Genomic DNA, 57,671 nt, shown 5'->3' on the forward strand with positions numbered 1-57,671 from the left:
TATATTACGGCTGGCGGCCTGGATGTAGGCAAGGGCTTCGTGAGTGGCCTGAATGAACGCGCTGAAGTAGCAACCGACTCAGGCTCTGACTTTATCAACTATTTGACGATGGGTGGAATGGACCTATTCAATGGAGCAGTTAATCCAGATGATTCCTACTCAAAGGAACATTGGTTGAACAGTTTCGGACTGGCTGCACTCCTTGTCGGCGGTGCTAAACCAGGGCTCAACGTGAGAGGCGGCACGAACATATCAACTCCTGCAGCTAAGACCGTTCCGAAAGTGTCGTTGAATCAAAGATGGGATCAGATCCGTTTGGGGATTGATGATCTTTGGAACCGGCCTATGATGGTTGCTGATAATGGAATGTTGGTTGGTGGAGAGCCTGGGTGGAGCAGGTTTTCTGTTGATAAGGCGGTTAAGGAGAGAGAGATAGGTACTGGTGATAGGGTTGGTACTAAGGGTACGGGTAAAGATGTAGAAATTCCTTCAATTAGAAATAATGAATTTAATATGTGGTTTGATAGCATATCAGTTGATGAATTTGACCAAATGTGGAGTGTACCTCATTTGAGAAGTAAGATAGAAGATAGGATTAGGCGGCCAGGAGGTTATCATGAGTGGCACCTTGTGGCAAGAACACCCAAATTTAAACGATGGGGTGTTAGTATGGACGATATAAAAGAAATGAGGTCCTTAACTAAAGATGTCGAATTTGTAAATCCTCCCGGACGTCATGGTAGGCGGGGGTCTACAAAAGCTCATAATGAAATTTTAAAAATTATTGATACTGCTCCCGATTATGAAAGCTTTGTTAAGAGGTTAAATGAATGGGCTAGTAATAGAATGAAAAATGGTGTTATGGATTTACCAGAAGGTCTAAGGAGGTAAAAAAATGAAAAACGATGTTTCTTTATGGTTGGGAAACTTTAGCGATTTTGATGAGCTAGAGAAATACACGGAAATAAAATATGATGAAGATGGTGATAGTATTCCTTCTGTATTTGAGAGAGATTTTAAATTGGGGTATTATGACAGAGACTTAATCGAAAAAGATTGGATACAAGATGCTGAAGATGATATAAAAGAGCTTCTAGTGGATTTTTCATATGATGATCAATTAATAAAGCAGTTTATGGATGTTACGTTAAATTCGAAATATAATACCATAATTTTAGTTTATAACTATAATTATGATACAGATGGAAGAGCTATAAATTCAATAAGCAAAAATGCATACAAACTAGATTTTATAGGTATAGCAGAGTATATAGATTAAACTTACTATTATACTGTTTAGAGTAAAGCACTTGAATGCCTAATAGGCAACAGGTGCTTTTGTCTTTTGCGAAAAATTTTTGTTCTGACAACATATTTAATGCTTGTATGAAAGTAATAACTCAAGTCTTCAGTAATGACTTTATCAACTACCCTACACTGGGTGGAATGGATCTTTTCAACGGAGCAGTTAATCCAGATGATTCCTACTCAAAGGAACATTGGTTGAACAGCTTTGGCCTGGCAGCACTTCTTGTCGGCGGGGCTAAACCTGGGTTGAAAGTCAAAGGTGGCACGAATATATCAACTCCTGCACCTAAGACCGTTCCGAAAGTTTCATTGACTCATAGATGGGATCAGATCCGGTTAGGGATTAATGATCTTTATAACCGGCCAATGATGGTTGCTGATAATGGGATGTTGATTGGTGGAGAGCCTGGGTGGAGTCGGTTTTCTGTTGATAAGGCGGTTAAGGAGAGAGAGATAGGTACTGGTGATAGGGTTGGTACTAAAGATACGGCTAAAGTTGATAAGGATGCTAGTGAGGTAGGCAAACATGTAGATGATGTGAAAATCCCTGAGAATATGAAGAAATGGGATTATCCACCTAGCAAAGAATTATTTAAGAAATATGAAGATGTATATAAGAATTCAGAATATTATGACCAAGATACAGGAGAAATTCATTGGCCTCCTAATGATGGATTTGTTATGGGAACTCAAAGAGCAGAAATATTACACTATGGAACGGTTTTGGATAGATACGGAAATCCATCCGGTTCCTTTTTAGCTCCTGAAAGCGATTCATTTCCAAGTAGAGCCTTAGCTCCGCATAGTGAAAAAGCACCTTATTATGTTTATGAGGTTATTGATGATTTTGAAGTAACAATAGGGAAGATTGCTCCTTGGTTCGATCAGCCAGGTGGAGGAACGTAAATCATTAAATATAAATCTAATGGTCGACCTTACTCTATAGAAGAACTAATAGAGCTTGGCTTTATTAAACAAACAAACCCATAAAGGAGTGTAAAATATGGACCTAGATGGTATATATCATTTAATTGAAACAGAATTTAAAGTTGTCAAAAAGGAAAAAGAACTTATTTGCGTCGCACCACTAAATGGAGAAGAATATCCTGAAACTATTGTTAAATTAACTCTAAATGAAGTGAATAATCATTATGAGCTTTTTGAAGTTGTTAGAGGAAAAGAATACAAAGTAGATGTATTTTCAGATAAATTTAAATCCGTAATAGCCTTATATTTTTTTTCAAAAAGCAAGTTAGAAGTAAGGAAACATAATGCTAATGGTCGAAATGAGATTGAAAGTGCAGCATCATTAAATGATATTCAAAAGATCTTAAGAACTTTTTCAGATGAACAATATTATTCGTTTTTTAACCTTAAGCCTAATAAGATAATTTTAGAAAAAAGCACAAAGGATAAGTATAATGTTTTATTCTTGGGTAAAAATGACTCTAAGATTTATATAGCTGAATCTAGAAACTTGAATAGTGCAGCGATTGTTCTATACAATTTTTCTTTTAAATTAAGACATTTTTATGATTCTATTACCAAGACTGAAGTGAAAAATGATCCTGACTTTATAGAAACTCTAAAAGTCTTATATCTTTTAGGATAAAGAATGCAAATGTATATTTAGGGGGACGACGGGACTGGAAATCACAGGGCGGTACCTTTAATTACTTAATATAGAACTAAGAAGCACAGGGACTGGTCTCGTGCTTCTTTTTAAATTGATAGGAAGCATCAGAACCATCCCATGCCTCTTAAGGCATGGACCTCTTTAACGATGCTCTGAACCCTGACGCTGTCTATTTTCAAAGGGAAATTGGTTAAACCGCTTTGGGCCTAGCAGCACTACTCGGCTATATCCGTGAAATTAGTCAGTGAGGTGAAAAGATGAATATTAGCATTGCAGCAAAAATCATGAACAAAGCAGGAGAACAGATAAAAATAGAACCTGAAAAGTTAGTTGAAATAAATCCTCCTTACGAAAACTATCACTACCTAAAAAAAGTAGGGGAAGAGTGGGAATTCGGCTTATTGTTGGTTGAAAGACAAGAAGTCCCTAGTGAAAAAGTGATAAAACTGTTCAAATCAGAAGAGGAGGCAGCAATGTATTTTTTAATGAATAGGTTATCTGCCTCCTACTTTGATAAAAGAATCCGTCCGTTTATGATGAACCATGAGGGATTTGACATTGGTGGTCCGGAATTTAATGAAAGAAAATTTCATGAAGCCATTTATCTAGTAGGGATTCCCCCAACTCTAATTTCTTTTAATGAAACAATCTCAAAAGCCAATAGAATAATAGTAGAGGCAGAAGATGAAAAATTTATAGTTAAGTATAGAGGGGAAGATGGAAAGACAATCAGCTCTACTTTACCTGTCAGTAAGAAAAGAGCCCTTTTCTTTGCTTTTAAGAAACTATTTCTATTTCATCTGTTTAATAAAGAAGTTAAAGATCTACTGATAGAACATGGAGAGGGAAATGATATTACCGATGAAGACATTAGTGTATTCTTAACTTGAAAATCTTTATAAATAAAACTTAAAGTAGTACTTAGATGAATAGAAAAAAGGTTACAATACTTGAATAAAAACACTTAAGGCATTAAAGGAAGAAAAAGCACGGGAACATTTCTCGTGCTTATTTTTATACTCTGGGGAAGCATCAGAACCTTCCACGGGCTATAGATAGTAGCTTTAAACAGAAATTCGATATATTGGAGGCGTAGAACAATGGTATATAACGAAACTAGACAGCTTAATAAAACCCTAAACTTTATTAAGGAAGCTGAAAGAGTGAAAACGAGGCTAGAGTTTGAAATTAAAGCCCACAAATTAGGTCAAGGTAAAGATGGGACGATAAGTCAACTTGAAAATTTCTATAAAGATATCGAATTAATGATTGAAAGCAAAAGTCATGTCCCATCATATCCAAGAGCTATTGCTGACTCCTGGGATTTTAATAGCGAACTTGGAAAACATTTATTAGAATTATATGAGGAGTATAAGAAGCTAAGATAACTACCTCTGAAAGAAACAATAAATAAACTTATGTGAATAGGCACGGGGACGGTTGGACGGTTCTCGTGCGTTTTTTACATTAATAAGAAGTACTAGAAGCTGTTGAAGGATGGGGAGAAGAAGGAGCCGTTCAATAAGGAGTTAGTCCGATGATTACACAATTAGAAGGATTAGGCTTGCTTGAGGAAATTAAATAGGAGGATAAACCATGAATAAAAAGAGGCAATAAGAATTATACATAAGGAGAAATTACAAGATTATAATATGAATGAATTAAGGGATAATAAAGAAAATGAAGTTGCGTTAAGGCATGAGAATGATAAATGGATTGTTTATGTAACAGATGAAAGAGCTAGCAAGATTACAAATTCACAAGATTCCTATGCAGATGAGGAAGAAGCATTAGATGATTTTATTGATAGATTAAGGGCTGATAAAATATTTAGGGAGTTATAAAGTTTTTACGCTTCAAAGCCTAGAAAATACATGAACTTGTATAATATTATCCGTGAGAATTTCGACTTGTGGTGGGGGTTAAATGGGGATGGTTCCGACTCCAATCTCTCTACATAAAGAATAGACACTCGCTTAGTAATATTAAGGGAGGAATAATACTTTGACTAGAATAGAGTATGAAAACTTTATAGCAATGCAAAACATAGATGCAAATAAATTAAATCTAGTAATTGGAGAAAAGAAGACAATTCCTTTTGTTACAGGTTGTTTTGAAGAAGATGGTGTATGGAAAATTTATATGGTAGGGGAACGTCAAGAATTTGATATTGTTCAAGAAGGGACAGAAGAGGAAATATTTAATGTTATGTACAGCATCACTAAAAGCAGAGTTAAACTCAGTAAGCATTAATTTCTTACCATAAAAATATAAGAAGGATTACAGTTCACAGTATATCAAGCTCTCTTTTATTTAGTGTGTAGATTCCAACTGCAAGATTAAGCAAACCCATAATAATAACAAGTGAATATGGAATACCTATAGATGTAGATTGGTTTATTAGATAGGTTATTCCTAAGGCTAGTACAAATGACAGAGGGAATGATATCCAAAACCTTTTCACATTAAAAGATATAAGACCAATGGAAATTACAAGTATAAGAAATAATGGAGAAAAATAAACCCACTCGGTAAAAGGAAGCGATGGTAACACCAATAAACAAATTGTAATTGCAAGAAGCATTAAATAAATTAATTTCAAGTAAATCCTCCTCGAAAGTTAATATCTACCATTACCTTTTTTCCATATTTGGAACCATATGAAACTATGAATGCACGGGGGTGGTTGTTGTGCTTCTTTTTACATTAAAAGGAAGCGTCAGAACCGTCTCCATGCTTCAGAATCAAAAAACGTCCAGAGTAAAAAAACTCTGGACGTTTTTGTGTGATAAATATCAGCTGCCTGTCTGCTGTTTGTCTTTTTCCACAGCTTTCAGTCGTTGACCTTCTTCTGCAGAAGTACTCTTCTCTTGATCGTTTCCATTCATAAGGTCACTGGTAGCACTTTTGAATTCTTTTAATGTACTTCCGAAAGCCCGACCGATTTCTGGGAGTTTGGAAGGTCCAAAGATGATCAACGCGATGACTAGTACAAGAATTAATCCTGGGATTCCGATATTTGTTAGCATAATTTCCGCCTCCTGTTGGGTTTATAGAATGGGCATGCCATGGCGTGCGAGCGCAGCTGCTTCTAAGTCTGACATTCCCTGAACTTCGGCAAAGGCCGATAGTGTGTCTGAAATTTTCGGTGCGTAGGCAGCGGGCGGTGCAGCATGGCCCATGAGCCTTCTGCGGGATGCATTTTTTCTGGCGAATGGTCCCCAGATTGCAAAGGTCATCCCGGGTGATTGAATATTGATGAAGAAGGTTCGGCCGTCTGTCGAGAACGTTGGCCCTGCAAGCTCGGAACTGTTCACTTTATTTTCTGCGAACACGTACGTTTCGCCTTCTGGTGTCATCCCGATGACACGATCGACTCCGCCGCCGTCTTCAGCAATCCATAGGTCTCCCCAGGGAGTGATGCAAATATTATCAGGCATTTCTAAATCATTTTGTGCAGTAGATTCATAGAATAGCTCCAGTGTGTTGGTGGCCGGGATATAGCGGTACACACGGCCCAAATCTTTATCCCCGGCGGATGTATCGTCAAACCAGAACACGCCGCCTTCAAAATAAGCCCCCTCGAGACGGCTGAAGGCAATGCATCCTTGTCTGCCTGCATCAAGGGTCGGTTTCTCTGGATTTACATCCTTCCATACAATCCCGAATTTCTGACCTGTATGGAACGAGCTGGTTTCGTCTTTGCTCATCTCTTCGAAGGCTGCCGCTTGAAGCTTTCCGCCTTTTTGCAGGGCACCGACCTTTTGACTGCGGTCGTTTGGAAGGTAGCGATACAAATAACTAGGACCGGCGTCTTCGGTTAAATAGACGATGCCTGTTGCCGGGTCAATGGCCGTGGCTTCATGGGAAAAGGCACCCATGTCGCGGATCGGGGTTTTCGAGATGTTGTTCTCAGGGTTGTTTGGATCTACTTCAAACACATAGCCATGGCCTTCTTCCAGCGTTTCTTCACACGTGAGCCATGTGCCCCACGGAGTCGCCCCGCCAGCGCAGTTACGGATGGTACCGGAAGAAGAGACATATTCTTTCCTTACTTGGCGGTCAGGGCCGACCACTAAGGAAGTGGTCCCACCCGATTCTTCACGGCGGTAAGGATTTTTCCCGATCACGGGGTATTGACTGTTTCCACTCAATTCATGATTTCTCACGAGAATGGTGGAGTTATGGGGGCCACTATAGGCGGCCATCCCATCGAACTTGGCAGGGACGGGTCTGCCATCGGATAATGCTTTGCCTTCCTCTGAAATGATCCGGTATTGGAAACCGCGGGGAAGGTCCATCACGCCGCCAGGGTCCTTAACAAGGGGACCATAGCCGCCAGTCGCTTTCCTGTTTTGGGATGTGCCGGCAAATGCTTTATTTCCACCGAAAGACATCAATCCAGTGCTACCCAGGGCAAGGGCAGCTGTACTGATCCCGCTTGCTTTCAGAAAGTCTCTTCTGTTCATATCGTGTTTATTCACGTTTTTTCACTCCTTAGAACTAAATTGTCTTGAACTGCATTGGAATCTGCTGATTGAGAAGCGCGTTTCTTATAAGCGATCGTTGAACATGTAATGCTGATTTCATATAAAAGGAGAAGCGGCAGGATGACGAGTACATCCGAAAGGAAATCCGGCGGCGTAATCAACACGGAAATGACAATCAGCAAAAAATAGGCGATCCTTCTAGATTTTTTCAATTTGGCTGGATCCAAAATGCCAAGTACCGTGAGAAAGACGATCACTAAAGGCATTTCAAATAACAATCCAAAAGGTAGAGTAAGGTGTAGCATAAATCGGAAGTATTTTTCCGCCGTGAACATTGTTTCAAATTGGCCGGCTGACAGGGAGGTTAAAAAATTCAGGACGATGGGAAATAGTAAAAAGTAACCGAACCCAATGCCGAATATGAACAAAAAGAACAAGGCTGGTATGAAGCGTAAGGTGACTTTTCTTTCTGTTGGACTCAGACCTGGAGCGACAAATCGCCAAATTTGATAGGCAGCGACAGGAATGGTTGCAGCCAGTGAGAAGACCGCGGCTATCATCAAGTACACCCATAAAATGTCACTCGGTCCGAGAATCGCAAGCTTCATGTCTAAATCCCTGATCAGCCACCCGTAGATCGGTTTCATAAAAGCGAGCCCCACTATAAGGAAACCAATAAAAGCGAGTACCGTTTTAATGGCCCGGCTCCTGAGCTCTTCCAAGTGTCCGATCAGCTGCAGGTTGCGATCTTTCATGGCCTCAGCCTCCTTGATGCTGAACTACGCTAGTTCATTTGCATGTGTTTGCCTTTTTGGGCTTGTTTTTTATGGGCCCGGGCGTGCGCTTCATGGCGATCATCTTCCACCTCAGAAGACGTCTGTTTCCCTTGGGGAACGGTGGACGTTGATATTTCCTTCAGTCCTTCTGAATCTTTTTCGTATACAAATGAAGCTCTGGTAGAAATATCTGCCCCGGGACTCGAGACGAATGGAACCACACGATAATCTGCTCTCCACTGGGTCGGCGTGACATGACAGCGGACATATCCGCGATAATCGTTGAAAAATTTAATATGTTCATTCTGCGCAAGAATACGGTCCGTGTCAGCGCGCTTGTCTGCCCCGTTTCCTCCTGATGTGATCGACGTGCCGACAAATTCAGCTCCAAGCATGTTGGAAGACGGATCATCAAAGTCTGCAAGGATATTGGAAGCCCAGTTCGCGTGTACATCACCTGTCAGGACAATCAAGTTATCCATGTTTTCGTTACGGGCAAATTCTGTGATGCGCTCCCTCGCAGGTGTGTAGCCATCCCAGCCATCCATGCTGTAACGAGGTTGATCAGGGCTTGGACCATAATTTCGTTTGGCAAAAAAGATTTGCTGGGCAAGTACATTCCAGTAGGCAGCCGATTTGCCAAGATGATCAAGAACCCATTGTTCCTGTTCGCCGCCTAACAATGTGCGTGAAGGATCCAGGGATTCTTCCGTCTGAGGAGAGCTTTTATCTCCATTCGCTTGATCAGAACGATACTGACGGGAATCGAGAACCATAAAATTAGCTAAGTTCCCGTATGAGAACTGACGGTAGAGCTGCATGTCTGTTCCATGAGGCATCGAAGATCTTCTTAATGGCATATGTTCATAGTAGGCTTGGTAAGCAGCAACACGCCGTTGCACGAACTCTTCCACAGACTGGCCTTTTTCAGGAATCATGTCAGCATAGTTGTTTTCCACTTCATGGTCATCCCATGTGACCACCCAAGGAAAAGCCGCATGAGCAGCCTGTAAATCCGCGTCTGACCGGTATTGGGCATGACGGTTCCGGTAGTCCTCCAAAGAACGGATTTCAGGACCTTTATGGTGTCGCACATTTCCTGTACCTGCTACATACTCATCAGGACCGTATTCATATATGTAGTCGCCAAGATGAAAAACGAGATCAAGGTCTTCTTTGGCCATGTGCTTATAGGCCGTATAATAGCCATGCTCATATTGCTGGCAGGAAGCAAAGGCGAAAGTCAGGCTTGCGACGTCTGCATTCCGGGCAGGAAGGGTTTTCGTTTTTCCGATCGGGCTATAATCCTTCCCGACTTTGAACCGGTAATAGTACACCGTACCTGCTTCCAGGTTCCCAACTTCTGAATGAACGGAGTGTGCGAGGGCAGGACTTGCCACTTCCGTACCGCGCTGAACAATACGACGGAAATGTTCATCTTTCGCAATTTCCCACTTTACTGGTATATTCCGATCAGGCATGCCGCCGCCGTTAAGGGGGTCGATGGCTAAACGTGTCCATAAAACAACACTGTCCGGTAGCGGGTCACCAGAAGCTACCCCAAGTAAAAACGGATAATCCTCCAACCCGGCTTCTTCTGCAGAAACAGAAAAACCCCCCATCGATTGAGCAATCACCACTCCTAAAGAAATGCCGGCGACTTTCCCCGCTCCTTGAAGGAAGCTGCGACGGTCGACCCCTTTATGTAAGGTCTCTTCATTCAGTTTTTGAATCCAATTTTCCATCGATTTCTCATTCGTCATGTGGATGTCTCCCTTCATGAATCTATTAAATCGAACAGTTCATATTATAGGAGACCATTTTTAAGGTGTTGTAAATGAATGTAAACAGAGGATAGAACAGGAGGGTAGTCATTCCTGGGAAAAAAGATCGGTTATTGTTTGAATATTTCATTAAACGGGAGATAGTTAGCAGATTTCACCAGTATTAAGTAGGCGGGAAGTCTCGGTTTTCTTAACATTGGTGAAAAGAAAACTATATATTAAAATGAATTTTATGATAATGGTTGAAGAGGGGGAAAGACAGGAGGGTGCTTAATTGAAGTGAAAAAATACTTGTAGATTACCAAATTAGATTATACTAAATCTATTAGTAGAGAATTGGAGGAGCATTATGAATAGGATAAGAAATTTAAAGACACTTATGGGACCTTTCCCTTATTTCAATGTAAATGATGCACCCCAATCCCCACATGAACTGTTTTTAGAATGGTTTCAATTAGCGGTTGATAAAGGCATTCGTGAACCTAACTCCATGACTCTTTCTACAATAGATAGCTGCGGCTTCCCGGATGCACGTGTACTTATTTTGAAAGATGTTGATGAAAAAGGCTGGTGTTTTGCATCGAGCTCACAAAGTAAAAAAGGGAAACAGATCGAGGCTAATCCCCATGTTGCGTTAACTTTTTACTGGTCACTCATCGGAAGACAAGTCAAGATATGTGGAAAAGCAATGAAAATGGAAAAAGACGAGAGCACCAAAGACTTTTTGAAGCGGGTTACAGTGGCACGTGCAGTTGCTCTCATGGGCAAACAAAGTACAATTTTAAAAGATCAGCATGAGTTGGAGGAGGCTTTAAGGAAGCAAACCCAAAGGATACGACTGAATCCAGATCTGGTAGATCCGTTTTGGACTTTCTATCGAGTGGAAGCAGATTCAGTGGAATTTTGGCAAGCTGATGAAGACCGTAAACATATTAGACTGCGTTATGAATTAGAGGGAGAAACATGGTTGAAGAATCGATTATATCCATAGTTATAGCCAGCCAATGGGGTTAAATGAGGACGGTTCCGACTCTACTTTTGCTGGTGCGGTGAAAAGTGTTTTTTAGAAAAAAATGCTAAGAATAATAATTTAACGTATTCTCTAAGGAATCTAGCAATTTATGCTATGTTCCTATTATTATGCACAAACTAACGAAAGCGCAGGGACGGACCTAGTGCTTTTTTTTTACATTAAGAGGAATCAGCATATGATCCCTTTCCATACGTTCAGGTTTTCAATCACTCCAAAAACGATTATAGAATAGAGAAAGAAAGATTGTGTAGCAGATCCTGTTCTATAAGATGATATGCTTTCGTTTTAACATGGGCAGTGAGATAATTTGAGAAACCAATAGCTGGAGGAGGAGTTATCAATGAAAAAAGTCATGAATGAACCTGAAGATCTGGTCGTGGAAATGTGCAATGGGATGGCCATGGCTCATCCGGAGCTCGAGTTTATGAAAAAGTATAAAGTCATGAAGAAAAAGGATTTGAATGAGAATAAGGTAACCTTGATCAGCGGCGGAGGAAGCGGACATGAGCCTGCACATGCGGGGCTTGTGGGGAAAGGGATGCTCGATGCTGCTGTGTGCGGTGATGTGTTTGCATCGCCTTCGCAGATTCAGGTCTATCAGGCGATTAAAGCGACAGCCGGTAAAAAGGGAGCCTTGCTTGTCATTAAGAATTACAGCGGGGATATCATGAATTTTAAAAGTGCGGCTCACTTGGCTTCAGAAGATGGCATCCCGGTGGAATATATCAAAGTCGATGATGATATTGCCGTGGAAGACAGCCTTTATACAGTGGGACGCCGCGGTGTTGCGGGAACTGTGTTGGTACATAAAATAGCCGGAGCGGCTGCTGAAGAGGGCAGGGACTTGATGGAAGTCAAAGCGGTGGCGGAGAAGGCGGCTGAAAATGTCCGCAGCATTGGCTTCGCACTGACATCCTGTACCGTCCCAGCCAGCGGATCTCCGACGTTCAAATTGGATGATGATGAAATCGAATATGGCGTCGGGATTCACGGAGAGCCGGGGACAAGACGAGAAAAAATCGCGTCCGCTGATGAATTGGCACAGCGTATGGTGAACGACCTTCTGAAGGATCTGAAAATGGAAGAGGGGGATTCTTCAGAAATCGCGCTCCTAGTAAACGGTTTTGGGGGTACGCCCTTGCAAGAACTCTACCTTTTCAACAATGCCGTTACCAGAATCTTGTCGGATAAAAAGATCTCGATCAACCGTGCCTTTGTCGGCAATTACATGACTAGCATCGATATGGCAGGCGTTTCCCTGACCGTAATGAAGCTCGACGAAGAGTTGAAAACATTGCTATCAAGCGTAAGTACTGCGCCTGCGTTCAGAGTGGACGGACCGGTTCCGGGTGTCGAGTACATCGACCTCGAGGAGGATGAGGAACCGAAGCCGGTATCATTTGAGGTGGAAACACAGGAAGAGAACGCTGTGATCAAGAATGATAGGGCAACACTTGAGAACATCATCTACCTCGTGGATAAAATGAGCGACATCATCATTAAGAATGAAGTACCTTTCTGTGAATTGGATTCACATGCCGGGGATGGAGATTTCGGAATGAGCGTTTCCAAAGGCTTCAAGCAATTAAAACGGGAGTGGAAAGACATTCTTAGTCAGGAGAATCTCACAATCGGCAGCTTCCTGGATGCAAGTTCCATGGTCATCATGGAGTATTGCGGCGGTGCTTCCGGTCCGATATGGGGTTCTGCATTCCGGGCTGCAGGTAAAGCGGCACAAGATCGAACGGAGCTAACCGTTGATGAATTCGCTGACATGCTGCAGGCGGCTGTGAAGGGAATCCAGGATACAGGCGAGAGATCCTTCGGCAGGGGAGCAGAGGTCGGCGACAAAACCCTCGTGGATGCACTCGTCCCTTGTGCGGATTCCTGGTCAGAAAGCGCCGCAAACGGTGATGACTTCAAGACAGCCTTTGAAAAAGGAGCAGCGGCCGCTGTAGAAGGAGCCGAGAAAACCAAGGACATCGTTGCCCGGATGGGACGTGCCGGTACAGTAGGGGAAAGAAGCCTCGGTCATCCGGATGCTGGTGCCTATGCGCTGGGGGTAATATTTACGGAGTTATCGGATAGTTTGAGGTAAAGAAAGAAGCAAGGGGAGTCCCTTGCTTCTTTTCTGCTTGGAAGCGAAGGGACGGTTCTCTTGCTTCTTTTTTGTGGGTTGGAAGCAGGAGTACCGTCCGTGTGCACACTTTTATTCAGAGCCCTTTTCCTTTGAAGTAATTAGATCTGCCACAAGGATATAACGCTCAGGCGATGCCCCGATAAAATGAAAGGGATAGCATGTGGAAACTGTTAATGTTGATTTAGGTTTTGGTACAATGACGGTTGAATCGTCCTTGTCCACAATACGTACTTTCTTTACCTTATACGTAAATTCACCCGCTGTGGTATGAACGATAAGCAGATCGCCTATACCAACATCTCCAAGTTTACGAAAGACTGTATCGCGATGCCCTGACAAAATAGAATTGTCCTTTTCACCAGGCAACACACTGCCTGCAAAATGTCCCACGCCTTTTTCCAGTTCATCTTCATCTGTTCCGTGATAGATTGGCAGCTTTGCCTCCAATTTTGGAATAATAAGCTCACCTATATTTTCTCCTTTTTCCGGACGTTTGGAGTAAAGGGACTTTTGTTGTCGTTCTTTAGGTTGTTCCTTCACACCCGTTTCTGCCTTATAGTCCCTTGCGTCGACTTGACCTGTTTGAGAGAGCCAATACCCCTTCAGAAACGTATAGGCATTCGTCCCTCCAAACCATAGACCAAATACAATAAACAAGACAGAAAGAAGAAGCAAGCGCATGCTTCTTCTCTTGTTGGGCTTTCTCATTGATTCATTCCTTTAACTCCGATGCGGCGGAATAAGAATACACCGGCTATGATGAAGGCAATCCCAACGAATGTTTTGCCGGCATAGTTGGAAGCTGTCGTTGGAAGCTCACCGCCTTTGACGGTTTTTGCCAGAGGTTTGGCTGTCTTGCTTTCTAATGCTTTTGGATTTTCTGTCACGATTTCCTCTGCCTGCATCATGTCTTTACCAGTTTCCTGGATAAGTCCGGAGTCAAACATGTCAGCGGTCAATAAGATATCGGCAAGAAACGCTCCTTGATGGTTGTATAGTTCAATCAACAAATCATACCCATCTGTGGTGTCCATCGTCATTAAAGATTCAATCGATACGGGTTGTTGATCACCGTCTTTTACAAGGTAATAATTCGTCTTCAATTCAAATAAATTAAGCATGTCATTCAAAATATCAAAGAGCTCTGCCGTTTGTTGAACTGACAGTTCTTCCGCCGTTTCAAAATTCTCAAATGCCATCATTCTTTCACTCAGCTCAATCATCTGATCGATTAAAGCAGGATCTTCAAAATCAAGTGTTTCAAGATGTGTAAACAGTTTCTCGAATTCTTCATCCGTCAGTCCAATCTCTGTGAACAAATCAAATAGTTCGTCTGAATTGTCATCCCCGTTCACATAGAAATCAACGGCAAGCTCAAGATCTTCAATATATTCATAGTTTTCGATAGAATCATCGTTGTCATTTAATAACTTCTCCAGTGCCTCTTTTGAATCAAGTCCATAATCATTCAGAAGGTTCTGAAGATTTTCCTCATTAATCAGAGTACCTTCCCAACCGTTTAAATAGAAGTCAACATATTCATGAAGATCTTCAGAGAAAATGATCCATGTTCCTTCTAGTACATCTTGTCCTTCTTCAAGGTCGCCATATTCAACAAGGAGTGCATTTAACTCCTCCCGGCTAAGGCTGAATTCATCTAACACGACCACAACAGCCTCCTCCGACAGAGGTGTACCAAGATCATCTATAGACTCAACATCTTCTAAATACCATTCTTTCCTTTCCATATAATCGATATAATCTTGCTTATTCCAGCCAATATCCTTTAAAAACGTTTCAAACTCTGGTTCATTCGGCTCAGTGGCATAAGTCATAACAGGTAAGACTCCAAAGCCAATGACAAGAGCCATAAACACTGAAACTAACTGCTTCATTCCTTGTCCCCCTAGGTTTTTTCTTTATAATTCTAGAATATTATAATTCTTGGGGTTCTATTTAGATATAGGTATTTTTTTCTAGGAATTAAGGAACGATTTCCTTGCTTCTTTTTTATTCTGAGGAAGTATCCCTCAAGGAACCGCTGCCGATTGCTGAGTAAAAAAATGATGGCATCCCTTTGGAACCAAATCCCATCTCAAACGTAAATAAAATAAAGACTCAAGAGCGGGAGGCAAAATCATGAGGCAGCTTTATATCAAGCGAAAGGTATTCAGTCTAAGTGGGAAATTCACGGTAAAGGATCAAGAGGAGAAGGACCGATATTATGTAGAGGGAAGGTCCCTTGGCTCGGTAGTTGGATTACTTCATATGACAGGGAAGCGAGGGGGAGAGCTCTCTTGCTTCCTTTTTCTTTGTTCACTGTTGGTGGATCCGACTATAATTTAATAGCATTTCCCCTTCATCCTTCTGTTTTGATAATCGGTATGTGGCATTAATGAAGAATAAGATGCAACATCAGAACCGTCACTGTGCATCCCATAAGTGCACTTCTGTATAGAAAAGACTAAGCAACCCTTAAATCGGGTTGCTTAGTCTTTTTATTATTGATATCTAACTTTGATGTAGTCATTATAAGTGTAGTAAGTACCTTGGTAAGTTACTTTCGTTTCACTGCTACATCCACCAGTTCTAGTGACTTTTTGTCTCTTATACCAAACATCTCCATACACTGCTGGGCGAGACCATCTGCTATAATCTGCATCAATATTGTAACCATACCCTGGTCCTGCAACGGAGACTCCTACAGATACACCGTATCCACTCCACCCTAAGGAATAACTCACAGATGCTGTACCGAAGAAGTATGAACTAACTCTTTCCCATGAACTAAACGCGGGATGGTAGTTAACGAACGTATTAGCTTTATAAAGATATTCAGCAACTGTTTCGTATCTATATTGGTATGCACAAGATAAAGTAGAGACATCACCTGATGATTTTGAATTCTTAAATTTACCTACTTCATTGCCTTCTGAAATAATATTCCCTTGGCTATCAGTAACGAAAGTATCCGGTAGCTTAGTAGTTTCTTGTACTAAGTTCCCATCTTCATCGACGTATGAATCAGTGACCTCTGGTGTGAATTTTACTTCTGGTACGTAAAAATTTTCGTTTCCTTTGTCTGTACCTTTTGCACTTGCTGAACTAAATGGTATCATGAAAGTGGAAACCAGTAGTAACAAAGTTACAATTGATAAATTAATCCTTTTCAATCTGTTCAACCACCTGGATGAAATTTATAATTCTACATAAATCTTACTATTCTTACAAATAACGTCAATAGAATATAACTAGAGTTATATTTTTATTTTTAGGAGGAGGAATAAATTTGAAAAAAAAATCAAGAATCTTTTATTTAGCAATAGGTCTATTTGTAGTATTGGCAGCGTCCATAGGTGGAATTGCATATAGTTTCAGCTTTGATAAAGGAAAGAGTAAGGAGGAAAATCCACTCTTAGAGGGGTATAACGGTTATATTAGTGAAAACGATATGAAAAGCCTAGAAAATCATGAAGAAGATTCATATATATATTCTTTATATTTAAATGATGGAAAAAACACGCTTGGTATTATGGAATTTTCAAAAGATAGTAAAAAGACTTCAGAAGTGAATATCCATGAAAATTTGTCCTTTGCGTTTCTTGATGGAAAGTATAATAACTATATTGGGATGCAGTTTAATAAATCCCCCGACTCAGTGGGATATTTTGAAGTGGTTCTTGATGATGATACACAAGAAAGATTCGACGTAAACACTCCAAAAGATAAAGAATACACGGATAGTTACATGGCCAAAGTTGATTATGACTTTAAAGAAATAAAAGCAGTTAAAGTTTATGATAATGATGGTAATGAGTTATATTCTAAGAAAATAAAAGATGTGAATTAATTTAGATGAACATAAGCAAGATTATGTATTGAATTCAAACGGACTCCACGAAATTGTGGGGTCCTATTTATATTTCCCGAAGGTCTATTCGAAGAACGAAAATATACCCATTCAAACATCAAAATATACAAATTGCCTTATAGGGGGCAATATAAAACAGGTCCTTCTTTTTATGAATTGTGTTTAATTATGGAACGGAGGGACATGTGAACTGTCTCAGTTGCAAAGTTAGACATTATTAGGAAGTGTCAGAACCGTCACCTTGCTTCCATGCTATTTGCTAAGTGTTAAAAACGAATGCATCATGTTGGAACCAAATCCCACCTCAAACGTAAATAAAATAAAGACTCAAGAGCGGGAGGCAAAATCATGAGGCAACTTTATATCAAACAAAAAGTATTCAGTCTTAGCGGGAAATTCACGGTAAAGGATCAAGAGGAGAAGGACCGATATTATGTGGAGGGAAGCTTTATGAAGGTTCCGAAGACTTTCTCCATAATGAACACAAGCAGGGATGAAGTGGCCCTTATTACGAAGAAGACGTTCAGCTTTTTACCGAAGTTTTTTGTTGAGGTGAATGGTCAAGAAGTATTGACAATCAAGAAGGAATTCTCCATTCTGAAAGCACGCTATACGATTGATGCGGCAGGCATTGAAGTGCAGGGGAATTGGTGGGATATGGATTTTCAAATATTGCAGCATGGCGAGGTTGTAGGCGAAGTGGGCAAGGAGTGGTTCACTTGGGGCGACAGTTACAGGGTGAAAGTAATGAATGAAGAAATGGAGACGATGATGATTGCTCTTGTTATTGCGATTGATTGTGTGAAGGCGGATGAAGCGGCTGCTTCTTCGGTTAACTGAGAGTGTAAGATGGAACAGCACGGGGACGTATTCGAGGCTTCATATGATGAAGCCTCGAATACGTCCCCATATAATTGATAGACTAACTTCACTAATCCCAGATAAATAGTAAGTGTTCTTTCAATAATTAAGTAAATAATAAGACTGCAATCCTTTTATAGGATATCAATTCATGTATAGGCGAAAAAACCCTAATAATACAACTAGGTATAGTAGAGCATATACCATTCTAAATTTAATTTTATTAGAATAAAATAAATATATATAGATAACTGTTAAAACTATAAAAACTAATAGATATATATTATCCGATATACCCTCACCGCCGATTTTTAAATTTTTATTTATCTAAACTTTCATTTATATGTCAAAGCCCAAATCATATCAAGAATAACACCTTTTCCTTTATTATTCGATTTCATGGCTATGTAATTAATATTTATGCCCAGTCTTTGAAATTAGATTTCATAGACAGTTATCCCTTTTCTTAAGCTTATTAATAGTTAATAGGTTTATATTCACCATACAATTTTTTCAGTTCCCCATATTAAATTTTTTCAACGAGAATGATTTTAACAAAATATACATTTTTTTCCTTTGTAATCAATCTTAAATAATCCTTAAATTTCATTCTTCCTTGTTTTAGGGTGGTTGTTGAAGGCTTGGGGGAAGAAAGGACCTGACAGCGCTCCCCTGAAGCACGGTGACGGTTCTGGCGCTTCCTAAAAATGTCTAACTTGCAACTGGGACAGTGAACCCGTCCCTCAGTCCAGTCTTGGCTAACGCCGATGTTGGTTGATGAGGGAAAATAGTAATTTTTTACTAAAATGTATAAAAATGTTGATAATTAAATGTTTTAGTAGGATAATAAGTTTGCTATTTGCGCAAATGGTGAATGTTATGTTTTAAGAGGATGGTTGGAAGATAAAAAGAACAAAGGTTTTCGGAGTGTTTTAGATTTCGAAGGGTTGGAATTTTAATATGTTTAATGGGTTATATCCTACTATAATAATCATTACTTTCTTTATTCTTTTTTTTGGTTACAAGTATTTAAAGGGGTATATATCCTTTCTCCATTCTTTTTATTGGTTCATTTTTTCTGTGTATGCTGCCAATCTAGTGGTTTTAACATTATTTCCTTTTCCATATCAGAAAGAATTAATTGAAATCATGATAGAGGATCATCTGGGGGTAGAGCATAACTTTATGCCTTTTAAAGCAATAGCAGATGCGATGCACTTTGGTGATCCTCTCATTGCTTTGAAACAAATTGGAGGCAATATCGTATTGTTTATCCCCTTGGGAGTGGCGTTACCCATTCTTTTCCCTGCTATTAAAAAAGGTAAGGTTATAGTCATAGGTTTTGTCATAAGTCTAAGTATTGAATTAATACAATTAATGGCTGGCTTTTTCCTAGGCTACAATTATAGAAGCTTTGATGTCGACGATTTAATGACCAATACGTTAGGTACTGTAATAGGATTGTTAGTATTTACTCTACTTTCTAACTTTCTTGGGAAATTTAACAAATATATTAAGTAAGCGGCGAAGGGGAATTATATTGTTTGAATATAATTCCCCTTCACCTATGAAAAGGAGAGTAGAAATGATCAAGATTGAGCGTATGAATAAGTCTTTTCAAAGAAAAACGTTATTCAAAGATTTTAACCTGGAAGTGGGATCAGGAGAATTTATCGGGATCATGGGGAAAAGCGGGCAAGGGAAAACAACGCTCTTAAATATGATGGGCACTCTCGAAAAACCGGATTCAGGGATGATTGAAATCATGGGGCATCGTTTGGATCATAAAAAGACGCAGAGATTCCTATTAAGAAATCATATAGGTTTTATCTTCCAGAACTATGCGTTAATCGATAATGCAACCGTAAATGAAAATTTAGAAATCGCCCTTAAACATAAGAAAATGACGAAACTACAGAAACGAGAGGCCATGACAAATGCTTTAATGGAAGTTGGTCTTAAAGACTATGAGAAAGAAAAGATCCATACCTTAAGTGGCGGTGAACAACAAAGGGTGGCAATGGCTCGGTTACTTCTGAAGGACCCGGACATAATATTAGCGGATGAACCAACTGGATCTTTGGATGTGGAGAATCGGGACAGGATTGTTTCTCTGTTCCAACAACTACATAACCGGGGAAAAACCATCATCATGGTCACGCATGATGAAGATTTGTCCCAAGTGTTTTCAAGAAAGATACAGCTGTAAAGGGGGAGCACCATGAAACGATTACTCTACTTCCTCCTGACAATCACTTTTCTACTAGTAAGCTTTCTATCTATGAAACAATTCGAATTCCTGCAATTCCAGTCGTTCAATCAACACAATACAAACGACGAAGCTTGGAATGTCATGATCAAAGAGGGTGATTCTCAGAAAGACAAAGATGAAAATTTCCAAATGCTTGAGGGAATCGCACTCAAATCAAAGGTGAACCTGCAAAGAGTTTCGTATGAAAAGAGTGAAAAAAACGAGGATAAAGTAGTATACTACGTCTATCTTTATGATGAAGAGAAATATTTTGAATCTATTCCTTTAACAGAGGGAGATTATTTAACCAAAGGCAGCGGTCCGGATGCATTTCTGTCCACCATACAGACCGGTGATAGAAACCAGATCGGTCAAATGGAAATCTTCCATAGTTTTGATCCGATTGAAATCAGGCCACTGGCAGCTGCTAAGAAAGCCCGGAATCTAACCGGAACTTACACCATCACTGGAGACCAAAAAGCTCAAGAGTTTAAACGAATAGCTGGTGAATACGGATTACCGGTCGAGATCTCCAAAGAACAAACGCAAGGTATTTTCACTGAATACCCTTATCAAAAGATGATGTATGTATGCGCTTTGGTTCTTTCCTTATTAATCATGCTTGCTCTGGTCTATGATGTGATGAATCATTTTAAAGCTGTGGCTGTGCGGCTTTTATTCGGAGATCACTTCTTCCATGTCGGAGTGTTCCTGGTAAGGAAATATAGCAAGGTTTTTTTAAGTTCATTGGTTTCCTCCATTTTAGGGTTTACATTCTTTTTATATTTTTACAATCAACTTCAACAATTTGTTTCCTTTTTATCTTTCTGGATGGAAAACGTATTAAACATGGTGTTGATTTTGACTTTATTGTTCATTGGGGCTTGGATAGGGACAAAATATATTAACATCTCGCACATGATAAAAAATAAAAAGCCAATAAAAATAGTGTTCTATATTAATATTCTTGTCAGGTTAGTATTATCTGTCTTTCTTATTTTAGGACTACAGCAGGGATTGAGCACTTTTCTCGAGTTGAAAAGCACCAACGCATCCCAACAAAAATGGTCTGTACTCAAAGATTACACCTACATGGGGGTTGTGGCGAATCCAGGTACGGAAGTCTTTAAATTTGAACAAGATATTGAAAAGGGCAGGAAATTTCGTGCACTGTATAAAGAATTAGAGTCTCAGGGAGCTTTTTATATTTCTCCATCCAATTACTATCTGGACGACCTATCGGATCCCCCGTTAAATCCGAATCCATGGGGTATGGAAGGGGAAAAAGTAGAAATAAACAGAAACTATCTAGATGTTAATCCAATAAAGGATACGAACGGCAATCCTATAACAATCCCTTCCCCGACTAAGAGTGAAATTCAAGTACTTGTGCCCGAAAAATTCAAAACATATCAAAAGGATATTGAACAGTCGATCGAACAAGACTATCAAGGCGTATATAATCTGATAGATCCCGCACCTGTAGAAGCGAAAATCATCTATGTAAAGAATGAGCAACCCTACTTTACTTATTCTACGCAAATGGCATCCAACCACCATTATGAGATTGATGACCCGATTGCTGTCATCGTAAACGCCGATTTCGATCCAATGTTTTTGGCTAATACTGTGGCCCGCGGGTATGGATACTATACGAAAGTACAGGAACATGATGACCCGTTCAAAGGGACTCAAAACACGTTAAAGAAGTATGAGTTTCATGACATCCTTCAACCAGTATCTGTAGCCTATTCCACTGTAGAGTTAAAAATGGCGAAAATGACGGAGGAGATTCAACTAACATCGCTCTATTCTTTACTCCTATTAATCTTGGCTTTTGTTCTGTTGTTTTTTTCTTCTATTTATTATTTAGAAATAAACAAACAGACACTGGCGATACAATGGATATTTGGATATTCCTTTTTTGAAAAGCATTATCTAGTCTATTTATCCATACTGGTGTTTTGGAATGTATCTCTTATGATTTCATTCTTTGCCGCTCATACACCTTCATTCATTACGGGAATCGCGTGTTCCCTTGCTTGTATAGATGTAGTGTTGATGACGATAGTAATCATGATAAAAGAAAGGAACGTAGCAAAGGATGTACTGATTGATCAATAACGAGAGAAAGGGAGAGACGAAATGGTTAATAGAAAATCCATAGTATTCATCTTAACGGCATCACTTTTATTCTTAGCTTCTGGAAGTGTGTACTACTACTTTACAATGGATAAGGAGGAACATACGAGTGTAAAGGAGAGCCCACCTTCTCCGGTACATCAATCGGCCAAGTCCAACGCCGTTACTCCTGAAGAACCCAGTGATCCTGTGCCTGTTCAAGAGAACAAGTATTATGTCATTTACATTCGTCAAGACAACGGTGCAGGATCATCCTTTGTGCCTGAAACACTTAATCCTGATTTCTCCAACACCTCTGATTTCAATGTCCGGATTTCGTTCGACGATGAAGGAAACATCATAAACGACGGAAAAATAATCGAAATTGATCATTTTGAAATCTCAGATGAAAACAAAGAAACGATAAAAAAGATATCCGGGGAAGACCACTATGATGAAGCATTGAAGGAAATTGAGGAAGGAGTGCTGGAAGCGAAGAAGGATCAAGAAGAGAGTAAATCTAGTGAATAAGTGAGAGTTGAGGGGACAGGCCCCGTGGCTCCTTTAAGAAGCTACGCAGTTTCAATCGGAAAATCAATATATTGGAAGCGTAGAACAATGGTATATAACGAACCTAGACAGATTAGTGAAGCACAGGGACGGATCTAGTGCTTCTTTTTACATTAAGAGGAAGCACTAGAAACGTCCCTGTGCTTCTGTGCTTCATACTGTATTATATACATAATAGTTAATTTGACTCGTTTTTCAGAAAAGTATCCTAGATATTACAAAAAAACTCAAAAAGTCCTAATCCTTTTTAAGGATAGTATTTCTAATGTGAAAATACTCCATGTGGAAAGAAATCAAATATATAAGGGGTGCTTATAAAACAGGTACTAAACTTGTATTTCATTATCAATTAGTTTGAATGAGAAAATATAACATAAATAGGAATATTACGCTGTATTGATATACAGGAAATTATCACCATGTAAAAAATGATAAAGTATATTCATGACGTTTTCCTTTTATGTAAAAAAATGTATTTATATCAAGGGTCCCGTCTACAATATTATTTTATTTTGGAGGAGATTTTTTATGAAGAAGGTAGTAGGTGAGGTATGTCTTACCGTTGCATTAGCTTCAACAGTTCCTTTCTATGCTAATGCCGCAAGTAGCGAGACAGTTGAAGAAGCGATTAGTGAAAATCAGATTAATATCCTCGTGGATCAACCTGAGCTAATGATTTACCAGTATAAAGAAGATGGTGTGATTTACGAGAATCACGAAAATATAAAAATTGAAGGTAATAAAGAAACTATTAATGTAGTAGTATATAAAATTGAAAATGATAATAGATATGAGATAGAGAATAATACAGTAATAGTTACGGAAGTTCAGGAAGATTTGTTAGAGGTCGAAGGTGAAGATGGCGAAAAAACTTTAATTGAAACTAAAGAAAATAAAAATGACATGATGACTCGTGCTGCTACGGGGGGATCATATATTGCGGACGTAAGATATAAAACATACTCAGATGGTTCAGCATATGCAATTATGAATGGTGAATCTCCTTATTACAAAAATACAAAAAAGAGTAATCCTAATTTCATTAGATTTCAAGGACATGCAAACGGATTGAAAAGTAAAGAAAAAGATTTAGTTACATTTGGAATTGCTTCTCTAGCAGATGATATTATTAAAGCTGTAAAAGCTGGAAAGGTTCTTAGCTTATCATTTGTTAAAAAACTTGTAAGCGGAGTTGTTAAAACTGGACCAATTGGTGCGGCATTAACATTATACTCTTATGGAAATGAGTGGTTAGGAGCTAGAGCAGACTACCGTAAGATTTAAGTTAGTTGTTTTAGAAAGGGGAATTACTGTGTGGAATATCATAATAACCTTACTAACTCTTTTGGGTATCATCCTAATTGTAGAGTTACCCATGCACCTTATGAAAATACGAAAAACTAAGGTTATAAGCTTTTTAACCTATTTAGCAATGGCTGTCATAGCGTTTGGAATAGGAACATTCTTTGATGGTGAATATTCAGATTTTGCTAGAATTCTTGCAATTTCATTCATCGGAGTTGCTTTTGTATCAATATTAAAAAAGTGAAGAAGTTTAAATATAATTGGTCATTTTCCCCCTTCTTTAATAGAGATGGAAACGATGATGATTGCTCTTGTTATGGTGATTGATTGTGTGAAGGCGGATGAAGCGGCAGCTTCTTCGGTTAACTGAGAGTGTAAAATGGAACAGCACGGGGACGTACTTGACGCTTCATAAGGTGAAGCATCAAGCACGTCCCCATATACTTTTTGAAATATTTATAAAATAAGGAAATCTAGGATTTACTTTCATCCCTTTTGATTAATAAAAATACTCCAGTCAAGAAAACGATGACAATCAATACATAGATGTACCACCCCATGGAATCAAATGTTCCATTGGAGATATATCTTGATGCTTCTTCAATGGCCTTTACAATGCAAAAGGTTAGGACGGAGAGACTGGATAGTAAAATACCGATACTTTTCATTTCCATAAAAATTTTCCTCTCTTTTCATTATATGAACGTAAACCTAATTATTTATCCTTTTAATCCTGAAGCAGGGGGCAATTTCTCGTGCTTCTTTTTTTCTCGTCATCCTGAGATATATTTCGATCCTTTAACTGATTAAAATAATAACCAATTCAGCAATCTCAGAATGATTTCATACAGTATGATCGATAAGATTGCTTGGATGACTAAACATCCGAGTAATAGACCTTTTTCCAGAATCCAATGGAATTTTGAGAGTTTGGAGTAAATGAATTAGCCTAACCCTATGGTGGTCTTCTGAAAAAAGTTACTCATTTTCTGAATGGGATTTTCCGGGTTTTCATAAATGGAGACTCTGTAGAAATCCACCATGGTGTTCCCTAATAATAAAATCAAAAAACCGAAACCAAGTTGTGTAAGTAAAATGGCAATCAATATATACTTCATGAATTCAATGATCATGGAGAGTGTTAAGAGCATGAGATTCTCCTTTTTATTTGGAAGCACGAGAACTTTTCCCCGTGCACATACACCAATCATACAAAAATATCCAAATTAAAGTCTAGTTATATACTAGCCTATTGTCTCACTGCTCTCGTACCGTCATTCCCTTTTTTTCGATACAACAGAGAGGTAAAAGGAGGTATTCTATGAAAATGATTCGTTTCTTATGCTTGCTGCTGGTGATTTTCTCAAGTCTCGGGATGGCAGGGATGTTCATGGAGGAGCGGATTGTTCCCATTACGGTTAATTATGGGGCGATTTTTCTGCTTTCTCTTGGGATTGTGGTGATGGCGAATAAGAGGAAGGTGTAAGGAGAGGAGGGGAAAAGGGATGGTTAACCATAGGGTGCCTGACACTCTTTGTGTTATAGACTTTCGCATCGAAGACCAGGCACCCATTTTTGAAGGAGCTGATTGAAGTGATATTATTTCCTTTGTCTCAAGGAAACATAAAGGACAGATGAAAGATATAAAATCGCTGCTACCATACCCATCTGATAAGATTGTTCAGGAGTTGAAGATGCTGTACTTACTACTATCACAATGAATAGTCCAAGGATAAACACGAATGCACCTGATAAAAAATCTTTAGTCAATTGATATCTTCCCCTTATTAAATGTTACTAATCAAAAGTATTGTAAGCGGGAGAAGCAATTTCTACGTTAGTTCCAAGCCAGCACTTATATATACTAAATCCAAGAGTATTATTTTTAGATTTCCATTCTAAGTGGCCGTATTCACCAGATGTATTTGGTGCAGTAACTAAGGCTTGTGAAACCACCTTCTCCATGTACCAAACCCATATCATACCTTACTTCAGATTCACCATCAATATTGATTCTACTAAGACCTGTATGTCTAACTTGGGTCTGTGGGGGAAATGTATGAAAAAGAGCAGACTTCTGTTCATCCCTTTTCCTTCCTCATTCGAACATAATGGTAGACTGACTGCCAAACCATTCTCCTAAAAGCTGAGTTCACCCTTTAACACCCAAGAAAGCACGGGGGAAGCATGGGGACGGTTCTCCCGCTTCTTTTTACAAGAAAAGGTCTCTCATGAGCTTTCTGTTACTTAAGGGCTGTGTGAAATTTCCCATTTATTGAAAAAACCTTGGTTCATAATAGAATGACCACAAAAACGATGGTACGATATTCTATGAATTGGAATTTTATAGGATGTTGAAAGATAAATAGAAAGGATCGATCATATGCACACTGAAATCCAGATTCAGTACACAGAGACGGAGAGGTCGCTCTCAAAGCTACGCCAGACGATTGACGCTTGGAATACGACTTATCCAAAGCAGGTTGGCGGGGCGAACGAACTGGAAGTTATCACCAAGCTGAATGAACTCAATGAGCAATGCCAGAAGATGCTTGAGAGCTATCAACAGCTTTTGATGGAAAACCAGTCGGCCACTCAACTTTCCGTAGAAGGCATGGAAGAAACCGATCGTACTCTTTCTTCTACCATGACCTTGAGCCGGTAAGGGAGGCACTCTATGAAAATACTGGATGTTGACGGCTTTCAAAATGGAATGAAGGAGATAGAGGAAACCCTGTCTTCCCAGAAAGATCAGGTACAACAGATTGAAAGAGCCGTTCAGGACGTGGTCAATTTGGACGATGCGTTTAAGGGGGAGGGCGGGAATGCGATCCGGGATTTCTACCGGAGTCACCACCTCTCCATGCTGGAACAGTATCAGGGGTTTTTATCCGACTATCAATCCGTCATTCGGGAGATGAAGGAGGCTCTTGATCACGTGGAGCCTTCACCTGACGGGTTCATGAGGCAGAGCTTCCTGGACAACGAAGTGGAAGAAGGTCTTCACCGTGCACGGCAGATAACGGTGGAACTGACGGGGGAAGCCAATGCCACAATCAGAAGTGTATCTGACATCGTATCGGTGCCAAGAATCCAGGACTGGTCGTTTTTACAGCAGGTGACCCATGCCCAGGAGGAAAAAGAACGCAGCCTCCAAAAGCTGCATGAGTTCGACCATACTCAAACCGCTTCACTATCTTCCCTTGAAGAACAGGTCCACTCCATGACGCAGAAAATCGCTCGGCTTGAAACTGTTTTTCAAAAAGGAAAGCTTGGTATAATAGAGAAGAAGGATCATCAGGAAGACTCATCGTTTCTATCCAAACTATCCGAGTTTACATCGGTTATGGCTAAAAATAAATTATCCGAGTTTCTTGGGACCGTGGAAGGAGCTCTTTTTGCGATTGTGGATATCGTCAGCGATCTCGTCGACACGCTCATCGCGCTGTTCACCGATCCCATTGGATTCTTCAAAGGCATCATTCATACCGTCCTTCACCCTATCGACACGGCAAAGTACATATGGAAGGACCTGAAACAATCCTTTGAAGAAGAAGTCGTCAACGGAGACGTGCGAAGCAGGGCAAGGTACTTTTCCTACGCGGGAACCTACATCGCCGCGACCATTTTCGGAACGAAAGGCGTAGACAAAGTCAGCAAGATGGGCAAAGTCGGCAAAATGAGCTCCAAGACCGACGTTCCCTACAACGTCATGACGACAGCCAAAATCAAATCCTTCATCCACAACGGAGTCAAAAGCACCTTTGGAAAAGTGGAGGACACCGCGCATCAGCTGCTTTCTTCCCGAACCGGAAAAAGGGCACTGGGATTGAATTCACTTTCCGGACATCTTCAAGAGCTATTCCGGAAGACCAAACATGTCTTGAATCCAGGGAAAGTGAAAACGGTGATGGAGAAGACGTATCAAAAGGTAGTGTCCGGTCCGGTTTCGAGGGTTGCTCAGTCCGGGGCTTTCTCCAGGATGGGGAAGGTGTTGTTGAATGAGGATGGGCATGTGGTATTTGGCAAAGGTAAGTTTCTAGGGAAAGAGTATAAAAATTATAATGCTGTGGAATATACAGGAGTAACAAAGGTTAATGGAGAGGTAAAAGATATTAGCAGAAGGGTTTTTCAAAGGGTTGATATTGATTACAAGCGAGTCGATCCTGATACTGGTATGACAAATTTCCAATTAATGAAAAAAGGAAGAGCGCCCATTTGGAAAGATGGAACGGTCATTGAACTTCACCATTTAATTCAAAGAGAGCCAGGATCTATGGTTGAAATCCCTGCAAGTATGCACGATGAATATAATAAAATTTTGCATGGTTTAGTAGAGAATGGTGGTAGTTTTAGAAACGACCCCATTTTAAGAAAGCAATACGACAATTTTAGAAGTAAATATTGGAGATGGAGAGCTAAGCAGATAGATTAAAGTGAATTGTAAAGGAGGAACCTGGAATGAATAAAGAGGAATTAACAAACTTTGTTAATGAGCATAAGGAACCAGATGACTTTACAGGCGGAGTAGATGAAATTCAAATTCATTCTATTGAAAATGAGCTAGGGGTGGAATTACCAAATAGTTTCAAGTGGTTTTTAACTACTTATGGTTCTGGTGGGCTATTTGGTGTTGATATTTTAGGAGTGGCTAAGTCAAATAGAACTCCTGTGGTTGTGAGTACTAAGAGATATAGAGAGTTAGGAATGGAAAAGGAACTAGTAGTTATTGAAGATGCTGGAGAATATGTTTATTGTCTTAATACGAGTGAAATGGAAAATAATGAGTGCCCGGTAATAGTGTGGAATAGGACAGGGGGGCTTGATGATTTCAATACGGCAAAGAATTTTTATGAGTTTTTATCACAAAGGTTACTGAACGCAAAAGAAGCATGGGAAGAAGATTTTTGAGATCAAGAATATAGAAAAAGAAATTTTAAAACGAAAGGGGAGCACGGGGACGGTTCTCCTGTTCTAGGAAGCATCAGAACCGTCCCCATGCTTCCTGCTTCCCCCATGCTTCCCAAAAAAGTGTCATATCTCTCTAAAACAGAGAGATATGACACTTTTTTTATTTCCACAACAATCCGACCTCCTTAAACAATCAAATATATAACACCATCACAAAAATGTAAGCGGTTTTATAGTAAAGCGCTTTCAAGGAAAATGAAGGTATAGAAAGGGAGGGGTTAAGGATATGAAGGCTTGGAAGAAGTTTATGACAGGTGCAGCGATATCCACGATGTTATTTGCTGGGGGCTGCAGTGGGGGATCTAGTGAGACTGGATCTGAGAGCAGTGGTGATAAGGTTGTTCTGGATTATTGGCATACGTATAGTGATCAGGAAGAAGTCATTCTTAATGAGAAGATTAAACCATTGTTTGAAAAAGAACATCCTGATATTGAGTTGAAGCTTACGAGGATGCCTTATGAAGGATTGAAACAGCAGGTGATTGCCGGGGTTTCCGGTGGGGAAGCACCTGATTTGATGCGTATGGATATTGTGTGGGTTTCTGAGTTTGCCAAGATGGGCGCCCTTCAGGAAGTAAGCGGTATGGAAGGGTTCGAGGAAGTGAAGAACAGTGTCTTTGAAGCTCCTATGGCTACGAATATCTATGACGGTAAGTACTATGGAGTACCGGTAAATACGAATACAAAAATAGCCATCTATAATAAAGACTTACTTGAAAAAGCTGGGTACTCAGAAGCGCCGAAAACGATGGATGAACTGAAGGATGCCGCGAAGAAAGCGGTGGATGCAGGAGCGAAAGGTGGAATTGGCATCGGAGGCAGCAACGCTTGGGGATTCCTTCCATACTTCTGGAGTCTTGGCGGTAAGATGACAAATGATGATTATACAAAATTCGATGGCTATTTAAATAGTAAAGAAAGCATTGCAGCGGTTGAAGAAATGGCAAATTGGCAGAAGGACGGGCTTCTTTCACCTACGATCCTTGGCGGAGAACCGGGCGCTTGGGACGGTATGAAAGAAGATCAGTATCTCATGCTGGATGACGGCCCTTGGTTCTACAGCATTCTTGGAAATGAAGAAGGAAGCAAGTTCAAACCGGAAGAAGAGACTGTGAGTGGTCTGATTCCTGAAGGTCCTGGTGGAAGCCGTTCTGTTATCGGCGGTGAGAACCTTGTTACATTTGCAGGTTCCGAGCATCCTAAGGAAGCATGGACGTTTGCGAAATGGATGTTGACGGAAGAGCCTCAGAAACTGATGGCGGAAGCGGGACTGATTCCTACGAATAAGAACGCTGCGAATGATCCAAGCGTGATTGAGAATCCGATTGTCGAGAAATATGTCAAACAGCTTGAAACAGCGCTACCTCGTACTCCGGTTGCTGAGTGGTCTGAAATTGAAACGGTCATCAACTTGAACTTCGAGAAAGTGATGCGCGGAGAGATGAAACCGAAAGAAGCAATGGATGATGCTGCGAAGAAAGCGGATGCCATTCTTCAACAGTAGTGTTGACAAGAGAAGGTACTCACCGATCTGGTGCAGTATCTTCTTTCATTAATAAAGACATAAGGAGGGAGCAAGGTGGAACCGAATCTAAATAATCATGACAGTGATCTTATTCTTTCTACAAAAAAACCATTTTCTGAGCGGTTCAAAAAAGGGGCAAAGCAGTGGCTGGAAGTCTCGCCGTTTCTTCTCATTGGGCTTGCAGGGGCAAGTATATTTGTCATATATCCTCTGATAAAGGGGATTGTCATGAGCTTTCAGGACTATAACATCATTCCCGGTGCGGAAAGTCCTTTTGTCGGTTTAGAGAATTATAAAAAGGCTTTTTCGGACCCGGCTTTTGCGTACGCCGTCAGGAATACATTTCTCAATACAGTCGTGACGGTCCCGATCAACTGGTTTTTAGGACTGTTTTTTGCTGTGTTGATCAATATTCAATTTGTTAAGTACAAGATTACGTTCAGGACGTTGTATTATCTTCCGATCATCACGTCATGGATCGTCGTTGCATTCCTTTTCCGTTATCTGTTTGCAGATGGCGAGGATGGGTTGATTAACTTTATGCTTGTGAACTTGGGAATCGTGGATGAGCCGATCAGTTGGCTGCAGAATCAGTGGACTGCGATGGTCGTCATCTGGCTGTTCCACATCTGGAAAACAGTGGGGTGGACAGTGGTCATCTATTTAGCAGCCCTCCAGGGGATTCCGAAGAATCTTTATGAAGCGGCAGCAATCGATGGGGCAAGCGGAATAAAGGCTTTCAGATTTGTCACCATACCGATGCTACGCCCGATTACGGCATTTGTCATCATTAATTTAATCATGGGCGCCTTTAACTTTTTCCCACAGGTGTATTTCATCACGAACGGTGGACCGATGGGGCAGACGGAAGTGCTCCAGAGCATGATATATAAACAGGCGTTCAGTAACTTTAACTTTGGATATTCTTCCGCACTGGGTGTGATGATGGGTCTGACGATCTTCCTGATTACATTCACGCAACAGAAGAAACTGAGCAATCAGAAATTCATGTAGATAGAAGAGGAGGGGAATTGTATGAATGGGAACTTTTTTAGTAAATTGGTTGTTTATCTGTTTCTCATTTTAGGGGTCGTCGTCTTTATCACGCCTTTCATCTATATGGTGATGACGACATTCATTAACGGGGCTTACTCACTTCCGAAGCCACAGGAAGTGTTCACGGCAGTCCCCAATTTTGAAAACTATGAAATTGTCTGGAACAAGAATAACTTCTTTCGTTATTTCTTAAATAGTTTGCTGGTAGCGGGTGTCGCCACGGTGGGAAGTGTTTTCCTTGGGGCGTTGACAGCTTATGCCTTTGTTCGGTTTACGTTTCCAGGAAAGGAACTGTTATTCAGGATCTTTTTATTCACGATGATGATTCCCCTTGTGCTTGCAATCGTTCCTCAATTTACCGTCATTAAAAACATTGGACTTGTTAACACATACTGGGGCTTATGGTTACTATACATTGGCGGTGGTGTGGTCGGTTCTACTTTCTTCCTGAGGGGGTTCTTTGAGACTGTACCGAAGGAATTGGAAGAATCCATTTTGATGGATGGGGGAGGGAATTGGACCATTTTCAGAAGGATTTATCTGCCTCTTTCAAAGCCTGCCCTTGGTACCATGGCGATTTTCTCTTTCTCGGGGACATGGGATGAGTACTTTGTTGCGTTGACGATCATCAAGGATGAAGCGATGAGAACGCTGCCGATTGCGCTTATGATGTTCCAGGGTAAATATGCGAGTAATTGGTCATGGATTTTCGCAGCTTCCTTGATTGCGATTCTGCCGGTGATCATCATTTATATTATCTTCCAGAAGAAGTTTGTACAAAGCGGACATTCAGAAGGAGCGGTCAAAGGATAACTCATAGAAGAGGAAGGGGGAGAAAAATGGGGAAAAAGAAAAGACTGGCCGTTCTGGCAAGCATGTCACTTACAGCAGCAATGCTTTTCGGCTGTGTGAATTCAAATTCTGAACCTGTCTTTCAAGCAAATACGATTCAGCAGGGGAAATGGGTGGATGAACTGATCACGGATAAAGCCGCCTATGAACCGGGGGAATCTGTGAAGCTTTCATTATCATTGAAGGAAAAAGTAAAAGAAGGAACATTACTGGTTCAGTATAAACATTTGGCAGAAACAGTGAAAGAGGAAAAAATCAATCTGAAAGAAGAAGAGATATCGTGGTCATGGAAACCGGAAGAAGATGACTATAAAGGATATATGGTGGAAGTGTATGTGACACAAGGGGATAAGGTCATTGATCACCAGAACATAGGTGTTGATGTATCCTCCGATTGGGCCAAGTTTCCGAGGTACGGGTATCTTGCCGATTTCTTCAACATGGAAGCTGATCAGCAGGAAAAAGTGATCGACCATTTAAATCGATTCCACATCAATGGGCTGCAATTTTACGACTGGCAGTACAAACATGAGAAGCCCCTGAAGATGCAAGATGGTGAACTTGCGGATACCTGGCCGGATATCGCCAACAGGGAAGTATCAAGGGATACAATCGAACGCTACATTTCCCTTGCCCATGAAAAAAATATGAAGGCGATGAATTATAATCTCTTGTTCGGCAGCTATGAAAATGCTGAGGATGAGGGAGTGAAAAAAGAGTGGGGCCTATTCAAGGATCCGGATGCGGAAGAGCAGGATCATCATCCCCTTCCTGATAATTGGGCGAGTGATATTTACCTGATGGATCCTTCCAATAAAGGATGGCAGGATTTCATCATAAACGAAGAAAAACAAGTGTTTAATCATCTGGATTTTGACGGATGGCACGTCGATCAGCTTGGTGACCGTGGTGTACTTTGGAATGGTGAAGGGAAGACGGTCGACCTTTCGACTACTTATGTACCATTCCTGAATGAAGCGAAAAAGGAACTGGATGTCGACCTGGTCATGAATGCCGTTTCGCAGTATGCACAAGGGTATATCGCTTCCCAGGCACCGGTGAGCTTCCTCTATTCGGAGCTTTGGGATGGTCATACTACGTATTCGAGTCTTAAAGGAGTCATTGATCAGAATAGTAAATACAGCAAAGGGAAGCTGAATACAGTCCTGGCTGCGTACATGAACTATGATTTATCTGACTCCATGGGAGAATTCAATACACCCGGTGTTTTGATGACGAATGCGGTCATCTTCGCTTCTGGAGGGTCTCACTTGGAGCTTGGTGAAAATATGCTTTCGAAAGAATATTTCCCTCATAAGAAATTAAGCATGAGTGATGAACTGAAAAGTGAATTGACAAGATATTATGACTTCCAGGTAGCCTATCAGAATCTTCTCCGTGATGGCGGGGAGGAAGCGGAAAAAGAAGTGAAGATAGAAGGCGATCTTACCATCTCCGATCAGCCGAAGCTCGGTTCCATCTGGTCATTTGCCAAAAAGAAAGAGGATAAAGAGCTTATTCATCTGATTAATTTCACTGATGCTTCCTCGCTGGAATGGCGGGATAATCAAGGATTACAGCCTGATCCTGAGGAAAAAAAGGATATCAAAGTGGAAGTGAAGGCTGGGGGGAAGGCAGATAAGATCTGGGTGGCAACACCTGATGACTATCAGGGTTCCCCTCTGGAGATTGATTTCAAGCAAAAAGGTGACTCGATTACGTTCACCGTCCCTTCCCTCAAGTATTGGGACATGGTCGTGATCGACTATAAATAGGACCTATTGCTCCAGTTAAGAAGGAGAGATATGATAGATAACAAGAATAGCGGAAAGAGGGATTAACAGATGATACAGCTTCTAAAGAAACGGCTGGCTTCCAAGGTCATTCTCACCATATTAGTCGTTTGTTTAATCCCTACGGTCTTTAATAGTGTGTTCTTCTACCAATCTGCCTCGGACGTCGTAAAAGAAAATGTAAGGGAATCGTCAAGGCAGATTGCGAGACAGGCAGCAGAATCCCTGTCCTTTATCTTCTCCAATGGGAGTGATATGTCAGATCTCATCTACAGTAATGAAAGAATACAGGAAATCGTGAAGGATGACTTGGACCAGCGCTCCTCAGCCACAGAAGAAGATCAAGAGTATATGACATCTTATTTGAATTCAAATATTTATACGAGTTCATTCGTGAGGATCATTTACGTATTGAAGGAAGACGGGATGAGCTGGGGGAGTGGGACATTTTCCCCTTATAAACTCTCAAAAGTGAATATTGATGGATTGGACTGGGCCAAGGAAGCGGTTCGAAGAGATGGAGAGCTGGTGTGGGGAGGACTTCAATATGACCGGTTCAGCGGAGCCGGGGAAAACACCGATCTTGTCCTTCCCATCACAAGGGTGTTGAAAGACTTTGATACGATGGAGAACATCGCCTATATCCAGGTCAGCCTGGACGGAAAGGCGGTATTGGATAAAATCAATCAAATCAAGCTTGGGAAGACCGGACACTTCTTTGTAGTGAATGAGCAGGCTGAAGTGGTGATCGATAACGATTTAGAGACTCTACATAAACCCGTTCAGAATAAGGAGATGCGGAAGTATATCCTTTCTGATAAACGGGAATTCGAATTCGAAGAGGATGATATCCCTTATTATGGCGTAACGGAACCAATCGGAAACGGCTGGTTGATTGTCGGAAGGGTACCAACTTCTGAAATCACGGGCGAACTCATTTCGATTCAGAAAATCATCATTGGTGCATCCATCCTATTTGGAATAGTGGCGATTCTCGTCGGGAGTTTCATCGCAAAGAAAGTGACCGATCCGGTTAAGATCTTGACGGAGCAAATGAAGCTTGTAGGCGAGGGGAACTTAAAGGTGCGTACGAGTGTGAATTCAAAGGATGAGATCGGAATGATGAGCTCAGAATTTAACCATATGATCAATCGGGTGGAAGATTTACTCGAGCAAGTGAAGGAAGAACAGCATCAGAAGCAGGAAGCCGTCCTTCGGGCCATCAAGCACAGAATCAATCCTCACTTCCTTTTTAACACATTGAGTACGATACGCTGGCTCGTCCAGTTCAAAGAGACGGAGAGAGCGAACACCGCCCTTACTGCATTATCGAAACTCCTGGAAGGGAATATGGGGAAGACCGGGAACTTTATATCCATAAAGGAAGAAGTGGAATTGGTTGAACAATTCATGGTCATCCTTCAAATCAGGTATGAGCAGAAGTTCCATTTGGTGACGGACTTTGAAGAGGGCGTTGAAGGTTGGGAGATTCCGAGGATGCTTCTGCAGCCGATCGTGGAGAATGCCATCTTTCACGGGATCGTACCAACAGGAACGGAAGGGACAGTGTGGATCACGGGTAAGAATATCCCCGGAGGAATTCAAATCGAAATCAGGGATGACGGAGTGGGTGTTGAACAGGATATGTTACAACGAGTGCAAAGGTCGTCCGTTGGAGACAACTCATACGTAGGAATCGGGTTAAGTCATGTAGCCGATTCCATCAGACTTTATTTCGGTCCGGATTCGAAGCTTGAAATCAGCAGCGGGGAAGGGACAGTGGTGAAGCTAGTATTGATGACGAAAACCGGGGGTGATCAAGGTGTATAACGTGATGATTGTGGATGATGAACCGATCATCCGCTTTGGCCTGAAATCCTCCATCGACTGGGAGGATAAGAATCTTCACTTGATCGGTGACTTTTCAAATGGAAAACAAGCGTTAGAGGCAATGGAGAGAACCGGCCATGTGGATATTCTCATAACCGATATAAAGATGCCTGTCATGGATGGCATTACGTTAATGAAGAAAGCGCTTCAAATGTATCCGAAGCTAAAGGTGGTCCTGGTCAGCAGCTACAATGAGTTCGAATATGTCAGGGAAGGCCTTACACACGGCGCGGTCGATTATATATTGAAACAGACACTTGAACCCGATCAATTCTCAAGGACCATCCATAAATGTATAGACAAGATACTCGAGGAGGAAAAAGTAACAGAAAAGCTCGATCATGCGGAACAGACCAATAAAATCAATGAAAGGCGGAGGACAGAACAATCGATCAAGAGGGTCCTCCTTCGAAAAATGCCGTACCAGGATTGTGAACAAAGGATTGAATCTCTTCCTATGCCCCAGCTTTTACTACTTGGGAGTATAAAGGAGCTTGATCGATTCGAAGATGAATTTGGTTTCCTTTATAAAAATTTGATCATCGAAGAAATTCAAGACCGCTTCTATAGAGAGACCGAAGACGGGTACTGCTTTCCGATAGGCGAAAATGAACTGATTTTCTTCTTGGGGAATACGGAAGAACCCCGGGATACCGTTAACAAGTTGAAGGAGAGGATTGAAAAGGAAACGTCCCTGAAACTGGTGTTCAGCTATGCAATGGTTTCAGATCCAGAAAAATTGGTCGAGGGATACCATCATGCCTCTCTGGCAGGCAAACAATATTTCTTCCAAAGTAACACTGAGATCTTTCCTTATGAAAGAGGAGTGAAAATGCTTCGGGAGCCCCTGAGTCTTGAAGAGGTAAAAGCTCAAATTCATGGGGAAGAATCACTTGAGAACTTCCTCGAGTCGAGGTTTGTACGCTGGAAGGAAGAGAACATGCACCCTGACAAAGTCAAGAAGGAAGCAGGGTATATCCTGAAGGCATTATATTGGAATAAGGTTGAAGTAAGCGTATTTATAGACCATATGTCAAACTTGGCTTCTTCAGAAACACTGGAGGAATTGACAGGGCTTTTCCATGAAGCGAAGAATGAATGTGACCACTTGCTGGAATCAAAAAGTAAGCACCCAAATACGGATAATGAGCTGCTGGATAAGGCCCTATCATATATCCATCACCATTTTACACAAGAAATGACTCTTCAGCACGTCGCAGATCATATCCATATCAGCCGCAATTACTTTAGCATTTTATTCAAGCGATTCATGGATATCAATTTCATCGATTACGTGATAGGACTCAGAATCAACAAGGCGAAAGAACTTCTCGGCCACACTTCACTGAAGGTATATGAAGTAGCAGGTGAATCAGGTTTCAATGATGTGAAATATTTCAGTAAATTATTCAAGAAAGTCACCGGCCTCTCCCCGGGGGATTACAGGACTGAGCATCATAAATAGATAGGGAAAGGGAATTCTCACATGATTCGATTCCGGACAACCATCATACTGATCTTATTGCTTATATTGAACGCTTGCGGAAATCAACATATCATCGACGAAACAAAGAAAGTGAAATTATCTGATGAAAACAGTGTGGAAGAATTAGAGATCTGGCATACCTACAGCGACGAAGAAACGAGAATCTTTGAAAGTGAGATCATTCCGTTATTCGAAGAGAAATATCCTGGGATCGATGTCAAATCCGTCAGGCAGCCACATAGCAAGCAGCTGATGTCAGCGCTTATTTCACGGGCCTCCGTCAATCGGACCCCTGATGTCGTCAGAATGGATATTACTTGGATTCCTAAATTTGTCCACCTGGATTTACTTTATCCAATAAGTGAATTTGATGACTTTGATTTGGTCAAGACAAGATTCCTTCAAAATCCCCTTGAGTCAAATCGATTCGGAAAGGATTATTACGGTTTACCCCTGAATACGAATGTGAAAGCAGCCATCTACAATAAAGAGGCGGTGGAGAGACTCGGACTGGATCATCTTCCTGAAACGATGGATGAATTGATTGAGATCGTAAAGGAAAACAATCTGAAAATCGGAATCAGTGACGTTTCTCCCTGGAACAGCCTCCCCTATTTTTACGGATTGGGTGGAAAGGTGATGAACGGGGATTATACGAAGGCAAGCGGCTACCTGGATAGCAAAGAGAGCATTTCAGCACTTAAAGAGTTGTTGGGGCTGTACCAAAACGGATACATTCCTCCCGAGGTGCTCAGTGGATATGCGGAGACGTGGCAGAATGTCAGTTCAGGGGATTATTTCATGATTGATGAGGGGCCGTGGTTCTACAGCGTAAGGTCAGAAAACGACTTGGCTCTTGTCAATCAAGAAACGGTTTCAGGCGTGTTTCCGAGTAATGGGGAAGAGCGTTCCATCCTCGGGGGAGAAAATGCGGTCATCACGAAAGGAACGAAACATCGGGAAGCATCATGGACGTTCGTTAAATGGATGACCACCGAAGAACCTCAAAGCCTTCTGTTAAAAGCAGGTTTACTCCCAACGAATAAACGGGTGGAAATATCGAATTTTGCAGAAGAGTACCCTTACTATAAAAGTTATATCGAAAGCATCGATGAAGCCTTCTTAAGGCCGCCGGTGCCGCAGTGGGAAGAAATCAACACCATCCTGACAAATACTTTCAGGAACATTTTCAGTGGGGAAGTAAGTGTAGAAGAAGGACTAAAGAAAGCGGCAGCTGATATAGACCGTCAGCTCTCATCATAGAAAGGAAGAGGGAAATGGAGAAAAAATGGTGGAAAGAAAGCGTCGTCTATCAAATTTATCCGAGAAGCTTCAATGACAGTAACGGAGACGGGATCGGTGATTTAAAAGGAATCATCAGCAAGCTGGATTACTTAAAAGAACTGGGAGTCGGTGTCATCTGGCTGTCCCCCGTCTATGAATCTCCCAATGATGATAATGGATATGATATCAGCGATTACAAAGCCATCATGGACGAATTCGGGACGATGGAAGATTGGGAAGAATTATTGGAAGGTCTCCACACCAGAGGGATGAAGCTGATGATGGATCTTGTAGTCAATCATTCGTCGGATGAACATTCATGGTTCATCGAATCCCGGAAATCGCAAGACAATCCTTACAGGGATTATTACATCTGGCGTCCCGGCAAGGACGGAAATGAACCAAACAACTGGACGTCTTTCTTTAGTGGATCGGCCTGGCAGTATGATGAGACCACGGATGAATATTTCCTGCACCTTTTCAGTAAAAAACAGCCGGACCTCAACTGGGAAAACCCTGTACTGAGAACTGAAATCTACGACATGATGAAATGGTGGCTGGATAAAGGGGTCGACGGATTCCGAATGGATGTCATCAACCTCATCTCCAAAGAGGACGGCCTCCCGAGTACACCAGGCGGAAAGAAATACGACTGGGGCGGGGATTATTTCATGAACGGCCCCCGTGTCCATGAGTATCTGCAGGAAATGAACAGGGAAGTACTCTCGAACTATGACATGATGACAGTCGGCGAATGTCCAGGGGCGTCCCCGGAGGATGCCGCCCGATATGCCAACGAAGAGGGTACGGAGCTAAACATGATCTTCACATTCGAACACATGGACCTGGATTCCGGACCGGGCGGTAAATGGGACGTGAAGGACTGGGCTCTGACCGATCTGAAGCAGGTGATGACCAAATGGCAGAAAGACCTCGAAGGCAGGGGCTGGAATAGTCTTTATCTCAATAATCATGATCAGCCAAGGATGGTCTCGAGGTTTGGGGACGATCAGGAATACCGCGTTGAATCTGCCAAGATGCTTGCTACGTTCCTTCATATGCTGCAGGGCACTCCTTACATCTATCAAGGGGAAGAGCTTGGGATGACGAACGTTGCATTCGACTCCCTTGAAGAGTACAACGATATTGAGATTCACAATATGTACCGTGAAAAAGTGACGGAGGGCGGAGAAGATCACAACACGATCATGGAAGCCATCTATCGTAAAGGGCGGGATAATGCAAGGACACCGATGCAGTGGGATGATAGTGAACATGCCGGCTTTACGACCGGGACTCCATGGCTGAAAGTCAATCCCAACTATAAGGAAATCAATGCAGAAAACGTGTTAAAGGATTCCGCATCCATTTATTATTACTACAGGGAATTGAACCGCCTTCGTAAAGAACATGAGATCATTGTTTATGGCACATACGACCTCATCCTTGATGACCATGAGCAACTCTACGCTTACACCCGGACGCTCGGGGAAGAAAAGCTTGTGATTCTGTGTAACTTCACGGGGGAAGATGCAGCCTTTACCTTGCCGGAAGGTCTTCACTTTGAATCTTCCTCTTTGCTGATTGGTAATTATGAAAGTAATGATAATCATCTTGAAAAAAATGGAAAATTAAAGCCTTATGAAGCGAGAGTTTATAAATTAAATTAACAACGCAGAAAAAAAGCAGCCGGCCAGGCTGCTTTTTTCAGTGAGAAAGTGTTTTATATACATGAATGAGTGTCATAAATTAAGCGCTTTCATTCTACCTATTCTTCTGGAGAGGTGTTGTCTTTACAATAGAAAGTAGAAGCAAAGGGGGAACAGATATGACAGTGAATAAAGTGATCAAGGTAGGTCTTATCGGACTCGGAGGAATGGCGGACGCCCACCGGAGGATGATTTCCGAGCTGGATCAACTCCAATTAAGCGCGTTGTGCGATGTGAACGATGAACTACTGCAAAAGGTGGGAGAGGAAGAGGGGATTGGAGGAGACAAGCGATTCAACGAGATGGAGTCGCTCATCCAGGACCCGACTGTGGATGCGGTGATTTCGATTGTGCCGAATGATTTGCATGCGAAAGTATTGGAGTTGTGCATCCGTCATCAAAAACCCATCATGGCAGAAAAGCCATTCACCTTGAATTTCAAGGAAGCGGAATATCTGGCGGACCTCTATGAGAAGACACCGATTCCGTGCATGGTCGGATTTTCTTACCGTTATATACCGGCCTTCAGATATGCCAAGAAACTCCTCAAAGAAAATAGGATCGGTACTCTCCGTCATATGGAGGTCCGCTATCTACAATCGTTCGGCTCACCGATCTTTGATGTCCCGTATTTATGGAGGTTCAATAAGGCGGTTACCGGGACGGGGGCGCTGGGTGATCTCGGTGCACATATGATCGACAGCGCAAGGTTCCTTGTCGGGGAATTCAAATCAGTATCTGCATTAATGAGAACCTTTGTCCCGGAACGCAGGAATCCGGCAACCGGTAATATGCATCAAGTGGAAGTGGACGATTATGCCAGCTTCCATGCCGTGCTGGAGCATGATGTGGTAGGGACGTTCCTGACGACAAGGAACGCAATCGGTTCGGGTAATCAGCATGAAGTGACATTGTACGGGGATATCGGGACGATACATGTCAATTGTGAAAAACCGGATGAAGTCCTGCTCAGTTTCGTTGATGCGAATGAGCTTCAAACAACGAAAGAGACCCTGGAGATTCCTCCAGGCTACAGGCGCCAGCAGCTCGAGGATTTCATCGCAATAGTGACCGGCCAGGGGCACGAAGAAATCCCTGACTTCCATGATGGCTATCAGAATCAAAAGGTGCTGGAGCGTATTATCGAATCAGCAGAAAAAGGTCAGTCCATAAACATAGACGAATAGAAAGGAGACGTTTATGAGTAATCAAAAAGTAAAGATTGCCGTCGCCGGTTCAGGTTCATTCGCAGATTTGTGGTATCTCCCAATTCTGAAACGGCATCCCTCCGTCATCCTGGAGGCGATCTGCAGTCAAAATGGAACAAATGCTGAAAGGCTTGCCGCTAAATACGGTATCCCATCCAGCCACCGGTCCTACGAGGAAATGCTGGAAGAAGACATCGACGGCGTCTGCATTGTGACCCCGAACTCCAGTCATCATGATCTTGCCTTGCTGGCTGCGGAAAAATGTATCCATGTTATGTGTGAAAAACCGTTAGCTATGGATACGAGAGAGGCAAAAGCGATGTGGGAAACGGCAGAACGAAACGGCATCATCCATAGAGTGAATTTCACGTATCGGGAGAACCCTGCCGTCCTCCGGTTAAAGGAACTGATAGAGGATGGATTGATAGGCAACGTATATGAAGGAAGGTTCGAGTATTCGGGTGATTACGGGTTATCAGGTCCACCGGGGTGGCGCGGCACGCATTCGTCGGGAGGAAGGGGCGGTGTGCTCGCTGACCTGGGTTCCCATCTCATCGATGCCGTCCACTATATCCTTGGAGAAGAAATCGAAGGAGTTTCGGCTTCCCTATCATGTTTGGAGGACGGCAGGATGGAAAGGTTGAGTGAGTCCGTAAATAAGGATCGCGCAGCGGATTCTGCCTTCTTTCATGCTTCGTTTCCATCAGGAGTCCAGGGATCCTTTTATACCAGCTGGGTTTCAATCCAGGGAAATCGGAACCAGACAATCGATTTGATTTTCAAAGGAGAGAAGGGGGCGTTGCAGCTTCTTTCCAGTGAACTGGGGATCAGACTCAGGTATGCACCATTAAAGGGGCATTGGCAGGATCTCAAATTGGAAAACACGGTGCCGTGGGATGATGAGGCCGTGCCTTCCGAAGAACGTTTCCGCCCATGGCGTCTAACCGATAAAAATGAAATATGGAAATGGGTGGACGCTATTCTCGACAAGAAAGAACGTGACCGACCGACATTCAGAGACGGCTATGTAGTCCAGCGGGTGATTGATTCCGTTCTCTTATCCAATACATTACGAAAAGAAGTAGACGTAAAAGAACTTGAAAAAATGGAGGAATGACAATGATCAACGTGACAATCTGGAATGAATATCGACATGAACAATCGAATCCGGCTGTACAGGAGATCTATCCTGACGGCATCCATCAAGCACTTGCAGGCTTCCTAGAGGAAGAGTTCGTAGTGAAGACGGCCACGCTTGATGAAGCGGAGCACGGATTGACAGACGACATCCTCAACGAAACCGATGTACTGATCTGGTGGGGACATATTGCCCATGATGAAGTAAGCGACAACATTGTAGAGAAAGTGAAGGAACGCATCCTCGATGGAATGGGATTCATCCCACTGCATTCAGCCCATAATTCGAAGGTCTTCAAGGTACTGATGGGGACCAGGACGGGAGAACTCAAGTGGAGGGAAGCCGATGACACAGAAAGACTGTGGGTCGTGGAGGAAGGTCATCCCATCGTGAATGGCATCCCGGAAGTCATCGAGCTCGAAAAAGAAGAAATGTACGGTGAACGCTTTGGCATACCTAAACCTGACGAACTCATCTTCATCAGCTGGTTCTCGGGAGGAGAAGTGTTCAGGAGCGGCTGTACATACCGGCGCGGCAGAGGGAAGATCTTCTACTTCAGGCCGGGACATGAGACGTATCCGACGTATTATCACAAGGATATACAGCGGGTGATTAGGAATGCTGTGTTGTGGGCGTGTCCTGAGCTGGGTTCTCCGGTTCTTAAGTTGGGGAATGTCCAGCCGCTCGAAAGCAGGTAAATACGTCAGGGGTAGACCCTGCCATTACACATGAGGAGGAAGGAAATGAAAATCAATCGAAAATTGAAACTGCCCCTTGCCGGCCTGGTTGCCATCAACCTTGCCCTGACATCATTCACGCTGCCCCAAGACGCTGAAGCCAAAGACAATCCAAAAGAGGCTGTACAAAAAGCCCAAAACAAAAAGAACCTTCCGTCAGAACCGATATCTGCTTTCCTGGTCGACAAATCGAGGTATAATCCCGGCGAACCAGTGAAGATGTCTCTCTTATTCAACACCGAAAAAGAGTGGAAAGGCGATCTCCATCTAGAAGTCTATCAACTCAATGAAAAGGTAGCAGAAGGCAGCAAGAAAATCCACGTAAAAAAAGGCCTGAAAGGGATTGAAGTGGATTGGACACCGCCGTCAGATGATTTCAAAGGATATCTAGTAAAAGCCTCCTTCGAGGGATCCGACCAAATCGTCACGGTAGCCATCGATGTTTCAAGTGACTGGACACAGTATCCCCGTTATGGTTACGCAACCGAATTCCCTCAAGAATCGACAGCCGAAAGTGAAAAGAAGATGAAGCAGCTGACCCAGGAGTATTACTTGAATGGTTTTCAATTCTATGATTGGATGTGGCGCCATGATGTGTCCGTCTACTCCAAGACCGACAGCGAAGGGAAACCGGTGCTTGATGAGGACGGAAACTTCATCCCGGAAGATATCGATAAAGATACCGCTTATGATGACCTGCTCGGACGCAAGCTTTATCCACTCACGGTGAAGCAGCAGATCGGTGCAGCGCAGAAATACAATGCGGCAGCCATGGCCTATCAAATGAACTATGCCGCAAGGGAAAACTATGAAGCTTTCGGGGTGAAGAAGGAATGGGGATTGTATAAGAAGAATGCGAGTTTCCCGAATCCCTCTTTAAGTGACCAGGAAGGATTTTATTTTGACTGGGTGAACCCGCCGACCGGACTCTACCTTCAGGACCCGGGGAATGCCGAATGGCAGGAATATATCAACCATGAGTTTGTGAGGGGCGTAAATGAATTCGGGTTCGACGGGATGCACCTCGATCAGTGGGGGTTCCATGACAACGATTATCTATATGACTATGAAGGCAATAAACGCCACTTCTCGAAAGATTATGATTCTCTCATCAACTCGGTGAAGGCCTCATTGAGCGAGAACAATGATTCCAAGAACTTTGTCACATTCAATATGGTCGGGGGCAACGAAGGATACAGTGACGTGCCGAGACCAGGTACACAGACTGACTTTGATTATAGCGAAATCTGGCAGGATAAAGATCACTACCGCGACTTACTGAAGGTAATAGAAGAAACTAGGGAAACGAACGATGGAAAGGCTGTCGTCATTGCCGGGTACATGAACTACAAGCAGGCGACGGGCGAGCATTACAACGTCGCAGATGTAGAGGGAGTGCCGAGGTCCGAACATTTCATTTCACGGATTCAGAAGATCCCTGGATGGGTCGGGGATTTCGGGATGAAAGATGAAGACCAAATCATCTGGAAGGTCGATGCACCTGAGTCCGGCACTTATACGCTGGACCTTAAGTATGGCCATGACAACGGAGAAAGCCCTGTCGGGAAAATCCAAGTGAATGATGCTCTCGTAAATAACGCGATTCCATTCAGTGAGAAGACCGGCTGGGGGAACCCGGTTGCGGAAACAAGCCTGACAGTCGATCTACAAGAAGGGGAAAATGAGATCCAGCTGTCATTGAATACAAATAATTTGTGGCTGAACGTAGACAGTCTCGTCCTTAAAAAAGCAGACTATGAGAAAGAGTATGAAGCAGAGGATGCTGAGCTGATCAGCAGTAAAGTGGATAAGCATGGTCACGTGTACAATTTTGAGACGGATGGTGATTTCATCGAATTCACCGTCGATGCCGCCAAAGCCGGAACGTATCCGGTCAGCTTCCAATACGGGGTGGAAAGCACAGCGATCAGCCGCCATCTGTATGTGAACGGGGAACTGGCGAGCGATTCCATTCAGCTCGATCCGACAGGCGGATGGGAATCGTTCCAATCTACGGAAGAGACCGAAGTCAAGCTCAAAGCGGGAGAGAACAAGATAAAACTGAAAGCCGACGGAGTCAATGATACAGGTGCTAAAATCGACTATCTCACCGTAGGGGAGGACCGTTATCAGGCAGAAAAAGCCGAAGTCGGCTGGGAACCATCACATGAGCCGCTCATAAAAGCGGATGACGACGGAGTGACGGACTTCAAACAGCAGGGAGACTTCATTTCCTTCTCGATGAATGCCGCAGAATCGAAAGAAACGGACATTTCCGTCAGGTATAAAAATCCTGGAGAAGGAACGAAACGCAGCATCTTCGTAAATGGAAAGAAAGCCGGCATCTTGTCGCTGCCTCCGACTTCAGAAGGTCAATGGGGAACAGCAGAAGCATCCATCTATCTGTACAGCGGGGAAAATAAGCTCTCCATTCAGATGGAAGGAAAAACAGAAGAAACAGGCATTTTAATTGATAAGGTTGAATCGGGAACCAATGTAATCGAAGCAGAAGAAGCGGAAATCGGGTGGCTTCCGGTCGTTTCAAGAACTAGCGAGGTATCGATTGATCCCGGCTATACGAATAACTTCGGAAACAAAGGTCAGCAGGTCGTATTCAACGTCAATAGTACGAAAGAAACCGATACACTCAGCTTCAAATACAGGACGGGGAACAACCCTCATATCAACATCTATGTGGACGGGGAGCTAATTCCATCCAACAATCAATATGTGGACGGCAAGACGGTTTCCGAGACAGTGTTCTCAAGCACCCCGGGAGGCTGGGACGGAGCCATGGTGGAGAAGACCATTAACGCCAAGGTACCTGCAGGAGAACATGAAGTCATCTTCGAAATGGCTTCAAATGGGGAATACATCAATCTCGACAGCATGACAGCAGGCGGCGTGGAGTATCAGGTGGAGGAAGCCAATTTTGCCCCGGAAGGCCACGGGATCACCACGACTATAGGACATATCTATGACTTCAAAGATGAAGGCGACTTCCTGAACTTTGCCATCGACGTACCGGAAGCCGGTGCTTATGATTTGAAATGGAGATATAAGAATGATTCAAATTCAAAAAGAGAGGCCCAACGTGCAGTCTTTGTGAACAAAGAGAAAGCAGGAGATGTCGTATTTTCATCTTCGAATGGCTGGGAAGATCTCGAGATGAAGGATATTCAACTGAAAGAAGGCCGGAACATCATCAGGATGGAAGTCCAGGATATAGATGATGACGGCGTCAAGCTGGATTATCTTCAAATAGGAAATAAACGGGTTCATGCAGAAACGGCAGACAGTTTATCCCCAATGCACATCTATAAGGATACACTGCTGAACTTCGGCCATACAGGCGATGAAGTGACCTTCGCCGTCGATGTCGCCGAAAAAGGGGAAACAAGTTTCATCTTCACGTATGCCAACGCCGGAAGCGACACAGAAAGGACCATCTATGTCGACGGCAAGCCAGTCCATGATGAGAACGGCAACCCCTACAAGGTCGTATTCAAAAGCACCGGCAATATCGATTCTTACAGCGAAGACGGATATGTCGTACTGCCTCAGCTAGCGGCAGGGGAGCATGAAATCACGCTGAAGCAGGAAGAAGGACAGCAAGGAACGATTCACCTGCGCCGCATGACCATCGGATTATTCGATGAACCTTCCGTCCGCCTGATGGACGCCGGCCTCGCCGCCATGGGAGCGACCCATATCGAAATCGGCACCGCAGAAAAATTCGAGGAAGGGCCAAACATGCTGGCTCACGAATACTATCCAAACCGCAGCAAGAAAATGAGCGGTTCACTCAAAGAATCAATGAAGGACTACTACAAATTCTTCGCCGCCTATGAAAACATTCTGTTCGACAGCACCCAGACAGATAAACAATTAAAAGTCGAGGCAGGCGGGGAAGAAGTCAACGTGAGTAACAACGGCGAGCAAAACAGCATCTGGTCTATCGTCAGGGATAACAAAGACAATAAAGGTTTTGAAGATTATGAGGTCGTTCACCTTATCAATCTATTAAACAACGATTCGAATTGGAGAAATGCAGCTGCTAAGCCTGAAACTCAAAAAGAGCTAACGGTCAGATACCCGATCGGCCAAACAGCAGAGGAACTCCCAGATCTGAAAGTCTATGCAGCAAGCCCTGACAAACGGGAAGGCATGATGGAGGAACTTGAGTACAGCTGGGATCAGGAAGAATTGGTCATTACTGTACCGAGCTTGGAGTATTGGGAGGTGCTTGTGATTGATCGTGATGGAGTAGAAGTGGATAAACCGTCTAAGATTAAGATCAAGAAGTAACACTATTGGTGGAATATTATAAAAGAAAGCAGCAGCTTACCGGTGTAAGCTGCTGCTTTCTCTATTTGGATGCCCGGGGAATTTAGAGACTTATTAACTTGAAATACTATCATTCTGCATTGAAAAATAATTATGTAGCAGCCGCTGTATCTCTAATGACTTCAGAAAGCGGATCTGCATTATAAGATTACCCAAGATGAATCACCTACGTATTGGATAAATAGGTCTATTTAGGGAGGTTAGAGTAAAGAACAAAAATAGAATCACAATTCTTCGCGAGGGTGTCGAGATTAAAAATTCATCCACTCCCTCTCATGTTGAAGTTTTTAAGATGACATTTCACTAACTTTCACTAGGTATAAATAACTAAAATAATCTAAATCAATGATTACCTTCTAATTATATGGTATTTTTTTAAGTGTTATAAATATGTAATATTGGATATTTTTAGTATAACCAGAAAGTAGGGGAGTAAATTGGAAATTAAAAGCATACGTATTAAAAACTTCAGGAAAATTCTTAATGAAGTTAATTTAGATATGAATGAAGAAGTATTAATAGTTGGAAAAAACAACACCGGAAAAACTTCGATTTTTGAGTTATTTAGAAAATTTCTAACATCAGGAGTGAACTTCCAATTTGAAGACTTTAACAATAACTCTGTTACAAAACAAAAAATAAATAAAATTTATGAGGACTATAGAATATTAAAAGAACATGAGGATGAACAACAAAGAAATGATTTAATTAATAGTTTAGATGTGGATTTTCCTCAAGTAATTTTAGATATTGTAATTTCCACAAGTGCAGAAGATAATTTAGCAATGATTAGGGATATACTTTTTGAGTTCGATAAAAATCATGAAATCATATTAAGTTGTAGGTTTGAGGTTACTAATGTACAAAACCTTATGAAAGGGTTTGAAGAATATAATGAAAAAGTACGAAATTCGGGAGGATTGCAAAGTTTAGAATTTTATGACTATTTAAAAAGAGAACTTCATAATTACTATTCAATAAACTACTACTCTACTAAGGAGCAAAGTGAGGGTGATTACCCTGTAGAATCTAATTTTGTTAAAAATCTATTCAATATTGGGATAATTAACGCACAAAGAGAAGTTGATGATACCTTAGAACATAGTAAGCAGAATATTTCTAATGCAGTATGGTATTTCTATCAGAATATAATTAAAGATGTTGAAGATATTCATCATGAAGATACCTATAGACAATCAATTACATATATAAGAGATAGTTTAAATGAAAGCTACAAAGACATTTTTAAACAATTAATTACAGAGGTCAATGAAAATATATTAAGTAGTAATTCTAAGCATCAAATAGAAATATCTTCCGAAATAAACATTAATGACATCCTTAAGAACAATTCTAAAGTTAAATACACATTAGAAGAACATGTCTTACCAGAAGCTTATAACGGGCTTGGGTACAGCAATATGCTTTTTATATTTATTCAAATAATCACTTATAAATACAAAGTTAATAAAGAAAACAAACTATTTAATTTATTATTTATTGAAGAACCTGAGTCCCATTTACACCCCCAAATGCAATCAACATTTTTGAGGAAAATCGAAGGTATATTAGAAAATGATAATAAGGTATATAGAGTTATTACAACTCATTCTTCATACATATTACAAAATGCAAATGTATTAAGCATTAGATACTTTCTTGATAATGGGGAAATTTCCTCTATTAAAAATCTAAGTTCATTTTTTCAGGATGAAAGATTTTCAAATTTAAAAACTTTTATTCAGCAGTATTTTAAAATTAATACTTGTGATCTTTTCTTTGCTGATAAAGCTTTACTAGTTGAGGGTAATGTGGAAAGGATGTTAATGCCGATTTTAATCGAGAAATTTGATAACGTGGAAGGTTCCAATTTATCAAAACAGCATTTAACTACTATAGAAGTAGGTGGAGCATATGCTCATCTATTTTATGAATTGTTAGATTTTTTGGAAATTAAATCACTTATTATAACAGATATTGATTCAGTAAGCGGGAGCCATAACAATAAGTGTAAATGCGATATATCTCAAGAAGCTAATGAGTTATCTGAATTAACTATTAAAACTTCAAATGCTGTAATCAAAAATTGGTTTGGTAAAACAGGGGAAAAATTTTATATTAAAGATTTAATAGATAATTATTATTCTAATGAAAATTTAATTAAAACTAGCGCTTCAGATGAAGAAAAGGAAGCAAGGATGATTACTTTTCAAACTCCGATTGAAGGAAAACTTCTATGGGGAAGAACGTTCGAAGAACAATTTATTATTGAAAATGGAGAAATACTTATAAGTTACATTGAAAAAGGTGATCTTAAGTCACTCAGTGAGCCAATTAGAAAAGCCGGACTTGATTTGCGAAATTTGAGTGTAGACATAATTTCAGAAAATGCTTTCGAAATTGTTTCCAAGATTGAGAAAACTAACTTTGCTCTTGAATTATTAGAATTTGAAGGTTGGTACCTACCTAAATATATTGTGGAGGGTTTTAAATGGCTCGAGAGGTAAATTATGAGATTAAACAATGTATTGAAGAGGATAATAATTTTATTCTCGAAGCTGGAGCTGGTGCAGGAAAAACTTATACCCTTATGCAAACTATCAAATTGTTACAAGAAAACTTTATTAGCTGGAAAGACAAAAAACAAAATATTCTATGTATCACTTTTACAAATGTAGCAAAGGAAGAGATCATTAGTAGACTGAAAAGTATGGACAGTATACAGGTTAAGACAATGCATGAGTTTTTATGGAGTTACATAAAGCAGTATCAAAAAGAATTAAAGAAAATAGTATATCAGTTAATACAAATAGAAAATGATAAAATTAGCGAAAAAATTTCACGCATTGAAAAATTGTTAGTTAATCCTAGATCAAATACTAATGTTAAGGAAAAAGAGAAGGAACTAGAACATTATAAGAATAAAAAGGAAAAATATAGTGATATAAACCTTACTGGATTAAATATTACATATCAAAATTTTAGGGCTATTCATAAGGGTATAATTAGCCATGATGATTTAATATTTATTACTGAACAGCTGCTTCAAAACGAAGTCTTTACGAAAATTTTTATAGATACTTTTACACATATATTTATTGATGAGTTTCAAGATACAGATAGTCGGATTCTTGCAAGACTGTTTGAAAGTCAAGAAGCATTTAAAGGAGATTCATATTTTTTAATCGGTTTGTTTGGAGATAATAAACAAAAAATTTATTCAAGCAAAAATTTTGAAATTGACTATGAAAGGTTTAATATCAAGGTAATATCTAAAATTGAAAATTTTAGAACCTGTGAAAAGATTATTAAAGCAAATAATCAACTTAGGGGAGATGGGTTTCTTCAAGAGCCAGGTAATACAGAAATAAAATTTGAAAGGTTAGATTTTATTTATAATAGTAGTAACGATTACTATTTGAAGGACTTTATTAAGGATGATATAAACTGCTATAAACGTTTATTCCTAAGTCATAATGAGATAGCAAGGGAAAACGGATTTGAAAATATCTCTTCAATCTTTAATGTAGCATACAACAGATTTGCTAACGATAAATTGTTAAAAGAAGATGATAGAGATTACTTTATTAAGTATGTTTTGGATGAAATAATGTTTATTTTGTACAGTTTTTATAATCAAAATTATAAGGCGATAATACAGAAATATAAATCCTATCATTTTACTGCAAATGACTTGGAAAATATACAAGATAAAATTAAAGAGTTGTTAAGGGAGGTGGATACCACCTCATTAGAAAAAGTTATGGAAACATTCAAAGAATTGAAGCTAATAAACGTGAAAGAATATGAAAAGATAATAAATTTTTATGAATCAGCTGACGAAAACCAAAACCCCTTTATTAGATCTTTATTAGAAATAAACATCAATGAATACTTAGCACTAAACCTACAAGTGAGAAAAATGACAGATACTGAAACGATGCATGGGGTAAAGGGAGAAGAATATAAAAAAGTGATAGTAAATATTAGAGAAGCACAAAAGTGGAGCACCTATGACTTTGATGGATTATTATTAAATGCAAACTTGGATAGACCTTCGATTTATAATGCTCATAAATTGTTTTATGTTGCTTGTACAAGAGCGAAATGTGCTTTAGTAATAAATTATATAGTTCAAGGTGAAAATGAAAATAAAAAAGAACTATTAAATAATATTAAAAAATTATTTGGCGAAGAAATAAACATAGTAGAATACTCGTGACTATATTTGCGAAATTTTAGTGCCGCCCCTGGTGCGTTAAAGTTTTATCGATTAGATGAGTTGAAGGATTGGTTTATACTTCCTGAAGAAGAAAGGTAACAAAAAAAGAGGGGGATGGATAGCGGATGGCTTCTTAAGGGCCAAATATCTCCCCTCGTTTTTAACATCGTTTACTTTTAACCGACTCAAACTGCCCAGCCACCGCCAAAATCTCCTCTTATAATCCAAAATATCATTCACCGAGTCTATTTTAATATTTGTGCGTTTTCCATCATTCAGCTGGATGTTTTTAATTGCCCCGTTAAACCTAGTCTGCATATCCATTTTCTGATGTTGTCATCCAATAACACATTGAAATAGCTTCTGTTGTCTCGATAGAAAACCCTTGATGGATCCACTACTTTTTTGAGAATCAGCTTTATCAGAACGCAACCTTCAATTTCTTCTTCGGTTGTTTCAATCTCCACATTTGAGTCTGCAGATACCTTTTCCTTATCTGCCTCATTCTCTGGATCAGTAGCAGAGGCATCTAAATTCTCACTAGAAGAGTTCAACGCTTTCTATAATTTGTCATTCACTTTTTCATTTACATACTGCTGCAGAGATTGTTTTACCAGATCCCTAAAATTATCAATGACTTTCTTCGTTTTCATCCCTTGGTACACGTCATTGATGACTACTTTGATGAACTCTTCAAAAGGTTCATCCCACTTTTGATGGAGGTATTGCTTAATTTCTCCTGTGTACTTGAGTTCGGAGGCAGTGTTAAGGACATTTGCGATATTGAAGCCATTCTTTCTAAACTTGGCTATTTTAAAGATATCTGCATCTTTTAAGTTCAGCATGTCAATGACAAAGAACGGTTTCTCATCGATCTTGTTTTGTTCTTCTAAATCTGTGAAGAACTTGTATTCAATGCCGTTCGTCAAGATGGCAAACTTTGCTTTTTTTGTTCCGAAGTATCTAAATAACTGTGAATTATGTTTGGTCAGGACTCGTCTACACTTTTCGCTTCAATAAAAATGACGGGTTCATTATTCTGCATGATGGCATAATCAATCTTCTCACCCTTTTTGATGTCCACGTCCGCTATGTATTCAGGCACCAACTCTTCGGGGTTGAAAATATCGTAGCCTAGAATTTGAATCAAGGGCATAATCAACGATGTTTTCGTCGCTTCTTCCGTATGGATATTTACTCTTATTCTTTCGATGCGGTTGGTTAGGTTCTTTATTTGCTGCTTGAATTCATCCAATATAGTTCACCTCTATAATGTTGGATTTTATTACCATAAACATATGTGCCAAAGCTTAAATTTATTAAGCTTTTATAATAATCTGCACTATAATGGAAGAAGACCATGGCGTTTGTATTGAGAATCTAGTAAAAGTACCTTTTTCATTTTTTAATAGGGTCAATTATTAAACTTAGAGAGAGACCAATCATATTAGTGAGGGGAGAGTCTATCATGACCAATTTCCAAAGAATAAACTCCAAAAGCAATGCCCACGCAGGAAGGGAATTCGAGGATATGGCATATAACTATTTTCGAGACCTGGGTTATAATGTGCAGAAATCCGTAAGTGTTCCGTGTGGGATAGAAGATATCAAAAAGAACCATGTCTTTGACTTGGGATGCGTGCATGAAGGAGAAAACTTGATAGTCGAATGTAAGTCGCACAAATGGACGAACGGAGGGAATGTGCCGAGTGCGAAGATGACGGTCTGGAATGAGGCGATGTACTATTTCCTGGCAGCACCAGAAGGCTACCGCAAAATATTCTTTGTGTTGAAGGATTATTGTGATAGAAGGGGAATGACGTTAGCGGAGTATTATAAGAAGACTCATCAACATCTCATTTCGAAGGATGTTGAGATTTGGGAGTACTGCACGGATACAGAAACCGTTGAAAAAATCCATTAACCTATAAAAATTCACCGAAAGCAGGGGAAACGAAATGGAAAGAATTCACCAGATCATCAATACATACAAAGGTTTGACGTTAGAACAGGTTATGACGAATTACAAAGAAGTTTTTGATGCGCAATACACAGAAACTAACCGTTGGCACAAGTCGTATGAACAGAGGGTCTCGGATGCCAATTGGGATGATGAACGAAAGGAAACCTTCATAAGGGTTTTCAGAAAAATCCGGGGAGATGAAAAGTTCACAGGTGAAGATGTTGGAGATCTAGACACCTTCACGGGAGCCATTGATACGATTGTGATGACGAACAATATGATTAATAATTTCAAATCAAACAAGCTGGACATGGTTGCGTTATTTAATGAGATGAAGGCTGAAGATGATTACCGCACCATTCGGGATGGTTTTGAAATGCCGGAAAAGCTGCGGGGCCATTTTGTACATCTATATTCGGTTGTGAAGAATATTCAGGATCCAAGTAATTATGTGGTGGCCTATAAATTCGAGCGCAGCATCAACCAGCTTATTTTTGGAAAAAGATCTGGGGATGCTTACATCGATCTTCTGGAGACGTACCGGAATTTTGATAAAGTTGGGGAAAAGGATGATTTGCGCTTTTATGTGTATACGGGTGTCATCCTGAAGTTGATCGTCAATGACCTCAATGAACTGAATCCGCCGCTTAAGCAGGCAGAGTTCAAAATGTTGAATAAGCTGATTTTCCAATTTGCCAGCCGCAGTGAATCGCTGAAGTTGAACTGCTCCCTTCTGTCATTCCAATCGTCCGGTTCCATTTCTTCATTAGAAACGAAACTTGAACGGGGTGGTTCCGTCATCGGCAGGATACGGACAGATGCCATTAATTTGAAGACATTGAGGCACTTAGATCAAGCAAGCTTATTTATCTGTGACCAGTCGAAAAAGGAAATCGAATGGATAGCGGAAATTGAACGGATTTACTTTAGGGAAGAAGAAGTGCCCACTCATGGGGAGAAAATCGATCTTCAAGCTTCCGGTTCTAAGGGCGAATTGGTCTGGCTAGAAATAGGCAAGGTAACAAAACTACCCCAGAGAAGGATGCTCGACCAAGTGAAGCCGGTCCATGAAACGAAAACGTCTAAGCTGCCTCAGCATGGGCTACATCTAGTATTTTCAGATCGTCACACGTTCCAAAGTGAGGACAAGCAGATTGATCCTGCGCCGGAAAAGGCTGCATCTTATATTGAAAATGAGGAACTAACCTTCAATCTCAATACGATTCTATTCGGGCCGCCAGGAACAGGGAAAACGTATCAAGTATCCACCCGTTCACTTGAAATTCTCTACAATAAGACCGCAGATGAAATGGACGGGATTAAGGTGAAAGAGGCGTATAAACAGTTTCAGCATAAAGGTCAAATCCGCTTTGTGACATTTCACCAATCGTATGCCTATGAGGATTTCATTGAAGGCTTGCGCTCGGATGGAAAAGCCTTCGTCCCGAAAGATGGAGTATTGAAACAAATCGTCATCGATGCCCTTCATGCCGGATTACCGAAGCCCCTGAATCAGTTGGATTACGACGGACGAAAAGCAAGGGTGATGAAGGCGCTCGAAACGAATGAGCGGTTCGACTTCCGCCTGGCCGACCGCTTTGTCATGATCATCGATGAAATCAACCGGGCGAATATCTCGAAAGTCTTCGGGGAACTAATCACGTTGCTTGAAGAAGATAAACGATTGAACACAGAGAATGAAACTCGGGTGAAGCTGCCATATTCAGGCGAAACATTCGTGCTGCCGCCAAACCTTTATTTGATTGGAACGATGAACACAGCCGACCAATCGATTGCACTGCTGGATACAGCCTTACGCAGAAGGTTCGGTTTTGAGGAAATCGGACCGCAGCCGTCACTGCTTGAACCGATTGATGACATCGACATGCCGACACTGCTTCATCGGATTAACCAGCGGATCGAGGTGCTCTACAGCCGCAACCATATGATCGGCCATGCCTACTTGATGAATGTCAGCACAGTGGATGAACTGATTGCAACGATGCAAAACAAGATCATCCCATTGCTTAAAGAGTACTTCTATGATGACTGGGAGAAGATTGGCCTCGTTCTCGGCGGAATCGGAAATAATGAAAATGATGCCTACATCGTCTACCAGGAGCAAGTCGATGTCCAAGCATTATTTAATCGTGCATCCACCTATACACCGGTAGATTTCCCACCCAAATACCGCGTCAAAGAAAACATCACGGTGGAAGATCTCAAAGGAATCTATGAATAATCATGAAAAATCTGACGTTAAGAGAAGCATATGATTGGCTTTATGTAGATGAATATTCGCCAAATGGAGTGACACTTGAAGAATGGGAAAACCTGCTTCACTTCATGGGAGAGAAATATAGCGGAGAGAATGTTCTTGAGCTCGGAATCAGGAAGCTGCGCTTCATCAACCTTGTCGGCATCATCCAATTGAAAACGGTGAGGATCGAAATCCTGCCGAAGATCTCTCTTCATCATCAGGACGAGTCTGTAAACCGGCGTGTTCTTCTCAATATGCTGAACATGACGAAACAGCTACCGGTGCAACTGCATGACCGCACGCTGAGTCAATTTGAAAAAGTGGACCTTTCACACCTCCTTGCCCATTTGTTTGTGACCGAATTGTACAAAGCATTGAAGCGCGGCATATACAGAGGATATGAACAGAAGCAGGGAAATCTCCCTCACTTAAAGGGAAGATTGATGATTTCACCACATCTTAGCAAAAATTCCAATCACTCGATCCATGCGTTTTGTGAATATGATAAGTTGTCACCGAATGTCAATTTGAATCAATTATTAAAAGCGGCCTTGAAAGTGGTACAACCGATTATTCAACAGAACACTATTAGAACCCAGTCCATGATGATTTATGAACTATTTGATGAAGTGGATGACCGAAGTAAAGATAAAAACATGCTGGAAAACATCCAAATAAATCGACAGAATCAGCACTATGAAGACGTATTACAGCTGGCTGTAGCCATCCTGCAATCCACATCCATGACGACCGGCTTCAATCAACAGGCTGCCTTTTCCTTTTTGTTCAAAATGAATGACCTGTTTGAAGGATATGTCGGTGAATGCCTTAAAAGGGTCATAGCTCCGACAGGATATAAGTTAGATCTGCAACACAAAGAGAAAAGGCTGCTAATCAATGTCCATTCAGGGAGAAGCAATATCTCCCTGAAGCCGGATTTTGTCATATCGAAAAACGAAGCTGACGGACCCATACCCATTCTCGTACTTGATACCAAATGGAAAAGCATCTTCCACGGTACCCAGATGACTTATAATCAAGCGGACCTGTATCAAATGTATGCCTACGTTACTGCATATAAGAG

Annotated in this window: 51 protein-coding genes and 2 pseudogenes (2 of these 53 cut by a window edge); 40 read left to right on the top strand and 13 right to left on the bottom strand. The window is 41.1% G+C overall.

The features are described 5' to 3' along the window. The 8 genes from ACYH0O_RS04065 to ACYH0O_RS04100 form a co-directional block, all read left to right on the top strand. Nucleotides 1-891: the 3' portion of a ribonuclease YeeF family protein gene (locus ACYH0O_RS04065; protein ID WP_482631260.1), read on the top strand. 861 nt of this gene lie to the left of the window's left edge; 891 of the gene's 1,752 nt are visible here — the last part of the coding sequence; its start codon lies off the left edge, out of view; its stop codon occupies nucleotides 889-891. A gap of 4 nt (nucleotides 892-895) precedes the next feature. Next, on the top strand, nucleotides 896-1,279 hold the full coding sequence (locus ACYH0O_RS04070) for an immunity 22 family protein (protein WP_482631261.1): 384 nt from the start codon (nucleotides 896-898) through the stop codon (nucleotides 1,277-1,279). 107 nt (nucleotides 1,280-1,386) lie between these two features. Then, entirely contained in the window at nucleotides 1,387-2,214 is an 828-nt protein-coding gene (locus ACYH0O_RS04075) for a TNT domain-containing protein (RefSeq protein WP_482631262.1), read from the top strand. A 97-nt stretch (nucleotides 2,215-2,311) separates the two neighbouring features. Beyond that, nucleotides 2,312-2,920 (top strand): hypothetical protein, encoded by a 609-nt coding sequence (locus ACYH0O_RS04080; RefSeq protein WP_482631263.1) that lies wholly within the window; start codon nucleotides 2,312-2,314, stop codon nucleotides 2,918-2,920. A 308-nt stretch (nucleotides 2,921-3,228) separates the two neighbouring features. After that, nucleotides 3,229-3,834 (top strand): hypothetical protein, encoded by a 606-nt coding sequence (locus ACYH0O_RS04085; protein WP_482631264.1) that lies wholly within the window; start codon nucleotides 3,229-3,231, stop codon nucleotides 3,832-3,834. A 210-nt stretch (nucleotides 3,835-4,044) separates the two neighbouring features. Next, on the top strand, nucleotides 4,045-4,332 hold the full coding sequence (locus ACYH0O_RS04090) for a hypothetical protein (protein ID WP_482631265.1): 288 nt from the start codon (nucleotides 4,045-4,047) through the stop codon (nucleotides 4,330-4,332). A gap of 234 nt (nucleotides 4,333-4,566) precedes the next feature. Then, complete coding sequence (locus ACYH0O_RS04095; protein WP_482632492.1) at nucleotides 4,567-4,788, top strand: Imm59 family immunity protein; 222 nt, start codon at nucleotides 4,567-4,569, stop codon at nucleotides 4,786-4,788. A gap of 160 nt (nucleotides 4,789-4,948) precedes the next feature. Next, nucleotides 4,949-5,197 carry a hypothetical protein gene (locus ACYH0O_RS04100; protein WP_482631266.1) on the top strand — a complete coding sequence of 83 codons (249 nt, stop codon included), beginning with the start codon at nucleotides 4,949-4,951 and terminating at the stop codon, nucleotides 5,195-5,197. Between the two features lie 34 nt (nucleotides 5,198-5,231). On the opposite strand, the gene ACYH0O_RS04105 is transcribed toward ACYH0O_RS04100, so the two are convergent. The 5 genes from ACYH0O_RS04105 to ACYH0O_RS04125 form a co-directional block, all read right to left on the bottom strand. Further along, nucleotides 5,232-5,546, bottom strand: a complete 315-nt coding sequence (locus ACYH0O_RS04105; RefSeq protein ID WP_482631267.1) for a hypothetical protein — start codon at nucleotides 5,544-5,546, stop codon at nucleotides 5,232-5,234. 193 nt (nucleotides 5,547-5,739) lie between these two features. Next, nucleotides 5,740-5,973, bottom strand: coding sequence for a twin-arginine translocase TatA/TatE family subunit (locus ACYH0O_RS04110; RefSeq protein ID WP_482631268.1), 234 nt, complete (start codon nucleotides 5,971-5,973; stop codon nucleotides 5,740-5,742). A 21-nt stretch (nucleotides 5,974-5,994) separates the two neighbouring features. Further along, a complete protein-coding gene (locus ACYH0O_RS04115; RefSeq protein WP_482631269.1) occupies nucleotides 5,995-7,428 on the bottom strand; it encodes an alkaline phosphatase PhoX in 1,434 nt (477 codons plus the stop codon). Next, nucleotides 7,425-8,189 (bottom strand): twin-arginine translocase subunit TatC, encoded by a 765-nt coding sequence (tatC, locus tag ACYH0O_RS04120; protein WP_482631270.1) that lies wholly within the window; start codon nucleotides 8,187-8,189, stop codon nucleotides 7,425-7,427. The genes ACYH0O_RS04115 and tatC overlap by 4 nt, the downstream gene beginning before the upstream one ends. Nucleotides 8,190-8,218: 29 nt before the next feature. Beyond that, nucleotides 8,219-9,973: an alkaline phosphatase D family protein gene (locus ACYH0O_RS04125; protein ID WP_482631271.1), complete on the bottom strand. Its 1,755-nt coding sequence runs from the start codon at nucleotides 9,971-9,973 to the stop codon at nucleotides 8,219-8,221. Between the two features lie 370 nt (nucleotides 9,974-10,343). On the opposite strand from ACYH0O_RS04125, the gene ACYH0O_RS04130 reads away from it, so the two are divergent. Together ACYH0O_RS04130 and dhaK are read left to right on the top strand one after the other, a co-directional pair. Beyond that, nucleotides 10,344-10,985 carry a pyridoxine/pyridoxamine 5'-phosphate oxidase gene (locus ACYH0O_RS04130; protein ID WP_482631272.1) on the top strand — a complete coding sequence of 214 codons (642 nt, stop codon included), beginning with the start codon at nucleotides 10,344-10,346 and terminating at the stop codon, nucleotides 10,983-10,985. A 382-nt stretch (nucleotides 10,986-11,367) separates the two neighbouring features. Then, nucleotides 11,368-13,125, top strand: a complete 1,758-nt coding sequence (dhaK, locus tag ACYH0O_RS04135; RefSeq protein ID WP_482631273.1) for a dihydroxyacetone kinase subunit DhaK — start codon at nucleotides 11,368-11,370, stop codon at nucleotides 13,123-13,125. Nucleotides 13,126-13,236: 111 nt separating this feature from the next. On the opposite strand, the gene ACYH0O_RS04140 is transcribed toward dhaK, so the two are convergent. Beyond that, nucleotides 13,237-13,875 (bottom strand): class D sortase, encoded by a 639-nt coding sequence (locus ACYH0O_RS04140; RefSeq protein WP_482631274.1) that lies wholly within the window; start codon nucleotides 13,873-13,875, stop codon nucleotides 13,237-13,239. Then, nucleotides 13,872-15,062, bottom strand: a complete 1,191-nt coding sequence (locus ACYH0O_RS04145) for a processed acidic surface protein (RefSeq protein ID WP_482631275.1) — start codon at nucleotides 15,060-15,062, stop codon at nucleotides 13,872-13,874. Before ACYH0O_RS04145 ends, ACYH0O_RS04140 begins: the two co-directional genes overlap by 4 nt. A gap of 244 nt (nucleotides 15,063-15,306) precedes the next feature. Between ACYH0O_RS04145 and ACYH0O_RS04150 the strand changes: the two are divergent. Further along, nucleotides 15,307-15,402: pseudogene (locus tag ACYH0O_RS04150) on the top strand (LURP-one-related family protein); the annotation flags it as partial. Nucleotides 15,403-15,668: 266 nt separating this feature from the next. Here the strand turns inward: ACYH0O_RS04150 and ACYH0O_RS04155 are convergent. Then, nucleotides 15,669-16,340 carry a hypothetical protein gene (locus ACYH0O_RS04155; protein WP_482631276.1) on the bottom strand — a complete coding sequence of 224 codons (672 nt, stop codon included), beginning with the start codon at nucleotides 16,338-16,340 and terminating at the stop codon, nucleotides 15,669-15,671. Between the two features lie 116 nt (nucleotides 16,341-16,456). Between ACYH0O_RS04155 and ACYH0O_RS04160 the strand changes: the two genes are divergently transcribed. From ACYH0O_RS04160 to ACYH0O_RS04195, 8 genes are all read left to right on the top strand, one after another. Further along, nucleotides 16,457-17,017 (top strand): hypothetical protein, encoded by a 561-nt coding sequence (locus ACYH0O_RS04160; protein ID WP_482631277.1) that lies wholly within the window; start codon nucleotides 16,457-16,459, stop codon nucleotides 17,015-17,017. A 369-nt stretch (nucleotides 17,018-17,386) separates the two neighbouring features. After that, nucleotides 17,387-17,878 carry an LURP-one-related/scramblase family protein gene (locus ACYH0O_RS04165; RefSeq protein WP_482631278.1) on the top strand — a complete coding sequence of 164 codons (492 nt, stop codon included), beginning with the start codon at nucleotides 17,387-17,389 and terminating at the stop codon, nucleotides 17,876-17,878. A gap of 981 nt (nucleotides 17,879-18,859) precedes the next feature. After that, nucleotides 18,860-19,420, top strand: coding sequence for a VanZ family protein (locus tag ACYH0O_RS04170; protein ID WP_482631279.1), 561 nt, complete (start codon nucleotides 18,860-18,862; stop codon nucleotides 19,418-19,420). A gap of 64 nt (nucleotides 19,421-19,484) precedes the next feature. Then, nucleotides 19,485-20,108, top strand: coding sequence for a putative bacteriocin export ABC transporter (locus ACYH0O_RS04175; protein ID WP_482631280.1), 624 nt, complete (start codon nucleotides 19,485-19,487; stop codon nucleotides 20,106-20,108). A 12-nt stretch (nucleotides 20,109-20,120) separates the two neighbouring features. Continuing rightward, the gene (locus ACYH0O_RS04180; protein WP_482631281.1) at nucleotides 20,121-22,274 is read left to right on the top strand and encodes a DUF1430 domain-containing protein; all 2,154 of its coding nucleotides are present in this window, start codon (nucleotides 20,121-20,123) and stop codon (nucleotides 22,272-22,274) included. A 21-nt stretch (nucleotides 22,275-22,295) separates the two neighbouring features. After that, a complete protein-coding gene (locus tag ACYH0O_RS04185; RefSeq protein WP_482631282.1) occupies nucleotides 22,296-22,802 on the top strand; it encodes a hypothetical protein in 507 nt (168 codons plus the stop codon). Nucleotides 22,803-23,369: 567 nt separating this feature from the next. Next, nucleotides 23,370-24,125 (top strand): hypothetical protein, encoded by a 756-nt coding sequence (locus ACYH0O_RS04190; RefSeq protein WP_482631283.1) that lies wholly within the window; start codon nucleotides 23,370-23,372, stop codon nucleotides 24,123-24,125. Between the two features lie 28 nt (nucleotides 24,126-24,153). After that, nucleotides 24,154-24,390, top strand: coding sequence for a hypothetical protein (locus ACYH0O_RS04195; protein ID WP_482631284.1), 237 nt, complete (start codon nucleotides 24,154-24,156; stop codon nucleotides 24,388-24,390). 229 nt (nucleotides 24,391-24,619) lie between these two features. Here ACYH0O_RS04195 and ACYH0O_RS04200 read toward each other — a convergent pair whose 3' ends face one another. Beyond that, entirely contained in the window at nucleotides 24,620-24,820 is a 201-nt protein-coding gene (locus ACYH0O_RS04200) for a hypothetical protein (RefSeq protein ID WP_482631285.1), read from the bottom strand. A 270-nt stretch (nucleotides 24,821-25,090) separates the two neighbouring features. Continuing rightward, nucleotides 25,091-25,297, bottom strand: coding sequence for a hypothetical protein (locus ACYH0O_RS04205; RefSeq protein ID WP_482631286.1), 207 nt, complete (start codon nucleotides 25,295-25,297; stop codon nucleotides 25,091-25,093). 170 nt (nucleotides 25,298-25,467) lie between these two features. On the opposite strand from ACYH0O_RS04205, the gene ACYH0O_RS04210 reads away from it, so the two are divergent. Continuing rightward, a complete protein-coding gene (locus ACYH0O_RS04210; protein ID WP_482631287.1) occupies nucleotides 25,468-25,632 on the top strand; it encodes a hypothetical protein in 165 nt (54 codons plus the stop codon). A gap of 113 nt (nucleotides 25,633-25,745) precedes the next feature. On the opposite strand, the gene ACYH0O_RS04215 is transcribed toward ACYH0O_RS04210, so the two are convergent. Further along, nucleotides 25,746-25,916, bottom strand: a complete 171-nt coding sequence (locus ACYH0O_RS04215) for a hypothetical protein (protein ID WP_482631288.1) — start codon at nucleotides 25,914-25,916, stop codon at nucleotides 25,746-25,748. 27 nt (nucleotides 25,917-25,943) lie between these two features. Further along, nucleotides 25,944-26,111 carry a hypothetical protein gene (locus tag ACYH0O_RS04220; protein WP_482631289.1) on the bottom strand — a complete coding sequence of 56 codons (168 nt, stop codon included), beginning with the start codon at nucleotides 26,109-26,111 and terminating at the stop codon, nucleotides 25,944-25,946. A gap of 418 nt (nucleotides 26,112-26,529) precedes the next feature. Here ACYH0O_RS04220 and ACYH0O_RS04225 point away from each other — a divergent pair, with 418 nt between their 5' ends. From ACYH0O_RS04225 to ACYH0O_RS04305, 17 genes are all read left to right on the top strand, one after another. Beyond that, the gene (locus tag ACYH0O_RS04225) at nucleotides 26,530-26,811 is read left to right on the top strand and encodes a YwqI/YxiC family protein (protein ID WP_482631290.1); all 282 of its coding nucleotides are present in this window, start codon (nucleotides 26,530-26,532) and stop codon (nucleotides 26,809-26,811) included. 12 nt (nucleotides 26,812-26,823) lie between these two features. Next, the gene (locus ACYH0O_RS04230; RefSeq protein ID WP_482631291.1) at nucleotides 26,824-28,581 is read left to right on the top strand and encodes a T7SS effector LXG polymorphic toxin; all 1,758 of its coding nucleotides are present in this window, start codon (nucleotides 26,824-26,826) and stop codon (nucleotides 28,579-28,581) included. Nucleotides 28,582-28,607: 26 nt separating this feature from the next. Further along, entirely contained in the window at nucleotides 28,608-29,057 is a 450-nt protein-coding gene (locus ACYH0O_RS04235) for an SMI1/KNR4 family protein (protein ID WP_482631292.1), read from the top strand. 286 nt (nucleotides 29,058-29,343) lie between these two features. Beyond that, complete coding sequence (locus tag ACYH0O_RS04240; protein WP_482631293.1) at nucleotides 29,344-30,621, top strand: extracellular solute-binding protein; 1,278 nt, start codon at nucleotides 29,344-29,346, stop codon at nucleotides 30,619-30,621. A gap of 75 nt (nucleotides 30,622-30,696) precedes the next feature. Next, nucleotides 30,697-31,656 carry a carbohydrate ABC transporter permease gene (locus ACYH0O_RS04245; protein ID WP_482631294.1) on the top strand — a complete coding sequence of 320 codons (960 nt, stop codon included), beginning with the start codon at nucleotides 30,697-30,699 and terminating at the stop codon, nucleotides 31,654-31,656. Between the two features lie 21 nt (nucleotides 31,657-31,677). Continuing rightward, entirely contained in the window at nucleotides 31,678-32,511 is an 834-nt protein-coding gene (locus ACYH0O_RS04250; RefSeq protein ID WP_482631295.1) for a carbohydrate ABC transporter permease, read from the top strand. Nucleotides 32,512-32,537: 26 nt separating this feature from the next. Next, a complete protein-coding gene (locus ACYH0O_RS04255; RefSeq protein WP_482631296.1) occupies nucleotides 32,538-34,325 on the top strand; it encodes a glycoside hydrolase family 66 protein in 1,788 nt (595 codons plus the stop codon). A gap of 69 nt (nucleotides 34,326-34,394) precedes the next feature. Then, nucleotides 34,395-36,173 (top strand): cache domain-containing sensor histidine kinase, encoded by a 1,779-nt coding sequence (locus tag ACYH0O_RS04260; RefSeq protein ID WP_482631297.1) that lies wholly within the window; start codon nucleotides 34,395-34,397, stop codon nucleotides 36,171-36,173. Next, complete coding sequence (locus ACYH0O_RS04265) at nucleotides 36,166-37,698, top strand: response regulator transcription factor (protein WP_482631298.1); 1,533 nt, start codon at nucleotides 36,166-36,168, stop codon at nucleotides 37,696-37,698. Before ACYH0O_RS04260 ends, ACYH0O_RS04265 begins: the two co-directional genes overlap by 8 nt. 21 nt (nucleotides 37,699-37,719) lie before the next feature. After that, a complete protein-coding gene (locus ACYH0O_RS04270; protein WP_482631299.1) occupies nucleotides 37,720-38,982 on the top strand; it encodes an extracellular solute-binding protein in 1,263 nt (420 codons plus the stop codon). Between the two features lie 14 nt (nucleotides 38,983-38,996). Beyond that, nucleotides 38,997-40,673: a glycoside hydrolase family 13 protein gene (locus tag ACYH0O_RS04275; RefSeq protein ID WP_482631300.1), complete on the top strand. Its 1,677-nt coding sequence runs from the start codon at nucleotides 38,997-38,999 to the stop codon at nucleotides 40,671-40,673. 158 nt (nucleotides 40,674-40,831) lie between these two features. Beyond that, nucleotides 40,832-41,899, top strand: coding sequence for a Gfo/Idh/MocA family protein (locus ACYH0O_RS04280; protein WP_482631301.1), 1,068 nt, complete (start codon nucleotides 40,832-40,834; stop codon nucleotides 41,897-41,899). Between the two features lie 13 nt (nucleotides 41,900-41,912). Further along, complete coding sequence (locus ACYH0O_RS04285; protein ID WP_482631302.1) at nucleotides 41,913-43,037, top strand: Gfo/Idh/MocA family protein; 1,125 nt, start codon at nucleotides 41,913-41,915, stop codon at nucleotides 43,035-43,037. 2 nt (nucleotides 43,038-43,039) lie between these two features. Next, entirely contained in the window at nucleotides 43,040-43,756 is a 717-nt protein-coding gene (locus ACYH0O_RS04290; protein WP_482631303.1) for a ThuA domain-containing protein, read from the top strand. A gap of 45 nt (nucleotides 43,757-43,801) precedes the next feature. Next, entirely contained in the window at nucleotides 43,802-48,103 is a 4,302-nt protein-coding gene (locus tag ACYH0O_RS04295; protein WP_482631304.1) for a glycoside hydrolase family 66 protein, read from the top strand. Between the two features lie 476 nt (nucleotides 48,104-48,579). Next, the gene (locus ACYH0O_RS04300) at nucleotides 48,580-50,649 is read left to right on the top strand and encodes an AAA family ATPase (RefSeq protein ID WP_482631305.1); all 2,070 of its coding nucleotides are present in this window, start codon (nucleotides 48,580-48,582) and stop codon (nucleotides 50,647-50,649) included. After that, the gene (locus ACYH0O_RS04305; RefSeq protein ID WP_482631306.1) at nucleotides 50,634-52,364 is read left to right on the top strand and encodes a UvrD-helicase domain-containing protein; all 1,731 of its coding nucleotides are present in this window, start codon (nucleotides 50,634-50,636) and stop codon (nucleotides 52,362-52,364) included. The genes ACYH0O_RS04300 and ACYH0O_RS04305 overlap by 16 nt, the downstream gene beginning before the upstream one ends. Before the next feature lie 219 nt (nucleotides 52,365-52,583). Here the strand turns inward: ACYH0O_RS04305 and ACYH0O_RS04310 are convergent. After that, nucleotides 52,584-53,619 (bottom strand): annotated as a pseudogene (locus ACYH0O_RS04310) (type I restriction endonuclease); the annotation flags it as partial. A 213-nt stretch (nucleotides 53,620-53,832) separates the two neighbouring features. Here ACYH0O_RS04310 and ACYH0O_RS04315 point away from each other — a divergent pair. The 3 genes in view from ACYH0O_RS04315 to ACYH0O_RS04325 are tightly spaced (at most 34 nt apart) and all read left to right on the top strand, a layout consistent with a single transcriptional unit that may run on beyond the window. Then, nucleotides 53,833-54,288, top strand: coding sequence for a hypothetical protein (locus tag ACYH0O_RS04315; RefSeq protein ID WP_482631307.1), 456 nt, complete (start codon nucleotides 53,833-53,835; stop codon nucleotides 54,286-54,288). Nucleotides 54,289-54,322: 34 nt separating this feature from the next. Beyond that, entirely contained in the window at nucleotides 54,323-56,569 is a 2,247-nt protein-coding gene (locus tag ACYH0O_RS04320) for an McrB family protein (RefSeq protein ID WP_482631308.1), read from the top strand. A 2-nt stretch (nucleotides 56,570-56,571) separates the two neighbouring features. Continuing rightward, nucleotides 56,572-57,671: the 5' portion of an McrC family protein gene (locus tag ACYH0O_RS04325; protein ID WP_482631309.1), read on the top strand. Its footprint extends 172 nt past the window's final position; the window shows 1,100 of its 1,272 coding nt (coding positions 1-1,100); its start codon is at nucleotides 56,572-56,574; the stop codon falls past the right edge of the window.

The organism is Rossellomorea sp. H136, from assembly GCF_056838065.1.

Excerpts from the sequence above, each read along its gene's own strand:
- ACYH0O_RS04070 (WP_482631261.1), top strand. The coding sequence starts at position 896 with ATGAAAAACGATGTTTCTTTATGGTTGGGAAACTTTAGCGATTTTGAT.
- ACYH0O_RS04075 (WP_482631262.1), top strand. The coding sequence starts at position 1,387 with ATGAAAGTAATAACTCAAGTCTTCAGTAATGACTTTATCAACTACCCT.
- ACYH0O_RS04080 (WP_482631263.1), top strand. The coding sequence starts at position 2,312 with ATGGACCTAGATGGTATATATCATTTAATTGAAACAGAATTTAAAGTT.
- ACYH0O_RS04085 (WP_482631264.1), top strand. The coding sequence starts at position 3,229 with ATGAACAAAGCAGGAGAACAGATAAAAATAGAACCTGAAAAGTTAGTT.
- ACYH0O_RS04090 (WP_482631265.1), top strand. The coding sequence starts at position 4,045 with ATGGTATATAACGAAACTAGACAGCTTAATAAAACCCTAAACTTTATT.
- ACYH0O_RS04110 (WP_482631268.1), bottom strand. The coding sequence starts at position 5,973 with ATGCTAACAAATATCGGAATCCCAGGATTAATTCTTGTACTAGTCATC.
- tatC (WP_482631270.1), bottom strand. The coding sequence starts at position 8,189 with ATGAAAGATCGCAACCTGCAGCTGATCGGACACTTGGAAGAGCTCAGG.
- ACYH0O_RS04125 (WP_482631271.1), bottom strand. The coding sequence starts at position 9,973 with ATGACGAATGAGAAATCGATGGAAAATTGGATTCAAAAACTGAATGAA.
- ACYH0O_RS04130 (WP_482631272.1), top strand. The coding sequence starts at position 10,344 with ATGAATAGGATAAGAAATTTAAAGACACTTATGGGACCTTTCCCTTAT.
- dhaK (WP_482631273.1), top strand. The coding sequence starts at position 11,368 with ATGAAAAAAGTCATGAATGAACCTGAAGATCTGGTCGTGGAAATGTGC.
- ACYH0O_RS04140 (WP_482631274.1), bottom strand. The coding sequence starts at position 13,875 with ATGAGAAAGCCCAACAAGAGAAGAAGCATGCGCTTGCTTCTTCTTTCT.
- ACYH0O_RS04145 (WP_482631275.1), bottom strand. The coding sequence starts at position 15,062 with ATGAAGCAGTTAGTTTCAGTGTTTATGGCTCTTGTCATTGGCTTTGGA.
- ACYH0O_RS04165 (WP_482631278.1), top strand. The coding sequence starts at position 17,387 with ATGAGGCAACTTTATATCAAACAAAAAGTATTCAGTCTTAGCGGGAAA.
- ACYH0O_RS04170 (WP_482631279.1), top strand. The coding sequence starts at position 18,860 with ATGTTTAATGGGTTATATCCTACTATAATAATCATTACTTTCTTTATT.
- ACYH0O_RS04175 (WP_482631280.1), top strand. The coding sequence starts at position 19,485 with ATGATCAAGATTGAGCGTATGAATAAGTCTTTTCAAAGAAAAACGTTA.
- ACYH0O_RS04180 (WP_482631281.1), top strand. The coding sequence starts at position 20,121 with ATGAAACGATTACTCTACTTCCTCCTGACAATCACTTTTCTACTAGTA.
- ACYH0O_RS04185 (WP_482631282.1), top strand. The coding sequence starts at position 22,296 with ATGGTTAATAGAAAATCCATAGTATTCATCTTAACGGCATCACTTTTA.
- ACYH0O_RS04190 (WP_482631283.1), top strand. The coding sequence starts at position 23,370 with ATGAAGAAGGTAGTAGGTGAGGTATGTCTTACCGTTGCATTAGCTTCA.
- ACYH0O_RS04200 (WP_482631285.1), bottom strand. The coding sequence starts at position 24,820 with ATGGAAATGAAAAGTATCGGTATTTTACTATCCAGTCTCTCCGTCCTA.
- ACYH0O_RS04205 (WP_482631286.1), bottom strand. The coding sequence starts at position 25,297 with ATGCTCTTAACACTCTCCATGATCATTGAATTCATGAAGTATATATTG.
- ACYH0O_RS04210 (WP_482631287.1), top strand. The coding sequence starts at position 25,468 with ATGAAAATGATTCGTTTCTTATGCTTGCTGCTGGTGATTTTCTCAAGT.
- ACYH0O_RS04220 (WP_482631289.1), bottom strand. The coding sequence starts at position 26,111 with ATGGAGAAGGTGGTTTCACAAGCCTTAGTTACTGCACCAAATACATCT.
- ACYH0O_RS04225 (WP_482631290.1), top strand. The coding sequence starts at position 26,530 with ATGCACACTGAAATCCAGATTCAGTACACAGAGACGGAGAGGTCGCTC.
- ACYH0O_RS04230 (WP_482631291.1), top strand. The coding sequence starts at position 26,824 with ATGAAAATACTGGATGTTGACGGCTTTCAAAATGGAATGAAGGAGATA.
- ACYH0O_RS04235 (WP_482631292.1), top strand. The coding sequence starts at position 28,608 with ATGAATAAAGAGGAATTAACAAACTTTGTTAATGAGCATAAGGAACCA.
- ACYH0O_RS04240 (WP_482631293.1), top strand. The coding sequence starts at position 29,344 with ATGAAGGCTTGGAAGAAGTTTATGACAGGTGCAGCGATATCCACGATG.
- ACYH0O_RS04250 (WP_482631295.1), top strand. The coding sequence starts at position 31,678 with ATGAATGGGAACTTTTTTAGTAAATTGGTTGTTTATCTGTTTCTCATT.
- ACYH0O_RS04255 (WP_482631296.1), top strand. The coding sequence starts at position 32,538 with ATGGGGAAAAAGAAAAGACTGGCCGTTCTGGCAAGCATGTCACTTACA.
- ACYH0O_RS04260 (WP_482631297.1), top strand. The coding sequence starts at position 34,395 with ATGATACAGCTTCTAAAGAAACGGCTGGCTTCCAAGGTCATTCTCACC.
- ACYH0O_RS04270 (WP_482631299.1), top strand. The coding sequence starts at position 37,720 with ATGATTCGATTCCGGACAACCATCATACTGATCTTATTGCTTATATTG.
- ACYH0O_RS04275 (WP_482631300.1), top strand. The coding sequence starts at position 38,997 with ATGGAGAAAAAATGGTGGAAAGAAAGCGTCGTCTATCAAATTTATCCG.
- ACYH0O_RS04280 (WP_482631301.1), top strand. The coding sequence starts at position 40,832 with ATGACAGTGAATAAAGTGATCAAGGTAGGTCTTATCGGACTCGGAGGA.
- ACYH0O_RS04285 (WP_482631302.1), top strand. The coding sequence starts at position 41,913 with ATGAGTAATCAAAAAGTAAAGATTGCCGTCGCCGGTTCAGGTTCATTC.
- ACYH0O_RS04290 (WP_482631303.1), top strand. The coding sequence starts at position 43,040 with ATGATCAACGTGACAATCTGGAATGAATATCGACATGAACAATCGAAT.
- ACYH0O_RS04295 (WP_482631304.1), top strand. The coding sequence starts at position 43,802 with ATGAAAATCAATCGAAAATTGAAACTGCCCCTTGCCGGCCTGGTTGCC.
- ACYH0O_RS04305 (WP_482631306.1), top strand. The coding sequence starts at position 50,634 with ATGGCTCGAGAGGTAAATTATGAGATTAAACAATGTATTGAAGAGGAT.
- ACYH0O_RS04315 (WP_482631307.1), top strand. The coding sequence starts at position 53,833 with ATGACCAATTTCCAAAGAATAAACTCCAAAAGCAATGCCCACGCAGGA.
- ACYH0O_RS04320 (WP_482631308.1), top strand. The coding sequence starts at position 54,323 with ATGGAAAGAATTCACCAGATCATCAATACATACAAAGGTTTGACGTTA.